Here is a 47,238-nt window from a genome sequence, read left to right as displayed (position 1 = left end):
GTAATCGAGTAATTCAGCTGCCTTGGTAAAATCAGTAATAACGGTTTGATTTTCAAGCTTGCCAAATGCTTTATCAGCAAATTTTGTACCGCGCATTTGAACATTTAAACGCGCTGCATTTTTATTTAACACCGTTTGGTTATAGAAATCTTTCACATCCTCAAGTGTTACTTTTTCAACTTCTTTAATCAGCTCTGCTTTTGAATCAAAATCAAAATTTTCATCGTACCAGTCTGATAAATACGGTCTTAATTCATCACCTAAGTTTTTAGGTTGCTCATTAAGTTTAATCAGTACCGCATTTTTAAGCTGTGCAAACGTCTCTTCACTGATGGCATCAAGCTCTTTTTTGTATTCAAGTTTGTACTCATCAAAACGTGCTTGCATTTCGCCAGGCCCTTTAACAGGTGTTTGAATATACATGCCAAAGCCAATGTAATCATCTAACGCCGTACTGAAACCACCAACAGCGTAAGCAAGTTGCTCTTCTGTACGTAATTTATCAAATACTTTGTTGCTAAAGTGGCCTTGTAACACTAATCCCTGCGCTTCTTGCTTTTTACCTTTTACAGGGTGCATATGCATATCGACAAGAGCAACGTCAGCAACATCAATATCACGCTGTACTGTAAATACTTGGCCAGGTTTTGGTAACCAAGACTTAGCTCGCGTGTATTGGGTTGTTTTAACATCTTTAGGTAGTGCTTTTTCTAAACTAGAAACAACGGTTTTAACGTCTTTCGCGTCATAGTTACCGAACATAAACACGCGTACGTGGTTATTTGTAAGTACGTTATCAATTACCTTGCTTAAATCGCTGATTGAAAGTGATTTTGCACGTGCAATTAGCGCATTATCTTCATAATTGCCTTGGCTTGTTGCTTTATAAAATGCATCAAATGCTTGGCTATAAGGGAAGTTTTTGCTCTTATTAGCAACACCGCGTAAGAAGCGGTCTTTCGCTTGGTTAAATTCAAGATCTGTTGGTGCAATTCGCAATTCATTCATGCCTGCTACAATCAGCTCACTTTGCTTATCCGTAAAACCATTAACGGTAAAAATAACGCCATTTGAATCAGATAGACTCATTGACATGCCACCAACACCGGCTTCAGTGTTTAGTGCTACCACTTTTTTACTGTACAGATCTTGCCAAATTGCTAACAAAATTGAAGTATCCATATCAGTTAGCGTATCTGGGTTATTTACATACACTTTCAGCATGCCTTTTGGCTGATGTGCAAAGTTTTTGCTTGCGAATTGCCACACTTTAATGTGATTAGTGTCATGCACTAATTGCGGCTTAGCTTTGATTTCATCGCTTACGACTTTCAGTTCAAAGCTTTCTGGTAGTAGACGGTTAACTGCAGGTAAGTTCATTGCCAGTTTTGTTGGTTGTTTCCAACTTGCAATCTCTTCTTTCGAAATATCCGCTATACGGTAGTTACCATCATAAAAATGAAGCGTGCTATCAGTTTCTTCTTGCTGACTTACATACCAAATTTTTAAAGTCTCTGGTATTAGCTGTGCAAGCACATCATTAATTGCTTTTTCATCAAATTGACCATAGTAGTATGGCGCATTGATCACATGATTTGTTGGATAGACTTGCATCGCACCAGCAAGGTTTGACACGTAACCAAATTCATCGCCTTTTTCTAGGAATTTAAACTGGTTATTAAGTGATGTTCTGATCTCGTCAAAATATTTTTTATCAACACCTTTTTCACGAATTAGATCAATGTACTGCATTATGATTGCAACTATCTCATCACGGTGTTTCATCCCGTCATCTGTCAGTGTTACATCAATTGAGAATGTTCCGTAATTCCCGTAATGGGCTGGTGATGCATTAGCACCTAAACCTGAAATCCAGCCTTTTTCACGCAGTAATGTTGCAGGTGTACCCGGCATTTCAGAATAAATCAAATAAGACAAGAAACGGTTTGGTTTAAGCGCAAACTCATCGTTATTATTTTCAATTGTAAAATCAAGCGTGAGCTGTTTTACATCTTTATTTGGCTTGTAGAAAACCTTCTTACCGCCCACTTTTGAAAAATCAACTTGCACAGTCACACTTGGCTTTTCAATATTTTTATTTTTAATATCTGAGAAGTATTTATTTGCAAGCGCTTCTAGCTCGGCAATTGGTTTGTTGCTTAAAAGCGCCACTTTCATGATATTAGATGAATAGTATTTATCAAAAAAAGCAACTGTCTCTGCATGCAGCTTACTACCTTCTTTATCGCCTAATGTTTCAAGGTTACCAATTAAGAAGCGGTTGGCTGGATGCTCACCCATCATTTTACGCGCGAGTTTAAACTGACCAAAAAAGTCTAGCTCACGGCGCATTGACCATTCAGCATTAACCGCATTTTTTTCTTTTTCCGTGTATTCAGGATACAACTTTGGTGCTTTAAAAAAGTCTGAAAAACGATCTAACCCTTCTTCAAATGCATCGTTATTTGCTTTAAACATGTAGTTGGTAATGTCTAACCATGTATACGCATTATGCGCACCACCATTTTTAGTCATAAACTCAGAGTATTCATTTGTATCTGGAAAGCGCTCAGTACCTAAAAACAGCATATGCTCTAAATAATGTGCCATGCCTTGTTGCGTCATTGGATCATGTAATAAACCAACACCCACACTTAATGCTGCAGCAGACTTGTCTACACTCGGATCAGAGACTAAAACAACTTCAATTTCATTGCTTAACTTTAACGTTTTGTATTCACGATTATCATTTGGACTAACAACTAAGGTATCAGAATAAAGATTTGTCGTATTTGAAGTAGATGAGGTTTGATTATTTGCGTTGCAACCGACTAGTACAGCCAGTGCTAATGCACTTAAGCTAAGTGCTTTTTTCATAATGGTTCCCTATTAACATATATAAAAAACGCTCTGATCTTTTGGCGAAACAGAGCGTTCTTTCATATCACTACTATAAAAAAGCAGTGATTAAATGCAACAGTTAACACATTATATTTGTAACATTTTGTCAATAAAACGTGTCTAAAACTTAATTACATTAATGTGTTGTAAACTTGCGTCTAAATACCAGCAGACCACCCAGCAGTGTTAGTAGTGCACCAAAGCTACCACCGGAATCATTTGAATTGTCTAGCGGCTGAACAGGCTCTTTAATTAACTTATTTTCTTGTGGCGCTAAATCACCAAGCGTGTTGCTATTACTATCTATAATCGCAACATGTTCAATGGCAATTAAACGCTGAGCATCAAGCGTTAATGTACCGTTTTTTAAATCAGCACACTGCTCATCGGTAGTATTTACGAGCGGGTATTCATTGCATGAGAATTTAGACATATTATCAATTACTTCCATACCATTACCGATAATCTGACCAAATACGGTAAAACCACCATTTTGTAAGTCTAAATTAGCACTATTATCACTTAAATTAATAAACCACTGGCTCGTTGCACTATTAGGGTCATTTGCAAGCTTTGCCATTGCAATGGTACCGCGTACGTTTGAGTAAACCGGTTCATTAACTACATTGCCATAGTTATCAATTGCTTTGAACGAGGAACCATCATAAGTGTACCCGCCGCCTTGCAATACAAAATCAGTCACTAAACGGTGATAAACTACACCATTAAAGTCTTCGTTATTTACATATTTTAGAAAGTTCTCAACTGTTTTTGGCGTACGTTCATCAAATAAGTTAATTTGAAAATTCCCTTGCGTTGTTTGCACTTCAACAATGGTTGCTTGTGCTGAGCTAACCGAAAGACCCGCTGCTAATATTGCCATTTTTAGTTTATTCATAATTGCCCGTGAATATTTTGTTAATTATTATCGCGAGAATCTTACTCAGAATTACTCACGTTAGCTACTTAACACGGGCATCAAGTTACAATTGATAACATTATCCTTACTTACCTTGCATTTATTTTACTTCAAGCAACAAACTAGCGGACATTTGTCCGCCCCATAATACTTTTAGCTAGGTAAAATAATCAGCGTTTTTCGCCTACAAAATAAATTTATGATGATTATTATACGAACGATTATAGTTTTAGCTCTATTTACAACGAGTTTATCAACGTTCTCTACAGTAACAACTGAAGAAAAACTCACGATACTTCATACTAATGACAATCACGGTCGATTTTGGCGTAATGAGCAAGGCGAATATGGTATGTCTGCGCGTAAAACACTAATTGATAGATTACGAACAGAAGCCAAGGAAAAAAATCATCATGTATTACTGCTCTCTGGTGGCGACATTAACACAGGAGTGCCAGAGTCAGATTTACAACATGCTGAACCTGATTTTAAAGCGATGAATTTACTCGGTTACGATGCGATGGCAATTGGTAACCATGAATTTGATAATCCACTTGACGTACTCGATAAACAAATTTCATGGGCAAATTTCCCATTACTCTCAGCTAATATTTTTCGCAAAGATACTGGCCAACATGCTTACCTGCCTTATCAAATAGTTGAACGTGATGACCTTAAAATTGCTATCATAGGTTTAACCACGGTTGATACCGCTAAGATAGCAAATCCAGAATATATCGACAATTTTGAATTTAGAGAGCCTGTTGCCGCTGCACAGCCTTTATTAGACAAGATTAAAGCTAAATACCAACCAGATATAACCATTGCAGTTACCCACATGGGCCATTATATAAACGCTAAGCATGGTATTAACGCCCCTGGCGATGTCACTCTTGCACGTAATCTGCCAAAAGACTCCTTAGATATTATTATTGGTGGTCATTCACAAGAACCGATTTGTATGGAAGACGAAAATACCGCTAATGCAAGTTTTCAACCTGGTGATAAATGCCTACCAGATCAGCAAAACGGCACTTGGATCATGCAAGCACATGAATGGGGAAAATATGTTGGTAAAGCAGAATTTGTACTTAAAGATGGACAACTTACTTTAATCAGTTATCAATTAATTCCTGTGAATATGTACCGTGAGGATATTGTGGGTGGTAAAAAAGTTAAGTCATTAGCTGGTGATAAAATAGCTGAAGACCCTGAAATGCTTGCTTTTTTAACACCCTATCAAGAGAAAGGTGCTGCTAAAATTTCACAACCAATCGGTAAACTGATTGGCCACTTAGAAGGCGACCGTAGCAAAGTTCGTTTTGTCCAAACTAACTTAGGACGTTTAATCGCAAAAGCACAAAGCGAAAGTGTTCGAGCAGACTTCGGCATTATTAGTGGTGGCGGAATTCGCGACTCGATTAAATCTGGTGATGTAAGTTACAAAGATATTTTACAAGTACACCCCTTTAAAAATCGTATTACTTACCTTGAGCTTCAAGGACAAGAGTTAATTGACTACATCAATATAGTTGCAACCTTTCCGTCTGATTCTGGCGCGTATTGTCAGTTTTACGGCATTCAGTTTGAAAAAAATGGCGACTCAGTTTTAATTAAATCAATTGATGGCAAGCCTTTCGATATATCTAAGCGTTATCGCTTTACTTTAAATAGTTATAATGCCGCGGGTGGTGATGGTTACCCAAATGTGACAAACCACTCTCATTTTGTTGCCACAGATATCGTTGATGCTGAAGTATTAAAGAACTATTTCTTAAAAAATTCTCCGATTGATGCATCAAAAATTTAAAAAATTAAGCATTCAGTCTGCAAAAGCTGAATGCTCTTTTAACTTTAGTCTCTTAAGCTATTTTCCTATTACCTCAACAAACTCCGATTCAATGCCTTTCAAACCATAATGATGCAATTTAGAACGAGACCCTTCCCCATGCGCTTTCGGTGGAAAAAACATCTCTTTAAGTTGTAAGTCATCCACTAAAATTTCATCTAGGGCTGCTCGAATTTCACTTAGCGTTTTTTCTAAACTATTGGAAAAATTTGGACGCTTACGAATAGTATGACCAAGTTCTGTTAAACGATAAAAGTATTTATTGGAAAGTACAACAAGTTCGTCTGGCAAATCTTTATTTTGATTAAGCAAAACATCCGGATGTAAAAGACAATAATCAATTAATGCTGTAAAAAAACAAAGCGGTTTATTAGCAAGCGGCACACTTGCGTGGGTACGACTATTTATTAAAAGCTTTTTCTCGAGATCAATCACTAAACGTGCGTGCTCTTCATTATCTTGTTCAATTGTCACATTTTGTTTTCGTGATTTTAATTTATAGCGATATTCAATTAAAAAATAGAAGCCTAATGATGCAAACAATGCACCTAAAGAAAAATAATCCCACAGCGATACTTTATTAACAGAATATGTAAAAGTAATCTTTTTATTGGGTGTTTCAAAAGATTTTTTAATTAATTCTCGATCAGTATGAAAACTAAATTTGTCAGATTGAATCGCGAGTAACTTAGGCTTAAGTGATAATCCATCAATATGTTGGTTTAACTTTGCAATGTAAGTTTCAATTGCAAGAGTGTTACCTGCACTGCTTTTATTTGGATCAGGTAATGGTAAGCGACTTAAATCTTTCGCAATACGATTTTCAAGAAGTATCGACAAATTATCTATGGTAGTGTTCATAGCACTAAATTTAGACAAAGCATAACTTAATTGAAACACCAGATAGCTTAAACACGCTATTAAAATTATTTTGTTACGACTAACATTCAACATAACTTTCTACATCTTTGAAATATGGGGATGTTTGCGCATTGGCATGGCGATGAATAATGCCGCTAATCGCGCAGGCTAATTCTGTGTTTTGTGTTTCCATCTTAAAATACCAACGGCTACCACTTACATTGTTGCTTATTGGCGTAATATAGTTTTCTAAGAAACGATTCATATCATCTTGTTTCCAGTAAGATGCAATAAGATCGACTTTGCCTTCTGCCAATAAATCCCTTAATGTACTGTGAGAACTTGCTTGAATAATATCCAGATTATCAACATTAATATTCAATTGTTTGAAGAGTGTTCTAGGTAAGATATAACCTGAACGACTACTTGGGTAATCTAATAAACCAATTCGCTTATCAATAAAGTACTCTTTTTCGAGTCGTGGTTTTTCATTTAATGAGATAAAAAATGCCGTATAATCCGGGTAAGCAAGCAATGTTTTATAATTGAAAGTGTACTCACTTTTAAATGCCAACATTAAATTTTCTTTCGTCATGATTAGGTCAGCATTACCTCGACCAATAAACTCAAGGGCATCACTCATATCATAACCCCAATTCAATTTCACCTGACCGAACTGCTTAGCTACTACAGGGTTATTACAAAAATAAGGGATGAGTTGATTTGCTAATTGTTCAGTAGGTACATAAATATGAAATAAATTTTCATTTTCAGATAATTTTGCATCACATTGCTTGTTGACTTCGATAAATAAAGCAAGCTGCTTAAAATTACTTTTATATTGGCTTGCTCCAAGCAGGCCAAAAAGGACGATTAGTATACAAAAAACAGCTGTCATCGCTGATTTTGAAAACAAAAAATTATATTTCATTTTTATTGTTAGAATCTAGACCTAAACCAAGCTCTCATTTCATCACGTACATTTACTTATTGCAATAAGTAATTTTATTTAAAAGATATATCTTATTGTTTTATATACTTTGTTAACAAGTAATTATGAATCCTAATGAGTCCTTCCTATTTTTCTAAAACTAAGGACAATTAGCCTTGTTGATAACAACTAAACACAATTAAAAAAAGATGATTAAGTGCATAAGTTTTTTGTTACTCGCTGCCCTAACTTTAACTACTTCTAATGCAAGTGCTTGGAGTCAAAACGGACACCGAATAATTGGCAAGATTGCCGAAAACCATTTGACGATAGAAACACGTCGTGCAATTTACCCTTTATTACAAGGTGATAAACTTGCTGAAGTTACCACCTGGGCGGATGAAATGCGCTCGAACCCTGCTGATTTTTGGAAACATGAATCGGGCAAGTGGCACTATATCAATATTTCTTCTGCTGCTGATTTCAAGCCTAATAAATATCGCATTACACATAACAAAGGTGAAGTTACTGATATTTATTCCGGCATCTTAAAAGCGGTTGCAGTTCTTGAAAGCCCAAATACTACCTTAGATAAAAAACAGTTTTATTTTCGTTTTCTAACCCACCTTGTTGGTGATATTCATCAGCCGATGCATGCAGGTCGAAGCGAAGATTGGGGTGGGAATAAAATAAAAGTTAAATTTTTTGGTAAAGAAACCAACTTACACTCTCTTTGGGACAAGGGATTGGTCGAAAGTGAAAACCTTTCCTACACTGAATTTGTTGAATTTATTGATACCAAAAACCCGCAAGTTATTTCTCGCTACTTAGCGTCAGAACCAAAAGATTGGGTACTTGAATCATTTCATATTGCCGAAGAACTATACGATATCGGCAATGGCGAATTTAAATACCATTACGTTTATGAACAAATGCCAATCGTAAAAGAGCGTTTGCTTCAAGGTGGAATTAGATTAGCTGGTTTATTAAACAAAATTTTTGATAAATCAGCAGAAGTTCAAGTTAATGCGATTGGTTATCTTGAACAAAATAATAAGCAATAAAATACAAAACTAACTTTAAACTTAGTTACACGGGAAACTACTAATGAAAACGCAACTACGCAAAAAAGTATTGCCACTTGCTATTGCAGCATGTTTAGGCTCTACGGCGGCATATGCCAACGATACTGCATCTTCTGTGCGCGGTACAATTGTTGGCCCTAACGGCAACCCAGCTGCGGGTACGGAGATTACTATCATTCACGTACCTTCTGGCTCAATTAAAAAAGCTGTTGTAAATGAATCAGGTCTTTTCAGTGCAAAAGGCTTACGTGTTGGTGGTCCATACCAAATCATCGTTGACTCAAAAGAATTTGAAGATACTATGGTTGAGGATGTATACCTAACACTAGGTAAAGAATACCCAGTAAGTGTTCAACTTCAATCAAAGTCTGATATGGAACAGATCGTTGTTACTGGTCGTCCTATCAGCTCTTTCTCAGGAGGTACAGGTCCTGCTGCAAACTTCAGCCTGCGTGACCTTGAGAACCAACCAGCAATTAACCGTGACTTAAAAGACATTGTTCAAGCAGATCCACGTATTTATATCGATGACAGCCGTGGTGACGGTGCGATTCAGTGTGGTGGTGGTAACCCACGCTTTAACAGCTTAACACTTGATGGCGTTCGCATGAACGATAACTTTGGTCTTAACAGTAATGGTTATCCAACAGTGCGTGCACCGTTCTCATACGATGCAATTGATCAAGTAGCAGTTGAGCTTGCGCCATTTGACGTAAACTACGGTGGTTTCACATCATGTAACTTCAACGCTGTAACTAAGTCAGGTACTAATGAAGTTCATGGTAAAGTTTTCTTCGATTACACTAACGATTCAATGCAAGGTGATTCAATCGAAGGTGAAGACATTGATAATGGTAACTACTCAGAAAAGCGTTATGGTTTCTCTGTTGGTGCACCAATCATTAAAGATGAGCTTTTCGTATTCGTAGCATACGAAGAATTAAAAGGTGCTGAATTATTCGAATATCCTCGCCTTGGCACAAGCGAAGATGATGATGTTACACCGTCAGATCTTGAACGTGTTCGAAAAATCGCCCTAGACGTTTATGGCTATGATGCAGGTTCTACACCAGCAAGCATGCCTGTAGACGACCAGAAACTACTTGTAAAATTAGACTGGAACATCAACGATGATCACCGTGCAAGTGTTGTTTACAACTACAACGATGGTTTCCGTTTAAGCCAGTCTGATGACTGGGCAGTAACACTTGATAGCCATTTCTATGAACGTGGTGTTGAGTTCCAGTCAATCGTAGGTTCTGTATATTCAGATTGGACTGACAACTTCTCTACTGAAATGCGTATTGGTAAATCTGATGTAGATATGCGTCAGCGTTCATTAGATGCTGCAAGCGGTTTTGGTGAAGTTCAAATTCGTAACGGTGGCCAAACAATCTTCTTAGGCCCTGATGATTCACGTCAATCAAATGACCTAGATTACGATACGACAACGTTCAAACTAGCAGGTACATACTACCTAGACGAGCACGTAATCACAGGTGGTTACGAGTATGAAAATGTTAACGTATTTAACTTATTCATGCAGCACACACAGGGTGAATTCCGTTTCAATTCAATCGACGACTTTGAAGCTGGCCTAGCTGCACGTGTTTACTACAACAACTCAGCAGGTACAAATAACCCGAATGACGCAGCAGCAGAGTTTGGTTTTGCACAACATACGTTCTACCTACAAGATGAGTACAACTTCATTGATTACGATCTAAGTGTTACTTTTGGTCTTCGCTATGACATGTACACAAGCAGCGATAAGCCACGTGAGAACGCGTTATTCACCGAGTTATATGGTTTTGATAACACAAAGAACATGGATGACATTGACCTACTTCAACCACGTTTTGGCTTCAACTGGCAAGCAGCTGATAATATAGAAGTACGTGGTGGTTTTGGTCTTTACTCTGGTGGTAACCCGAACGTTTGGGTATCTAACTCATACTCTAACGACGGTGTAGTCAATATTGCAACTCAAGAACGTAATGTAGACTTATTCAATACACCAATGGTTAATGGTGGCACACCAATTTTTGAAGTTCCGCAAAACCAATATGACCAAGTTGCAAATTCTTCAGCTGGCGGTGGCTCTGTAAATGCGATTGATCATAATTTTGAAATCCCTTCAGAATGGAAATTCGCGCTTGGTGGAACTTACTTCACTGAAGATAACTACATCATCACAGCTGACTTACTTCACACTCAAAAGCAAGACAGTGCAATTATTCGTGATTTAGCGCTTACTAAGACTGGTGAAACAACATTTGATGGTCGCCCAATCTACGCACGTACTGATCTCACTGACAGTGAAGGTAATTCTGTTCGTCGTTTCAACGAATACTTACTTACTAATGTAGATGGTGATGACGGTGAATCAACGGTACTTTCTTTCGCGCTATCGAAAGAGTATGACAATGGTCTAGATTTCACAGTTTCATACGCATACACACAATCTGAAGATGTAAACCCGATGACATCATCGGTGGCGGGTTCTAATTTTGGTAACTTAGCGGTAACTGATCCGAATGATCCTGGTCTTGCTACTTCTAACTACGAAGTACCACACCGTTTTACATTCAAGTTAGGTTATAAGCATGAGTTCTTCGATGGTTACCTAACGCGCTTTAACTTATTCGGTCAGGCAAGTGAAGGTCGTCCATATACCTACACATATAACCGTAGTGACCGTGAGTTCGGCGACAATAACTGGAATGGTTCACGTCAGTTAATGTATATCCCGTTAGAAAACGATCCTAACGTTGTTTACGAGATGAGCGCTGAAGAAATCGCAGATATGAATGCATGGATCGAGAAAGAAGGCCTAACTCGTGGTTCAACGGTTGGTCGTAACGACTTCAACGCGGACTGGTACGTTAAATTTGACGTTAAGATTTCACAAGAAATTCCAGGTCTTATGGACGGTCACAAAGGTAATGTTTACTTCACAATTAAGAACGTAGGTAACTTACTGAATGATGACTGGGGTGTACTTAAAGAAGGTGCATTCGTAGGTAACCGTATGGTTGATATGTCATACGACAGCGATAATGACCAATACATCTATGAAGGCTTCAGCAAAAATGCTGCTCAGCAAGATGTTCAGAACTACGGTTCATTATGGCAGATGAGAGTAGGTGTTAACTACCGTTTCTAATCTAAATATTTAGATACCCCTTGATAGTTAAAGCCCCGCTCATGCGGGGCTTTTTTTATTTTTGACACCTATACCAATTCACTTAAGTAGCTGAAAATCCTAGCGGACTAAATATTTTACTAACTGCGTTTGAATTTATAAATGCAGAACAATTACTTAAGAAGAATTCCGCCTTGTTCTCATTTTATACATCCCGTGCTATCCTCGATCACATACTTAACAGCATTGATATTAATCGTTAATTACTGTTTTCATCTAGTTTTACTAGGATGGAAAAAAGCACCGTTTGTTCTTCACTAGTAAGGTTTTCAAATAAACTCTCTTGCCACTTAGCAGCATCGTTTGATAATTCTTGATATAGCGTATTACCTTTAACTGTAAGCGCTAATTGGGTTGCACGTTTATCTGTTTCTGCTTGTTTACCAATAATGATATCTTGGTCCAACAGCTGTTTCACTGCTCGTGAAGTTGTTGATTTATCAAGCCCAGCTTCAATACAAATTTCTTTTGCTGTTAAGATCTTTTTCTCTGCTAAATGCGCAATTACTCGCCATTGCGGTACCGTTAGTTGATATTTATCCGCATAGACTTTTGCAAAACTGTAACTCAACTTACTACTGAGAGTGGCAATTCTATAAGGCAAAAAAGTAGCTAACTTAATCATAAATACATCTTTTCTATATTAACTTTGCTTTGGCACCTTAAATTTACATGCATGCTTTTGTTAATGGAACCGCTAAATAAAATTACTTTAATATTGGGGTTTATTTTATACACGCGCTTGCATTTACTCTCATGTGAGACTATATTATTTCAAAATCACAACAGGAGTGACCCATGAATTTCCCAGAATTTGATTATTTAACTGGCTTTGGTAATGAATTTGAGAGTGAAGCCCTTGAGGGTGCTTTACCTATCGGCCAATTTTCACCACAAAAAGTAAAATACGACTTGTACGCAGAGCAGTACAATACAACTGCATTTACAGCCCCTCGTGCTGATAATCGCCGCAATTGGTTTTACCGTATTCGCCCTTCTGTTGTGCAAAGTGATTATCAGGCGCTGGATAATGGATTACTGAGAACGGCGCCAATAACTGAAGTGCCTACCCCACCGACAATGCTACGCTGGAACCCTATTGATATCCCAAATGAAAAGACCGATTTTATCGACGGGTTAATCACTATGGCGGCAAACGGCAGTGCTAATGGTCAAACAGGTATCGGTATTCATGTGTATGTTGCTAATAGCTCAATGGATGGTCGTTATTTTTATAATGCTGATGGCGAATTACTTTTTGTACCTCAGCAAGGTGCTATTGTACTTCATACTGAGTGTGGCAAACTTGCAATTAAGCCAGGTGAGATTGCAGTTATACCTCGCGGCATCAAATTCTCAGTTGAACTATTAGATGACAGCGCACGCGGTTATATTTGTGAAAACTATGGTCATCCTTATATTTTACCTGAGCGTGGGCCTGTAGGCGCTAATGGTTATACCAATGAACGTGATTTCCAATATCCTGTAGCGGCATTTGAAGATAAAGAAGGTGATTTTGAGCTTGTTGCAAAGTTCAATGGTAATTTATTCCGTTGTGATATTGACCATTCACCGCTTGATGTAGTTGCTTGGACTGGTAATAGTGCGCCATACAAATATGACTTATCTCGCTTTAATGTTATGAATACAGTGAGTTTTGATCACCCTGATCCATCTATTTTCACTGTACTTACCTCGCCATCTGGCGCTGCAGGTGTTGCAAATGTTGATTTTGTTATCTTCCCACCGCGCTGGATGGTTGCCGAAAATACTTTCAGACCACCTTATTATCACCGCAATATTATGAGTGAGTTTATGGGGTTAATTGAAGGTGTATATGATGCAAAAGAACACGGTTTTGTGCCAGGCGGTATGAGTTTACATAATTGTATGTCGCCGCATGGTCCTGAGGCAGATGTTTTTGAAAAAGCCTCTAATGCTGAACTTGAACCACAACGTTATGAAAATACACTCGCCTTTATGTTTGAATCACGTTACGTTATTTCTCCAACTAAATATGCTCTTGAAGGTAAAGAGCGTCAGCAAAATTATTTAGATTGTTGGAAAGGCATTAAAAAGTATTTCAATCAATAATTGCTAATTTAGTATTAAAAGAACGGGAAACCGTTCTTTTTTATGCGTGCTTAAAGGAATTAATAATATGAAACTCTATACCTATTTTCGTTCATCGGCTGCTTATCGCGTTCGTATCGCACTGAATCTAAAAAATATTAATCATGAAATGGTGCCAGTCAATTTACTGAAAAGTGAACAGCAAAGCGAAGATTACTTACAAGTAAACCCGCAAGGCTTATTACCAGCCCTTGAAACAGAGCATGGTAAGCTTGGTCAATCACTGGCTATTTTAGAGTACCTAGATGAGCTTTATCCAGAAGTGCCATTATTGCCAAGTGATGCATGGCAAAAAGCACAGGTGCGCAGTTTTGCTTATGCCATTGCCTGTGATATTCACCCGATTGATAATTTACGTGTTTTAAAATATTTAACGGGTGAATTAAATGTAACGGACGAACAAAAAACTAACTGGTATTTACACTGGATCCGCATTGGTTTTGAAAAGCTAGAATCACAAATTGGTGATACCGATTTCTGCTGTGGTAATACACCTAGCCTTGCAGATGTATGCTTAATCCCACAAGTATTTAATGCGCTGAGATTTAATCTTGATATGAGTGACTTCCCCAAAATTAGTGCGATTTATGCGCGATGTAATCAATTACCTGCATTTATTGACGCAGCGCCTGAAAACCAGATTGACGCTAATTAAACTGCACTTTATCTGAAGTAATTGTGCGCCACCCTTTTACATCGTCGTTAATAAAGCCTGCCTGTCGGTAGGCTTTTTCAATTAACCCTCGCTCTCTCAAAATCATTAAACCTTTTTGTAACGCTTCAAAGGTCTCTTTACCAAGCGGGTGTTTTTTTGATACAACAAAGTGACGACTATCATCCAAAGCAACTTTCACATTTGGAATGGCAACTATTTTATAATCAGGACCTACATAAGAAAAATGTTCTTGTTTTTTAAAGGGTGCTAACATGCCATCAACCCAACCGCGGCTCACCATTTTTGCCATTACTATCCAGTCAGATTCATGAACTAACTCTTTAGGTTTCAAGCTTTGTAAAGTTAGCCAATCTACATGCCAATCTTTACTCGACACTATGGTCATATCGTTTAATGTAAGTGGTGGATTACGGTATTTTTTAAGGTTTACTTCTGAGGTAAATATACCTGCAAAGTATTCGCCTTTCTTGATTAAAGGCTCAGTTATATATAAGTTTTCTTTGTATTTTTCGGTGGCACTTAACCACAGAGAATCGAACGAGAGTAATAACAGGCCTTCATTTAGTAGTTTCAAATTACGAGCATCATAATTGCCGTAGATAAAATTAAACTGAATGTCTGAACCACCCAAAATAAGAGCTTGTTGGATTAAAATAAACTCAACCACATCACGTTGTGCATTAACACCTGAATAATCGGTTATCTCCAAAACAGGTTTTTTGCCAATAATTTCTTTAGCATAAAAGTAAATATCTGTTTCTACAGTGATATCAACTTTTTTTGCATACGTTGAAAATGCAGAGCACAAAAAAAGTGCAATAAGTAAGCGAATTAACATGTTAGTTCATAAAAATGTACAATTAAACTAAGCCTAGATTTGAATGTGTATTTAAACAACTATAGCCTTTTATAATTAACTATCTAGCAAACAAATTGGTTGTATGAAGCCCAGAGTGCAAAAGCGATAGTAATCAAATATCCGTTGTGTTATGCACTGTTATATAAAATAATTAAATTAAGTTTTCAAAGGTTCGAGCTATGAAATTCGATTTTCTCATTATCTGTTATTTCTGTTTTTTGTTTTTTTCTAATCCGACAATAGCAAAAAAACCCACGGAAAATGTTTGGATGGCAGCTGACACGTTGCAGCACGTTTGCTGGTATCAAGATAAGAAATATTCAGAGGGTGCTATCATTCAGGTTTCCAACATTACATTAATATGTACTGTTAAATATAAAAATCAACCAAATAGCCAACTTGGTTGGTTGCAGCTTGATGAAAAAGGTAATGTCATTTATCCCAAAAAAGCGTCTAAGATAACGGTTAATTAGCGCAACTATTTAAAATTTACAAAATGGATAATACTTTAAATTTTAATATCGCAACTGGCCTTCGTAATGGCTTGTTAAACGATTATTACTGTATGTCGTCATTGTAATTGTAAAAGCACCCGCGCTGCGTTTAATAACGCGATTAATTAGGTGATAAACCGTACCCGCTCGACTGATTGACCACACACTTAGATGTGTTGATGAAAGCTGTTCAACCCAAATATCCCCCGCAGCATTATTTTGATCAAAGCGTAAAAACCCCTGATCAGCATAAACCGTTAAACTCGATAGTTTTTTACTGAACTCATCGCTATCTTGTGCCTGAGAATGAGCCCTTAATATGAGTGATTCATCATTACTAAACGTGATTTCTAACTGATGTGATTTATATTCTTTATGTGCACTTTGGGGTTCTTCGCCAATACAATAATAGCCGCTACTTTTGCCAACCCAAGAACGAGATAACTCTTTAAATAGTCGATTTAAACTGGCTTCTTGTGAACGAGTTAGTTTGTTATTTGCAGGTTCAAATACAAAATTTGCACTTTTTGGCGGAGATTGAAGGCACTGCTGTGCTTGGCTTGCAAAAGTTATCACTAAAAAAGCTAACGTCATTAAATATCGCATAGTATTATCCCTTAAAATTAATTGAGCCTTGCTCGCCTTTCGATATAACTAATTTTATACAGCTAATGAACATAGAAACCAAGTGGCTACAAGATTTTCTTATACTGAGTGAAACGCGTAACTTTAGTACAGCAGCACAATTACGTTTTGTCACTCAACCCGCATTCAGTCGACGCATTCAATCTCTTGAGAAAAGCCTAGGTTGCCAGCTCATTGACAGACGCACATCACCATTAACGCTTACAAATGAAGGTGAAGCATTTAAGCCAACGGCTCAATCTGTACTTCACTTACTTAATAGCTCTGCGGAAAAGTTGCGTGCAAACAGCTATGCACAAGAACTTCGAATTGCTGCAACACATACGCTTGCCTTAGGTGTATTCCCCAAAATCCTAAAAACTTTAAAGCGTCAATTGCCCAATGTCAGTGCCCAGTTACAAATAGCCGATGCTGATGATTGTACAAAACTACTTAAAAGTAATAATTGTGATTATTTGTTGGCATTCCATGATAATGAATTGCTCGGTAAGGAATATGAACGTTTTGAATTATTGAATATAAAACTTCTACCCGTAGCACTCACAACCGCACTTCCACAATGGATTAACAATGAGAGAATGCCTTATCTTGCATATCAATCATCAATATTTTTAGGTAGAACAGTTGATAATGCGTTAACAAAAGAAGTAACAGCCAAACTTGATAAAGTCGCTAGTTCATCAATGGCTGACAGTTTAAAAACCATGGTATTACAAGGGTTAGGCTTTGCATGGCTTCCTGATTATTCTATTGAACACGAATTACGTGATGGGAAACTTACTGTTCTCGAAACCTTCAGTGATATATCTGAATTAAGTATTTGCCTATATCGCTTACCTACAAATGACCATACAAAGTCTGTCTATTGGCAAGGTATCACTCAAGCACTTGAGTTTGATTGATTGAAAATTGCACAACATCATGTTATGCATTTTTTGCATAATCATAAATCTTTATTAGCATTAGTCACCGCATTTTAAGTTAGGTAACCTTGCCCGCACTCTCACCAAGGTAAAAGGCATAAAAATGCGTATTGAAAAAGATTTACTCGGCACTATGACCATCGAAAATGATGTGTTTTATGGCATTCAAACTCAAAGGGCTATTGTTAATTTTCCACTAAGCACTAAGTTTTTAAGCCACTATCCATCAATTATTAAAAGCCTTGCTTATGTAAAAGCAGCCTGTGCACGTGCAAATAACCAGTTAGGTTTATTAAATAACGAGAAAACCAATGCAATTTGTGCATCATGTAGTGATCTCATCAACGATCAATACCATGAGTATTTTCCTGTAGGTATGATCCAAGGTGGTGCAGGTACCTCTTCAAATATGAACGCTAATGAAGTGATCGCTAATCTAGCATTAAAAAAGCTTGGATATAAACTTGGCGACTATCAACATATTCACCCAAATACTGATGTAAATATGTCGCAGTCCACTAATGATGTTTACCCAACAGCAATTAGACTGAGCGTATTATTAGAGCAACCAAAACTACTGTTAGCGCTTGAAAGCTTAATTAATAGCTTTACTGCAAAAGGCAATGAATTTTCGTCAATTTTAAAATTAGCACGTACCCAATTACAAGATGCGGTACCTATGACGTTAGGACAAGAATTTCATGGTTTTGCATCTACTTTAAAAGAAGATGTGAAGTTAATTAAGCAGTTGGGCAGTTTACTAAATAGCGTTAACCTTGGCGGTACTGCAGTTGGTACAGGCATTAACACGCATAAAGACTATGCAGAATTAGCGATTAAAGAACTCGCAAATTTAACAGATATTCCATTTGAAAAAGCAGAAGATTTAATTGAAGCTAGTTCTGATATGGGGGATTTTGTTATCTATTCTTCCGCACTGAAACGTTTAGCACTGAAACTCTCTAAAATTGCTAATGACCTAAGACTACTTAGCATGGGGCCGCGTGCAGGTATTAGTGAAATAAACCTACCAGCAAAGCAGCCAGGCAGTTCAATTATGCCAGGTAAAGTAAACCCTGTGATCCCTGAAGCGGTAAGCCAAGTTGCATATCAAGTGGTGGGTTTAGATTGTGCAATCAGTATGGCCGCTGAAGCAGGTCAATTACAATTAAATGCAATGGAGCCTTTGATTGCGTTAAACTTAATGGATGCAATTTCATTATTGACTAATGCATGTGATATGTTCGAACAGCATTGCGTGTCAGGCATCACGGCAAACCAACAAAGATGCAAAGATTTACTTGATAATAGCCTTGCACTGGTAACTGCACTTAATCCTTTTATTGGTTATGAAGCTGCAACAAAAATTGCAAAAGACGCACTACTTTCACGCGCATCAGTTAAAGAACTTGTTATTCAACAAGGCATTTTAAACGAATTAGAACTTAGCAATATCTTAAAACCAGAAAAACTGACACAACCAGTTTAAACATCACTTCGCTCTAAAATGACTGCCCCAGCACCTTCTTGGTTTAGGCAGTCATCTTGATTATATAAGTGGCATCGCTCAAGCGATAAACAACCACAGCCAATACAAGCACTAAGTGAGCATTTCAGCTTTTCGATATAATTAATTTGTTGCGTTAACCTATCTCGCCAAGCTGTCGCTATATTTTCCCAATCTTTTGTTGTTGGGGTACGCTCATTTGGTAGTTGAGCAAGTATCGCTTTTGTTTCGCCAAGGCTAACACCAATTTTTTGGCCAGCCTTAATCAAAGCGATTCGTCTTAACACATCAGCTTTATAACGGCGTTGGTTTCCTGCATTACGCCAACTTCTTATAAGGCCTTTTTCTTCGTAATAATGTAATGTACTAATATTTACACCTGCGCGTTTCGCAATAACACCAACAGATAAATTTGCTTCTGACATAATTAGCCTAAATTAAATCGGTTTAATTATTGTTATTAGTCACGACTTATAAAGCAAGCTTTAATTCCATCGTATTTTGTTGCGCTTTTGTGAATATAGGCTACTGTTCATCCAAAATTATGGGGAGTCAATTGATCGCATAAAACAAATGGTTTCATATCAAACATTCAGAACAATTACTTTGTAATATTGTCAAAGAATAGGTAATAAGCTTTGAAAACACAGATAAGTAGTACCAAATTAGTGGACTATAGTTATAAAATATTCATTTAGATAAGTAAAATGCATATGAACCCACTAACTAGTTCTAAATTCACCAATAAAACACAAGTCTGGTGTTGATCTTTTCTGGTCAAAATTGCTATTGTTACAACATGCCATTTTTATATTTTAGATAGAGTGAAAGTCGGTAGACTTGGATTAAATTTACTACTTTATCACTAATGGCATTAAATTAAGTCCCCAAAACTATGTATGCTCTACAAGGATAGAGGAATGACAACAAATTACGCAAAAGTGAAAGAACTGTGCGATCAGTTAATACAAAACGGAAAACCTGTTTCCGTTGAAGTTATTTTACAAGAATGTGAAGGCAGCACAGCAACGCTTCTTGCGCATTACCAACGTTGGCGTAGTGAGTCTCAAGATACGCGTCAGGCTGCTGCTGACACAGGTACATTAAGCGAAGAATACCTTGCGGCTTTTCATCGTGAGATCAAGCGTTTTTCTAACACTATTAACCGTGACTTTGAAGTGCAACTTGAGCGTGCAATTGAAGCTGAGAAATTTGCAATTTTAAGTTTGCAAAAAACAGAACAGATTACCAGCGAACTGACTGAAAAGGTCAAGGTATTAGAAGCTCGTCTCGAAGAAGAAACAGCACAGTTCAAACAAACCATTGCTGAAGTTGAAGATAACGCAGACATTGAAATTTCAGCTCTAAAAGAGCATCAAGAAAAACAACTTCAAGAACTTACCGAGTCTAAGAATCAAACTATTGAAGATATGCGAGTTGCCAATGAGAACACCATTGAACAACTCAAAGCAAATAATGCTGCTACAATTGCAGAGTTAAAAGAATCTAGCGCACGAACCATTGCAGAGTTGAAACAATCTGGTGAAGCAAAAGTAAGTGAGTTAACAGAAACAGTTGCAAACCAAGTTCAGACATTAGAAGCAGCTCTTCAAGAAAAAGACGCACAGATCCAAAGTCTTCTTCAAGAAAAAAATTCTACCCTTTCTCAGTTATCCCAGCTTGAGCAAACTGCCAATACACATGCTGCAAAAGCTGAAAAACACACATCTGAGGTTGAAGACTTGCGTAAAGCGAAAGAAGCAATGCAAGCACAACTTAAGCAAGCTGAACAAAATATCGAACTATTAAAAAAACAAAACGTAGAACTCTCGCAGCATAATCAAGATCAACAAACAGTTGTCAAAGGTGCCAAAACCCAAATTGAAGAAATGCAGGCACAACTACTTGAAGCTCAAAAAATAGCAACGAATTTTGAATCAGAAAAAGAAAACCTCCTTAAACAAATGGATTTTGTTAAAAATAATTCAACCGCAACAATTCAACGTTTAACACAAAATTCGGATCAAAACCTATCTAAAATCAGGTTACTAGAAGAAAAGCTATCCAGCGAGCAAAACAATGCATGGCGCTTCGAAAATGAGAATGAAAAACTTCAAGAACAACTTGAGTTTATAAAGCAAAACTCTGCAACAACGGTAGAACGTCTTACTCGAAGTGCAGAAAAAGCTATGGCACGCGTTCGCGATTTAGAACGTGAAGTAGACGATGCAAAACTTGAATTAGAGCAAGTGCGCGCAAAAAATAACGTCGTCCCTTTGCAAGATCAAGCCTAATATTATCCTTTAAAGGGTCTCTTGACCCTTTTTTATTATTGCAAACGTTACAAAAAAGACTAAATTAATATTTAAATAAGTATTATTTAACAAACATTTGAAAATATACACTGCACGACAAGCGGTTTTAAACCGTAAAAAAAGAGTGGTAGCGTACGAGCTTTTGTTTCGTAATAGTCGCGCCAACTCTTTTCCTGAAATTGATCCTGTTATAGCTACATCTAAACTCATTGCTGATAGTCAGTTTATTATTGGATTAAGGCGACTAACATCCGGTAAAAAGGCACTTATCAAGTTTCACCATCAAGGTCTATTACAAAAACAACCTGAGCTTTTACCGAGTAACGACTTTATAGTTGAAGTGATGACTGACTTTATTCCTAACCCTGAGGTATATGAGGCTTGTCGTAGCTTATTTCATAAAAACTATACCCTTGCGTTAGATCCTTTCACACCGCATTTTGATTGGCAACCGTATTGTAATTTATGTCGCCTTGTTAAATTTGATATCAGCAGAACACCATTAAATACAGTGATAGCTGATATTCACAAGTTAAAACAACTTAAAAATATTAAGTTAATGGCGATTAAAATCGAGACACATGAAGATTTTGAGCTAGCTAAAGAACTTGGTTTTGATTATTTCCAAGGTTATTTTTTATGTAAACCGCAGTTGATAGAACAGCCAGATATGGTCAGCCACGCGCAAACTGTTGTATTGCTTTATACTGAGTTGGTAAAAGAAGAACTTAATTACGATCGAATCGCACACCTCGTTGAACAAGATGCTGCCCTTTGCTACAAATTAATGCGTTTTATTAATTCAGGCTTATTTCCTATACGCGAAGAAATTAACTCTATCAAGCAAGGGTTAATTTATTTAGGTGAGCAGAATGCCAAACGCTTTTTAAATCTAGTGGTAACAGCACATTTCGCAAAAGACAAACCGCATGAGCTTATTCGCATGTCAACCATTCGCGCTAAGTTCTGTGATGTAATAGCGCAAAAAGTTGCGCCAAGCCTTAAAAGTAAATCATTCCTTGTGGGGTTATTTTCGCTTTTAGATGCAATATTTGATCGCTCTATGGAAGTTATTTTAAAACAGCTTCCTTTAGGTAAAGACATCACTGATGCCTTGACTGGGCAAGATAATATTAATCGTAATATTCTAGAGCTTGTTTTAAGTTATGAATCAGGTGAGTGGCAGAAAATTGAAACGCAATGTAACAAATTAAAATTAGATCAAGCAGACTTACCTGCGTTTTATTTTGAAGCAATTAAATGGAGTGATATTCTTTATAATTGTTCACAAGACCCTCTTTGATAACCCTGTTAAATGAATTAGTTATCGAGTAATGAACACTTCAATTTAAAAAAATATTTAATATCTAACTTGGTTTTAGCAATTATTTAATGCGTTAGCCATTGTGTTATCACAAAGTGCACATATTTTTTGTGCGGTGTGTCATTATATTAGTAAGTACTTAAACCTCTAAACTTACTTATTATGATTCAATTTTATTAACTCGCTGGGTTAAATCTAGGTGTAAAAAAGCCCAGGTTTCTGGGCTTTTGTAGTTCTAATAGACTAGAATAAGTAGCTTAACTTAACGTAGTAGAAACCACCATTGTAATCATATGGACCACTTTCATAGTATTGTGCACCTAGCACACCATAAGATGATGATGGTAATTTCTGCGCTTCTTGGTCAAAAATGTTATTTGCACCAATCGCCCCTTTAAAGCTTTCAGTGAAGAAATAGCTTACTTCAGCATCAAAAGTAAATGCAGAGTCAGCAATCTCATTCCAACAGCCATCTAAGCAATCATCATCGGCGTGTACCGCAAAGTACTCACCAAAGTAGTTTGCACGAACAAACATACTAACATCATCCCAGTTTTGAGTGATTGTAAATGTTGCACGGTGCTGTGGCATACCCTCCTCTAAACGTTTAACTTTACCATCGCTTGTAGTAGCAGGGTTAAATGAATCAACATTTGTTTCATTCCAGTTATACGCAAGAGCAAACTTGGTTGCACCATCGAAAAGGTCCGCTGAATAGTTTGCTACAACATCAACACCTTTTGTTGTCGTATCGAAGTCATTTGCAAAATAAGTCACAGCAGAAATTAGCTCAGGGTTTTGTACACCTAAGTTTCGTAACTCTGCGTAATCTTCTTCACGTACAGTAATCTGACTTGATTGTGCGATACGGTCTGTTACTTCAATATTGTAGTAATCTACAGTTAAGAAGAAATCTTCATACTCATAAACTGTACCAAGCGCAAAGCTTGTTGATTCTTCAGGTGTTAACTCTTTACCACCATAGAATGATGAAAGCGGATCTGTTGGTGGTGCCAAGAAACTTTGAATTAGCTCACCATTAACCAAAGACGTTGCAGTATTTACTACATTAGCTTGACCAACAGTTGGCGCTCTAAAGCCAGTACTTGTAGAACCACGAATTTGCCAATCATCTGAAATTGCATACTGAAGTGTTAGCTTGTAGTTAGCAGTATCACCGAATGTATTGTAATCTTCATAGCGAAGCGCAGCACCCACTAGGAGACTTTCTGTTAAATATGCTTCAGCGTCTACGTAAGCAGCCCAGTTACGGCGCGTATTTGTACCTTGTGATTCTGGTCCAAAACCTTTGAAACCATGTGAACCAATGTTAAAGCCTTGATCCGCATAAGGACCCGCTTTCCAAGAAGCCTCTTCGCCTGAAACAATCTCAAAAGATTCCTCTCTAAACTCTAGGCCACCAGCCAGATTTAGCGGTTCATCTAGACCTATTTCAACTGATTTAACTAAATCAAAGTTAAAGGTTTTTTCTAATTGGATATACTTACCGGTATCAAAATTAACTGGAGTTTCTAAACCAAGTGATGGGTTTAGTGTATTGTAAAGATAGAAATCTGACGCATTACGGCCAACCGATCCACTCAAGTCAAAATAAACTTCATCTAACCAACCACCATTAATCTCACCTTCAACACCCATAGTAAGAGATGTATCCACAATTGTTCCTGCGAATTGTGGTGTATAACCACCAGGGAAAATCATATTCATTGAGAAGCAGTTAGGATCAGCAACCATATCTTTGTATGCTTGTGTTTCAAGCACGTTTGGCACATTCGCTGGCACAACAGCACATGTTCTAGGGCCACCATTAGCTTGGCCGACATCACCAACTAACAGTGTTTCGCCACCATCAATCGAATAAACATTCCCGCGGTTATGAGGATTTCGATAATAGAAACCACCAATTGCATCACGCTCAGAGTAGTTACCAAACATATAAAATTGTTTGTCATTACCTAAATCAAGACCTACATTACCAAAAATAGTTAAATCGTCACTTATTTCTGGGTTACCCCAAATTTGTGCTGGATCTTTAATGTAACTATTGCCTGCAGCTGCAAGGCCTGCTGCGTCTGGACGTTGCATTGAGCGACTTGTAGCATCAGCGTTTTTTAATGCAAAAGATAAATTAGCAAAGCCATCATCAGTAAAAGGTAAACCAAGGTTTCCTTCGATTGTTGTAGTGTCACCATCACCTTCAAAATATTCACCGTACTTTACTGCTATGCTGCCGCCTTCTGAAGCATCTTTCAATACAAAGTTCATTACACCTGCAATTGCATCAGAGCCATATTGTGCTGCGGCACCATCACGTAAAACTTCTACCTGTTTTAGCGCGATACTTGGAATTACTGAAACATCAGGACCTTGGGCACCATCATTCACACCGCCCCCTTGGAAAGCAATAACAGAGGCACGGTGTCTACGTTTGCCATTCACAAGTACAAGCGTACTGTCAGAAGACAAGCCACGAAGGTTTACTGGGCGAATAAGAGTCGCAGCATCACTAATTGGTTGCTGGCGAACATTGAATGAAGGAACTTGGCTAACTAGCAGTTCTAACATATCCGATGAGCCGTGTTTTTCTAAGTCATCACCACCGATAATATCAATCGGGACTGGTGAATCTCCGATAGAACGTGGCGCTGAGCGTGTTCCTACTACAGCGATTTTCTCTACATCTTTTTTCGCTTCGGCGGGGAGGGTTTCCTCCGCTACAACTGAATAAGACACTGCAGAGGCAAGAGTTGATGAGCAGGCGAGTATAACTGCCTTGCGTAGCGCTTTAATTTTCATAATTTCCCTAGCATTTTTGTCGTTAGTTATTGTAAACATGCTTTAACATGCCGTTTACAATTAATAGACTAAATTGGAAAATTATCAAGTAAAATTCGATATTTCCACGTCGATAGTTCAATTTTCAACCAAAAAGTCTTTTTTATACAATTCGTCCCCGCATTGCTTTCGTTTGGCTATGTTTCTTTTTGCTATCTAAACGTTTTCTTTGTGAATTTTTTGTTGGTTTTGTTTCCTTTCTTTTTTTATGAACAACCATTGTTGATTTTATTAAAGATTTTAAGCGTTCAAGCGCATCTTGCTTGTTTTTTTCTTGGGTTCGAAATGATTGAGACTTAATTATGATCACACCGTCATTACTAATTCTGCTATCACTTAAAGCAAGCATTTTTTCTTTGTAAATTTGAGGCAGGGAACTACGTCTAATATCAAAACGTAAATGAATTGCAGATGACACTTTGTTAACATTTTGACCGCCACTACCTTGAGCTCGAATAGCTGTTAATTCTATCTCCCAATCGGAAATGATTACAGTATTAGAAATTTGCAACATTCTTATTGTTCCATGACAGTTTTATGTTAGTAAGTATATCAAACTGAAGAAATGTTATAATATATTTTTTTAAACTATATCAGTCAGTTAAAAATATAGAGCAACGTTTTCAGAACTATAGGTACTAAAAGATTGTCATTATACAGAGAGTGATAAGTGATGAACCTTGGTAAAGAGGGTTTTATGTTAAATCCAACACCAACCTATAACTAAGCGTTTATGTATAATATATAGGCCACAAAACAAAATAAGTTTACAAAAATACAACCATAAAAAAATCTTTTAAAAGGTTTTTTAACGGTTTTATGGCGGAACACATGTTGCCCAATCATAGCCCCAGGCCACCCCCCTATTACACTGTAAATATGTAAAGTGCTTTTAGGTACACGAACTTTATCACGCTTAGCTTTGTATTTATCAATTCCATACACAACAAATGTAAATACGCTCATAACACAATAAAGTGCGACAAATTGGCTCTCTATGAAATTTAAAAAGTACAATAAAATCAGAATGATTGAAAAGAAGAATACGAGTAACATATAGTTAAACACAGTTTAATTAACAGCTCAAAAACCATTAGCATGCTACATGAAAAATAAGAATTGAGAGAACACTTTCTCTCAATTCTATTTATTTTTTACTCTGATATTATCTCTTCTTGCTCTTCTGATTCTTTTAAGAGAAATTTATCAAACTGTAAAAGTGCTATGTCCTCATATTGCGGTTTAGATAACTCAAACCAATGTGTAAAATCGTTCCGACTTATATAATAGTTGTCACCTTGTTTAGCAAACTCATATGTATAACTATACCCACTCACTGTTTTTACACTAATTGTTTCACTTGAGGTTAAAGACAGCTCTGCAATATCAGATACTTTTAATGCGTTTAACTTTTCAACATAAGTATTGATCAAATTCTCATCTATCAATTCGTTATTCATCTTTTGCTTATCAGATTCAAGCTCCCAGCCTTTTTCATTCTTTTTAAGACTAAGTGTTGACGATTTAACTTCACTTATCTCTGATACTGCAAGCAGCGATTTACTAAACCAATCCGTTAGGTTTGCTGTTAACTTAAAACTACTGAAAGGTATTGAATAAACATTGTCTTGCCCTTTAATGCGTGCATACACTTGTTTAAATTCAGGTGAATCGCCAAGAAAAATCGTTTCCATATTACCATCAGCTGATGTAAACGTTATTTGCTTGTTATAACTCTCATCACTCACTTTAAATCGTGTATGACTTCCTTGTGTTTGCGTGATAGGCCACGATACTTTCAGAGGTAATAATTCGCTTTCGATTACGTTAATTTTATGCGCTTCAATGGGTATATTTTGGTGTTCTTTAAACACCCATTTCCCCTCTTTATTTACTATTGTTAACTCCGCATCATCTTGTTTAATTGCTACGCGAACAATATCGTTTTCATTTAACGTTAATAACTTGTGTGATAACGAATCAGCTTGTCCTGTAGCGTCCTGAAAGTACAAGGTAAATGCTATGACAATTTGGAATGTAAATAATACAAGTAATACTAAAATATAGTTTCGCATCTCACACCTCCTATTGTGTTAGCCAAGTCAAGTATTGCATTTGTTTTCGGCGTTTACGAAAACGCTGATACACCATTAAAATAACCAGCATTAGACTTGCCAGAATATAATTACCATACTCCCATAACAGCTGCTGATTATGTGATATTGGTAATAATGTACGGTTGAAATTTCCCCGTGAACGAATACTTAATAAGGCACTGTCTTCGAGTGACCAATCCACAGCATTTACGATTAATTGTAAACTAGTTGGGTAATTGCTTTGTGAAGTTGCATTTGTCAGTGACAAGACATTATCGTCAACAAGGTCATTTGAACTTATAAGGATAAGCTTTGCCGAGTTTGCAGCGTGCTTAATTACACTCGATACATCAAAGCTCTCTGTAGATGCATTATTATCATCACTTTCTTCCTTCTCTTTAATATCCGATAGCAAAGGGGAATCCTTATTTTCAAAGTATGATGTGAACTTACCTTGTGCCATAACAGCGAGTTCATATTGTGTTGTTAACTCTGACGGTTTATATGAAGATTCTCCTTGAGCGTTAACTTTCGGCATAATATCAAGTGATTCTGACGTCCAAGCTTGATTTGAGCTCGATATGAGTGGCGTGTAAGTGATGTTTTTATTGGTATCGGATATAACGATTGGCGATGCCCACGGTAAAGTGAGTTGTCCAAGCTGGGATGTAATCAAATTATCTGGATTTAGTCCCTCACGTATATCTAAGAAATACGGGTAGTCAAGCATACGCATTTCCTGAATTTGAAAACCGCCCACACTTCGCGTAACAGGAATTGGAAACGCTGCATTACTGTTATCCATAACTAAGTTTGATTCAATAGATAACCCATGATGTTCGAGCCAGTTTTCTAGCCCTGAGTTTACTTTATTCATTGAAAGTCGATTTGCTGAAAACGATGCACTGTAAGGTGATGTAAAAGCGATTACAGTGCCCCCTTTCATTAAAAATTGGTCTATTGCAAATAACTGTTTTTCATTGAGTTCTCGAGGCGAGGCCAAAAGTAAAATATCCGCTTCACCACTTACTTCACCGGACTTTAAGTCTTCATCAATAATATTCTGTTCGGCACCCAGCATTTGTTTCAATTGACGATATTGAGCTTGGCTAAATGCATAGCTGCCATAATCTGAATTCTGCGGTGTTACAAGTGCCACATTTTTAGTAAAACCCTTAGCAAAACGTTTAATTGCTGCACTAAAGTTTTTAGCAAATTGTGATTCTGAAAAATCATCTAATGGTATTTGAACAATATTTTCACCTTGTTCTAACGTAAGGTAAAAGTAAAATTGCTGATCTGAAAATAAACTTGTAGCCATGGGTTGAAAGCCAAGTTCATTTTCAATTTGTTTCGCTACAGCAAATTCGTTTGCTTCAGGTTCAATAAATTCCACTGATAATTTACCAAATGCACTCGCTTTAACCTTTTCAACTTGTGACTTGATTGCTGCTTTAAAGGTTGCGAGCTGCTCAGGTAAACGCTCATCATTCGATACGTAGGCTTTAAATAATAGAGGTTGTTTAACAGTTTCAAATAAGTTACCAGCCGTTTGATAAGACTGAAGTACCGTTTTGATCGCACGTGTAATGTCATGCTCAGGGTTTCTAAGAACCACTTCAACATCTGACTCTGCTCGCGCATTCACTTCAATTAAATCTTGAAATCCTAGGACTTTATATTCATCTCCATATTGTAATAGTAAATTAAAATAAGAGCTTACAATTGACGCTTGATATCGGTCGGCAATTTGAAATGGCATAGGTTTAATATTGAATCGCGTATTGGCTTCTTGTTCCATTTCAGCATCTTTTTGTGGATCAACAAATTCAACCCGAATACGCCCTTTAGATGCCACTTGATACTCTTCAAGTAAATCCTTTAATTGAGGTACTAGTGGAGCCAACAGTGGATGCGTTTTTTCACTAAAATACCCACGGATCAACAAAGGTTCCTGCAATTGTGCAAAATAACCCTCACTTGCTGAAGAAATTGAATATTGCTGGCCTTGTGTTGTATCAAGGCGTAGTTGAGGTAGATGATTAAGCCAGATGTTTGCAGCTAATAAGTTTATACAAAGCAATCCGCTCAATACTCGCCATGATTTATGTTTATTCGAACTGCTATTTGATACCCAACGTTCTTTTTCCAAAAAGAAAGTGTTAAGTGATAAAAAAATGCCGATTAAAGAGAGGTAATAATACAAATCTCTAAAATCAATGACACCACGGGTTATATCGTCAAAACGTGCACCTGTTGACAGCTGACGGAGAAACTCTGCCATGTTATGGCCAAAAAAGTCTGTAACAAGTCCGCTGCCAATAAAGTAGAAAATGCCAGAGACAATACTAGCGCTTATCAAACTGACTATTTGGTTATCACTTTTAGCTGAAACAGCAAGGCCAATTGCAATATATGCACCGCCTAGCAATAACACTGCTAGGTATCCTGAAAACACCGGCCCCCAATCTAAATCACCTAGAAACGATACTGAGATAGGCAACGGCAGAGTCACAACAAGTGCGATTGCTAATAGCATTAAACAGCCAAGGAATTTACCTATAACAAACTGCCATAAAGGAACCCCAATAGTGTGAACATGCTCAATGGTGCCGGTACGCTTTTCTTCACTCCAAAGGCGCATTGTCAATGTCGAACATAACAATATTAATAATAACGGCATCCACTCAAACATCGGTCTTACATCGGCGATGTTACGTGCGAAGAATGCTTCAAACCAAAAAAAGACAAATAAAGTTATGGCAGCAAATGCGCCAATAAATAAGTATGCGATAGGAGATGCAAAAAACAATGCTATTTCTTTATTTGCAATACGCATTACATTGAAGGGTGCACTTTGATTAGGCTGCATTTGAAACCTCCTTTTGCTGGCTGTTTTGATCATTATTGTTGATATGATTAAACACACTCTCTAAATCTTGTTTTTGTGCATAAATACTATAGATTTCAAAGCCAGCGCAAATGATACTACTGCAGATTTCAGCACTAATTTTATCGATGAAATTTATTTTGCTCACTTCAATTTTGAGTGTGTTATCAGCAATCTGCTCAACATGCTTAACCCCAGAAATTGAACTGATTATCGCAAGTTCAGTACAATTAGTTCTGAATTCAATATGCTGACTGGTTTTTAACTTAGAAAGCTTGTCATCAAGAACTAATTTACCGCCTTTTAGAATCAAAACACGATCACACAATGCATTCACCTCCTGCATTATATGTGTCGACAAAATAACCGTTGCCTTTTGGGCTATCTCTTTGATTAATTTTCGCATTTGGTGAGTTTGTTGAGGGTCGAGTCCATTTGTTGGTTCATCTAAAATCAACAGTTTCGGCTGACCTAAAATTGCTTGTGCTACGCCCACTCTTTGTTTGTAACCACGAGAAAGGGTGTCTATTGGTGCTAGATATTTTGTCGATAAGTCAGTAGCTTTAATTGCACGTTTAATTTCTGCTGTTTTAGTATTACCTTTTAACCCTTTCATATCAGCTGCATAATCTAAATATTCTGCAACTGTCATTTCAGGGTATACTGGTAAGTTCTCAGGTAAATAGCCTAGAACGCGTTGTAATGCCTTGGCATTGTTCTTAACTGAAATTCCATCCAAACAAACATCACCTGAATCCGCCTCTAAAAAACCGCTAATAGTTTTCATTATAGTTGTTTTACCAGCACCGTTATGGCCTAACAAACCAATTATTTCACCCTTTTTGACTGAAAAACTCACATTATCTACTGCTATAAAATTGCCGTATCTTCGAGTTATATTACTCACATTTAACATGGTAACTCTCCGTTATATGCTAATAGTTAAAACAACAATCATGTGATGTTAAGCATGCAAGTACGTTTTGATATATTGGGTAAAGTAAAGTCGAAAAATACATTGTTAATTTCTCCATATAGCTGGGGTTATTCCCAAACAAAGTACGTTACGATTTGGTAAAAGATTGAAGGTTATCCCATCAACATCTCACCTTTTAAGTAAAATGGGCGCACTAAAGGTATGCGCCCATTAATGGTTTAAGCTGCCTTGTCGTCTTCAATTACCTTTTGCTTAGTACTTTTTTTATGTTCAATTGCATTAACCGGCTGGTTAATGGTGATTGATTTTGGCTTCATTGCTTCAGGAATTTCTTTAACAAGTTCAATTGTTAATAATCCATTTGCAAGATCAGCATTGGTAACTTCAACGTAGTCAGCAAGATTAAATTTGCGTTCAAAAGAGCGGTTGGCAATACCGTGATGCAGATACTTGGCATCGTCCTTTATGGCACGATTGCCGCGTATTGTCAGAACGCCTTTCTCAACTTGAATATCGAGTTCTTCCTTATCGAAACCGGCAACAGCAAGCGTAATTGCATATTGGTTATCTTCGAGAAGCTCGATATTGTATGGTGGGTAGCCGCTGGTAGTTGTTTGAGACGTTAGTGCGCTATCAAGTAACGACGCTAAACGATCAAAACCAATACTACTGCGGTATAGCGGTGTTAAATCAACTGTGTTCATGATATATCCTCCAATAGAAGCAACATAAAATAAAAACAATTAAAGTAATCCAGCTTCATAGATGACAGCTAAATTACGTCATTTTATTTAAGGGCTGCTTATTTAAAAACAAGCATTATTTTTATAAAAAATATTCATAAGAGATTGGTTTTTATAAATCTAACTTTTATCCAATTCACTGATAACAAAATGCATTTCAGTAACAGATGCTTTCATTACAAATGTATGCATAATTGCGAATTTAAATTTAAAAATGGTTAATCTTAAACCAACCCTGCCGATAATTTGTTATGTACCCGTTTAAGTTGGTTTAGTTATGAAAATTGAAAGCTCAGCGGTAACACTTGAAAATCATCATGTGAGTGAATTTGTAAAAACGCGCATTGAAACACCAATAGAGCCGCCAATTCAAGGGCAAGTGCAATCGCAAGCGATCAGTGTTGAAGAACAAAATTCCACACTTGAGATGAAAGATAATGCAAAGGTAATGATCCTTAAGCTGCTAGTGCAAAAACTATCAGGCAAAGACATAGAATGGTTTGATAAGGATGAATTTACTGCGGCAAATTCAGCTGCTAAAACAGTACAAACAACCCAAAATGACGATGCACAACAAGGGCCTATTCAGGTGATTGTTGAAGAGCTTCACCATGAACACCAAGCCAACTCGCTTAAAATGGCTGGTAAAATCACAACGGCTGATGGTCGCGACATTAGCTTTGAATTTAAGCTTAATTTTGAGCAAAGCTTTACCGAATATCAACACTCAATGGAAAGCATCAATATGAAAGATCCGCTCATTATCAGCTTTACAAGTAAACCGGTTGAACTTGGCGAAAGTACGCATCAATTTGATATTGATGCTGATGGCAACAAAGACACTTTAACCCATCTTGGAAAAGGCTATGGTTATCTCGCATTTGATCGTAATAACAATGGCAAAATTGATGACGGACAAGAATTGTTTGGAGCATTGAGTGGTAATGGCTTTGCTGAACTTTCGCAATACGATGAAGATGGTAACGGCTTTATTGATGAAAATGACGTAATTTTTGATTCGTTAAAAATATGGGTAAAAAATAGATCTGAGGATAAGTTAGTTTCCTTGGACGATGCAAATATTGGGGCTATCGCAACACAAAGTGTTAATTCACCCTTAAATATTCGCAATGACAATGGCGAATTAAAAGGGGCTATTCGACAATCTGGTTATTATCTTAAGAATGATGGTAAAGCGAGTCTTATTCAACAAATTGATTTTGTAGTGTAATTTCTTCAAAAGATAGAATAAGTATATATTGCAGAAACCCTTTATAACCAGTATGTGTAATATGTATTGTTTAATTCATATCAGCGACATAAACACTTACATTCTGTACACATATTCACGTATTTATTCTTGTATGCTGCATTTATTTATAAGATTTAAATATCAGCATAATGCAACCAACGAGTCTTCATCCATATTTGGTCAGCTCCCCCTTGCGAGCAATTGTTAATTCAAGCTCTTTATTAATGCCAGCAATTTTTATGCTGTTGCTATTTGATGTTCTCGAATCAAGTCTGATTGCATCACACAGTGATAATAGCTTGTCACTATTTGGTTATTTTTTGCCGCTTGTTATTTCTATGAATGCGATAGCAATAGCCATTGCAGTTCGGTCAAATATTATTTTGGTTAAAGAGCAACAGCATCAAAAATCATTTATTCCAACGCTCTTTATATTTACACTTTTTGTGACCAGCGTTTTATTAGTTACCTTGTATTTTGGCCAAGATTATTACAGCGCACTAGTCAATTTAAATGCATGGTTATCACAGTTCAATAAAGGCGAATTAGCCCATTATCAAAGTGAAATAGCTATCTTTTACGAATACAAAATTGCCTCATTTTTACCGCTGGTGTTAGTTTGGCAAAGTAGCAGTGTAATGCGTGCTTTAGGGAGGTGTCATTTATCTGCTATCTATTTACTCGCTTGGATGGCAAGCAAAACCTTGCTTTTGTTATTAATTATCGATAGTAAAAGCCTCACCTTGATTTCAGATCTTGCACAACTCCATTTTGTTGTGGATAGTTGTTTTGCTCTTTTTGCAATGCTTATTTTTATTGTTTACAAGCGTATCGACTTTAAAATTATTTGTCTCAAAACCTTGTTTAAGGATAAACGGCTATCACTACTTCTGACCTTACAGCAACTCGCTCCTGCTCTATCATTATTTATCCTCACCATTTTTTTAAGCCGTATTGGCACAGAGTATGTAGGTGCATTTGCTATTATTTTCCGTTTAGAAATGTTGCTGTTAGTTTTACCTATGGCTTTTACTGCAGCATTACCTGCGGTCATCGGCATTAACTATTGGGCAAAACAAATTAAACGTTGTAAAACATTAATCAACCATGTATTAATTTCACTGGTAGTAATTCAATCCCTCATTGGCATTTTACTGCTGGTATTTAAAAGTGATGTTTTATTCTTTTTGTGTCCCGATTGTGAACAAAAACGAGTCATTTTGAACTACTTAAGTTATGTGCCTTTTACTTACTTCTTTTTAGCCATAGCACTTTTAGCACCCTCTTGCCTAAATGCGATTGGTTATGTATCTGATGCAATTAAAGTAATTGTGATCCATCGTTTAGTGCTTGTGCCATTACTAGGCTTGGGTGGTGTCTATTTTGCAGGAAGCCAAGGGCTATTTATCGGTTTAAGCTTGGCTCATGGTTTTGTTGGTTTCTATGTTTTATACAAATATAAAAAACAAGAAAGTATTGGTTTGAGAGAACAACATAAAAAAGGTATTACAGCTATCAAACAAGGCTCAGCTATAAATTAAAACGCCTTATAGAAGGCGCTTTTTTTCTTCTTTAAATTGACTGTTCAATACATCTATAAGCGCCAGCAGTACCTCTTGTTCATCGTCACTTAATGCCAGTTTAGTTTGCAGTCTAGAGTCAAAAGGACTCTCAGCAACACTGGCTAAATGGGTTAAATACGCGTCAGTATGCTGGATCATACTAAGTACTTTACCTTGAATATTAAGAATACAAAGCGTTAGCTCATTTGATGCAAGCAATTCTAATTGCTTTACCGCTAAACTTATTTTCAAGCGATCATTCGCGACAACTTGCCGTTTATCGCTGATAAGTTGAAGCAATTGTTTTTTTAATTGAGCTTCTTTTTTAGGATTGTTTAATTCAACCACCGCATTAATGTCTTCTAAGAATACTTTTGAGGCATTATCAAGTTCATCGGCAATCACTGATTTATGACGATAGATCATTTCACCTAATACACTTTGAAACTCAATAAGTTGCGTCGCTGTCATCTCAAATAATTTCAAATTCGCTTCATTTCCTGACTTTGTCTGATATGAAGAGAAACGAGATATTCGCTCTTTATAGAAAATAATAACGATGAGTATAATCAAGGCGCACAGTACAAGTTGTGGATTACTTTCAATTAATGAGAGGATTTCTGACATAGTGTTATTTGTTCTAGTTTTATAATTACTTTAGCAATCGTACACTTGCATACTAAACACAGATAAACTTATTTTTACTTAGGCAAGTTAAGCTACTGGCAGTCGCTGACAAAACTACAGCGTATTATGTGCAAAAACAACAAGGACTGTAAAATGATTACAATATATGAATTTCCACCTACTTTTGGACTCACCGATGCAAGTCCATTTGCAGTTAAACTCGAAGCGTATTACAAGCTTGCCAACATCGATTATCAAGTTAAATATCGCATTGTTCCCGAAAAAATGCCAAAAAAGAAGTTACCTGTTACCATTATTAATGAAATGGTTGCCGATTCAAACATTATTCTGGCAAACCTTGAACAAAACGCCTAGCTCGATGCAGACCTCACTAAACAAAATGCAATTGGGTATCTAATTAAAGAATTAGTAGAAGAAAACCGATATTGGAGCTTAGTGTATAGTCGCTGGGTTGACGATGAATTTTGGCCTTTAACTAAGCAGGAATTAATTTCAGAAACGCCGGCACTGTTAATATTACTTATGCCAAACTTGGTACGAAATAGCCTTATTAAAAGTATTTATTCCCAAGGTTTAGGCGTCATAGCAAAAACACAAATCTATGACTTTGCCATAGAAGCAATTGAAAATTTGGCCAGTTTATTAGGTGATAAAGCTTATTTTGTAACAGAGCGAATGACACAATACGACGCAGCCGCTTGTGCAACACTTAGCAATTTACTCAATGGATAACTGAGTACGCCAATAAAAATAGCGATGAAAACAAGCCAAATATTGTTGCTTATTTCAATCGCTGTCATTTAGCATACGGTGTTTAATTAAAAATTAGCTTCGCTTGTATTACCAGAGGTCACTGTAATAAATTTACTTTGACCTGCTGGTGATGGGATCTCTAAACCATCAAATTGAATGTTGTCATCTACCAGATCATTACAGCGTAACGCCACCATGTAATCACCCGCTGAGACAAAACCAAACTCATAGCTACCCTCAATTGTTACAACGGTTGATGCAAGCGGTGCAGTTGCAGTTGGCACATCACCTGTGAATGCTTCATCTTCACTATCAAACAAATCACCAAATTCAGTAGTATCACCAGGATACATATACACTGTACATGTGCCTAAATTAAGATTTTCAGATGATATTGTGCCAGCAATAGTGCCGGATCTTCCCACAACCTTAATACCATGTGGTTTTAAGATAAAGCCATTTTTAGCGGGATTATTGCCACGCTGTACAAGAGATGTTCTTAAATCAAATTCAATGGTGTAAGCTGGGGTATCACCCACTTGCACTAAACTTGCGTCAACCACAAACTCACCTAGGCGTAGACGCGAGCTTGGCACTTTAATTGCGTATAATGTTGCGTCATTATCAAGTTCAACATAAGAGCCTGCATCAATAATCACAAGTTCTAATTGATAGTTACCTTCGTCGAGTTCAATGCCAGCCAGCTCATCAATAATTTTCTTTTGATCTGCACCTTGATAATCAAGTAAGTTAGTGACAACCGAAGATGCAGTGGAACCATCTTCCATAGCAAATTCTTCAACTAAAATTTCTTCTGCTACATCACCAGAATCTGTTAGTTTAATAATTTTAATCGTATCTATTTCAAGCACTACCGCGATTGCATCGTCAACAGGCGCATCGCTCAGTCCTAACGAAAATTTAGCTTGCTCAACGCCCATCAAAGGTGGCACTACAACATCCTTATCATTTGAAGAAGAATTACCACCACAGGCAGAAATTAATAGCATTAGTAAGATTACTAAATAGGTTTTCATAATTGTCACCATATTAAAATTTACCAATATTATAGTAGGTGATTACTGATAAATTGATACGAAAATATCAGTAGTTTTGCGATTTTTAGAAGAATAATTGACCAACCAAGTATTATTTAGCTGCCTATTTATAAATTAATTTTTTAGATTGAAGTGACTCATTTAACTAATTGGATTGATTTAATTTCGAAAGGCATACTGTACCCAACTAAAGGAATCAACCAAAATAAGGGCGTAAAATGTTAAATGATATTTCTGGACAATCGGTACCACAAGTTAGCTTACCAATTTTTGCTAACAACCAATGGCAAACACTGACTTCTGATGACCTATTTAAAGGTAAAACTGTTGTTGTATTTTCATTACCAGGAGCATTTACACCAACCTGCTCTTCAACACATTTACCGCGTTTTAATGAATTAGCCAATACCTTTAAAGCAAATGGCGTTGACGATATTTTATGTGTATCAGTAAATGACAGCTTCGTGATGGCCGCTTGGGCTAAAGAGCAAGAAGCCGAACACATTAGGCTTATTCCTGACGGTACAGGTGAATTTACTCATGGAATGGGTATGTTAGTAGATAAAAGCGAGATAGGTTTTGGCAAACGTAGCTGGCGTTATTCTATGCTAGTGAAAGACGGTATTATTGAAAAAATGTTTATTGAGCCAGAGGTTGAAGGCGACCCGTTTGAAGTATCCGATGCAGACACAATGTTAGACTACATTAATCCACATGCATTGAAGCCACAGCCGGTGTCGTTGTTCACTAAACCAAACTGCCCATACTGTCAAAATGCGAAACGCCTTTTAGACAAGCATGGCTATAACTATGAAGAAATTGTACTTGGCAAAGATGCCTCATTAACCAGCTTAAAAGCAATGTCTGGCCGCGATACTGTGCCGCAAGTATTTATTGGTGGTAAACACATTGGTGGTTCGGATGATTTAGAAAGTTACTTCCAATCATTGTAAAATATTATAAAGCCTGCGGTTGCAGGCTTTAATTAAAAGCGGAACTCAAGAATTAGATTTGCACCAGTTTCATTATTGCTTCGGTTAAACCAATCAGCTCTATGGTGCACAACTTCACCAGTTAGAACTAACCAAGTTAATAACTCATACTCTAAAGCTAAACTTGCGCCATATGCTTTGCCTGTATCTGAAAAACGATAACCTACACAGGTTCTGTCATAACCACAGCCTTGGTTTACTTGTTCGTTATTAACGTCATCATAACTTTCAAGAAGGTAATACTTTCCGTCGATATCGCCATCTTGATAAAACACACTGCCATACATTAGTGTTTGTTTATTAAAGCGATAACCTGCGATGAGTGATAAGTCATAACTTTTTTGTTCCAGTGACCAATTATTATAAGCACGTGTTGCACTTTCATTGCGCTTTGAATATATATAACTAACACTTGTAGCAAGCGAGAGGTTACCACTTTGCTTTTCCTCTTCTGGAGCACCATGCCATTGGTACTTCAAGCTAAGTTGCTGCTCACCATTATCAACATAGCGCGCTTCAAAACCATGGCTTAAAGTCATTGCAGCAGAAAAGCGAAGCGCTGAGTCTCTATCTGCTTTTTTAGTATTGTTAATTGATATTTCATTGGATGTATCAGAGCCTACTGCTAATTTAAAATTAAAAGGCTGGCTATCTACTTCTGGGCTATTAATCCGCGCCATGCGTGGTTTAACTTCGGGGGTAGACTCACATCCAACAAGAGCTAGACTGGCTAATACCAGTGACATTGAAATCAAATTTTTCAAAATAAAATCCGTTTATTTTTAGACAGTTGTGATAGTACGAATTTTTTCGTTGTTAAGGCAAGACCAAATTGTAAATCAACGTAATTGAAAAAAAACAGCGCTCGCTAGCTTTTCTCAATGTTTTTTCCTCTGTTGCTTGGTTGAAATTTTTCTTATTATTGAACAAAACAACATCAACAAAGCTCATAAATTGTAGGGGTTTATAGACGAGAATCTGTTTTCTGGTGTAGGCCATTTAAATGATAAGTGATTCGATTAATATGATTAACGATTCGAGTCATCCAACGCAATACTTCTAAGTCAATATTCGCTTCAGGTATAGTTTTAACGCCTGACGCAATTTCTCTCATAATATCTGCTCTAAGCGGCTCAATGCGTTTTTTAAAGATAATGCGAGTTTTACTTGCGATACGATGCCCTTTACTCCAATTTTCTTCTTCAATGCAATAACTTAGTAAGTTAATAACCTTAATCAGTTTATTAGTAGCCTCACTCAATTTTTGATTACAATGGAGTGCATGCGCATACTCATGAGACTCAATGATGCGTTTATTTAAACGATACATATGATCTAGTACATGAATTAGAATTATTAATTTTTGCCATTTAAATTTCTGATTTGGTTGCAAGTGAACTTGGTCAATATACTCATGAGTATGTTTTAGAGCTAATTGTAAATGACTAAATTCATCATTGTAGTCTTGTTCTTTCTTATTCAACATTCTTGCAATTAAGCAAAACTGCTCAACTAGCTGTCGTTTGCAGCTGGTCAAAGTAGCAATCAGTGCAACGCTTGGTTCCTTCAAAAGTTGACTGTCTAACATTTCAGTATTCGATATAGACTTTCGAGGTACTAAGTAACAAACTAATTTGCTAAATTGATTCGTCAAAGGTAATACGACTAACACTCCAACTAAATTAAATAAGCTATGGAAAGATACCAATGCAATTTCAGAGTTGGATAAAATAAAACCTGGCAGCCAAGTATTTAACAAAGTCGTGAAAGGGGTTAGTAATGCAAGTGCCAAAATGGCTGTCAATAGATTATAAATAACATGAGAGAACCCTGTTCGTTTCGAATCAACGGAACCACCTAGTGTTGCGATTGCAGCAGTAAATGTTGTACCAATGTCCATGCCAATCACTAACGTAGCTGCTTGGTTAAAATTAATAGCCCCAGCAAACAACGCAGTCATCGCCATAGCAACACCGGCACTTGAAGATTGCGTCACTAAAGTGATAGAAATACCAATAAGTAGAAGTTGCACACGGCCAAACCATGTGTTTGGTGGAAATGCTTCAGGAGTTAAATAATACTCAAGCCCAGACATTCCTTGTTGCATTAAACTGATGCCAACAAATATTAAACCGAAACCTGCCAAAGCAAAGCCTAATTTAGCCAAGCCCTCTTTCGCAAACAACCTTAGAAGTGCACCTATAAATATAACGGGTAGTAACAATGTGCCTAATTTAAGTTTAAAGCCTAGTAACACAACCAGCCAACCAGTGACCGTTGTACCCAAATTTGCACCAAAAATAATACCAAGTGCTTGCGAAAAATTAAGTAAGCCCGCACTGACAAAGCCGACAGCTGCAACTGTTGTTGCACTTGAAGATTGAAGTATTGCCGTACACACAGCTCCTGTTAATGCCCCTGTTAATGGTTTTTTTGTGAATTTTGTCAGCGCACGACGTACCGCATCGCCAGCTAATCCATGTAACCCATCGGTCATAACTAACATGCCGATGAGAAATATTCCTAAGCCGCCAATTGTTTCAGCTATTATAATGTAGTGTGTAAAATTTATTTCCATAATTATCAGTGTAATAACTCAATCAGATAATGGAAATTTCCTATCATTAATTTAAACCTATTTTTTCCTAAATATCGCGCAAGAATAAATCACAGTGCGTTTTTAATTAATTATTTTGTAATGCGTTCTTACATGTATTTCGATCTGCCTGTTTAATCTCAATAAGTAAATCACAGTGCATTAGTTTTCACTGTTATCAATAAAAATAACCACTATAATACTTACAATACAGATTTTTTAAGATTAAAAATGATAAAAATTTCAAATGCTAATGGATTTACTTTGATTGAACTAATGATTGTTCTGGCTATTATTGGTGTGCTCGCAGCTATTGCTCTTCCAGTTTATAATGAATATACGATTCAATCTTCTAACACTGCTTGTCTCTCTGAATCCTCTGCGCATGTTAGAGCCGGAGTAGTCCATATTTCGAATAAAAACTTACCGTTTCCCGCTGGAAAAAGCCAACGTTGCCAATCTCTCCCAGGATTTGACCAGTCAACAATATCAATAACAACAAAGCCTATCTCGCCTGGGGACGCCACAATAAACTGTGATGTAAGAAATGCTGTTTGCTCGATTTAGTCTTTTTAATTTAGGGTTCATAACATTTCTAAATTAAAAAAAGACAGCAATCGCTGGATTTGGTTATTTTTCTTTTTGTTCGTTACTTGGTTGTGGTTTTTCTGCTTTTTGCTCTCTTACAATGGCGATTGTATGTTCAATTTTAGGATCAGGTAATACCATATTAACCAAAGCACCAAATACAACTGCACCCGTTTTTCTCTTTTTTGCCCAGCCAATCATCTTCCAGCAAAGCAGCATCAAGAAAGCCCACACAAACACCAAAACAAACAAAGTGATTGCTTGCGTCATAATTTTCCTTATCTTTTAAGTTGTTAAATAATCAAAAAAGATAAGCTGTCATATTTGGCTGTATGACTTATTAAAATGATAACTTTCGCAAATTAAAACGGTTAGCTAAAACTTTTAAGGTCGAATACTTTATAAATGTAATAACAGTACTGTTATTACTGGCTAAGTGTGTAATGTGTTGAAAGGAGTTTAACGTTTGTTGATGAGGTGGAATAAATGAGCGTGCTAAATTAAACGGTAACAACGAAAATATAACAAATAAAATTATTAGCGTTGTTTTAAGCACCGTTTTCTCCCTTTTCTTTGGCCTACCCCATCAAAATTAATATGGGCTTTTCTTAACAATTCAATGCATACACAAACCAAGGTGAAAATTTTTGATAATCATTAAATAGTTGTCTTTGTTTTCTAATTAAAAATGCTAGCTTAAAGAAAAAACATTGAAGGTTTCAAAATGGATATAAGTACATGGACACTCTATTTTATTGCGGTGCTCATTTTAACTGCGTCTCCTGGCCCTAGCGCACTATTTTGTATGTCAAAAGCAATTACCTCAGGAAAACGTTCGGGTATATATGCAGCGCTCGGTAGCTTAACTGCAATTACTCTAATTTTGAGTTTATCTTTTACAGGGTTAGGCGTGATAATTGCTACATCAGAGCTTGCGTTTAATATTATTAAATGGCTTGGGGCAGGTTATTTGATTTACCTTGGTATAAAGGCGTTTTTGTCAAAGAACACTGACTTTGCGCTTACTGATATGCCAGATGAAAATAATCAGCAAAGCATGCAGCACTTTATTAGTGGCTTTATAATTGGAGCAAGTAACCCCAAAGCCATTGTGTTTTTTACAGCGTTATTTCCACAATTTATTAACCCCAATGAGTCACTTTTAACACAATACCTTATTTTTTCAGGTACATTTATCTTACTAGAACTGAGCTGGTTGTTGTTTTATGTAATGTTAGGCGTTAAGTCTTCAAAGTGGTTGTTCGACAAAGGTCGCACTGCATTTTTTAATAAACTCTCTGGCAGTGTGTTTATTGGTGCAGGCGCATTGCTTTCAATGTCAAATAGAAGCTAGTTAATTCTGTATTAATCAAATACTCAGAAACTCTTATTTTAAAGGAATTAAGATTAAAGACTGGTTTTATTTTGAGGGTAATTAGTTTTATAGTGGCTTTACGCTTTTAAATTTTACAACATCAGAAACTCTAAGCGTTTAGTTTAATACCCGTTGTGAAAGCTTTGAGGAATAACATTTTAATGAAAAGCTTTTTAGTTACATTAGCCAGTCTTTTTTGATGGCCTCTCCACTTCACGCCAAAAATGAAAAACACAATAAAGGTAACAGCTTACCACCTGGCCTTCAGAAAAAAGTGGCTCGTACAGGTGAATTACCTCCAGGATGGCAAAAGAAAATTCAGGTTGGTAAACCTATCGACCGTGAAATTTATAGCCACAGCAAGATTATTGTACCGGTTGACCATAAAGGGTTAATCACCGTAAACATCGATGGCAGAATAATCCGCCTGATTGAAGCAACTCGTGAAGTGGTGAAAATTCTAAAGTAGTAAACTACAACATGGATGTTGTAATTTCTTCGTATTTCAGTTCGTTGTGTAACTTTCAAGCCATTGGACTGGTAATTCAATAACCTTTTAAACTAAAGTAAATTCATCACAAGGCGTACCTTGGTGGTACTTCATTTGCCATGCACCATTATTTAGTACCCAAATAGATGACCTTTTAGCAAAATAGCTGGCCGAGCCATCTTTACTAACCCATGCTGTTTTGTACAACATTAAAAATACTGAATATTCTAACTGAATACATTCATAGTCTTGTGCATGAACATGACCGCTTGGCTGCTTTTCCGAAGACATCATTTCAATAATCGTTTTAAATGAAAATGATGTGCCCGATTGGCCTACTTCACGAAATTCAGGATGAATTAAACGGATAATTTCACGTTTATTGTGGCGAGTTTCATAGTTATGAAGTGATTCCTCTTGTTCTATCAATAGTTCTTTCAAGTGAACGCCTCGCAATGCTTACCCTTTACTTTGTTATAACGCAAAACAACTAAAGATCAATGATTAAGCAGGCATCTTTCAATTTTAAAATGGCAACAGATAATCAAAATTACTTTTCATGTCAGCTCATATTCACTAGCAAATATGAGCTTGAGGTAGTTACTATCGATAAATTTTTAGATATGGTTACTGTTATGGCACATTTAAAACGCAATAAAGTCAGAGTAGTAAGACTTACAATGGATATAAATCACTCTGACAATTTATATTGCCACAACTTTAGTAAGTCGATTACTGTAAATGTTAATGCCCATTTGATTTTCGAAAATATAAGAGTTAATAAAATAACTGTTGCTCAGAGAAGTAAGGCGTTAAAGTAAAATCACTTAGTTGATTAAAAAACTAAGTGCTTTTTACTTTATGAGACCCACTATTTTATATGCTAATTAAACAACCATTACATATTATTTTCATTTTGCTCGTTATTCTTATTGGGATGCAAATTTTAAATACGATTACTGCAGGGTTAGTTTCAAATTTTGGCATATACCCACGATACATCAACGGCTTAATTGGGATCCCACTGGCACCTTTTATACACCATAGTTGGCAACATTTATTGTCAAATGCGGCCCCCTTAGCAGTGCTTGCATTTATTGTGTTGCAACAAGGTGTAAAGCGTTTTATTTGGGTATGTTTGTTTATTACATTTAGCGCAGGCTCTGCCGTTTGGCTTTTTGCCAGTGAAGGTTTTCATGCAGGGGCTAGCACATTGGTTTTTGGACTAATAGGCTACATTATTTGTAACGCTATTTTTAGTCGTAATATTTTTAATTTATTACTAGCTGCAATTATTTGTTTTTTGTATGCCAGTGTTATTTATTTGCTTACTCAGTTTGTACCTGGTGTAAGTTGGAGTAGCCATTTCTTCGGTTTTATTGCGGGGTGCATTGCAGGAAAGCTCTTTATAAGTAAACAGCAAAAATCGCAAGCTCATTATTAAACTCAATCAACCCTTTTATACTCAAAACACAGTTACATTCCTGTTGCAAATAGCGCAGCAAATACAAACCCTAACTAACTGAAATTTAATTAAAAAATTTATTTAAAAAAAGTGATTGCAGCAAAGTCAAACTTGCATAATAATTGCGCGCTTTTTAATGTATTTCAGATTAAAAAGCATATGCTCATCTTTTGTTTGGAGAACGCTATGAGTGACTTGTTGGGTATAAGCATTTTAATCATTTTTGGTGCCTTATTTGCTATGTCGGAGATTGCCATTGCCGCAGCACGTAAAATTAAATTACGGGTTATCGCTGACGAAGGTAACAAAAAAGCGCAAGCAGTTTTGCGGCTTCAAGAACAACCGGGTGGTTTTTTTGCTATGATCCAAATTGCATTGAATGCGATTGCCATTTTAGGCGGTATCATCGGTGAACAAACGCTTTCTCCTTATACCTCACAGTTGGTAAATTTGGTTTATAACGGACAACACGCTGACCAAATCAGTTTTTTCCTGTCGTTTTTAGCAATTACCTCGTTATTTATTTTATTTGCTGACTTACTACCTAAGCGCATTGCGATGATCATGCCTGAATCTGTCGCAATCAAAGTGGTTAGTTTGATGAATTGGTTAACCTTTGCTCTCACCCCATTGGTAATGTTTTTCAATGGTATTAGCAATATGGTTCTGCGAATTTTTAAACTGCCTACAGAGCGTGAAGAAATTGTCACCACAGAAGATATCGTTGCCGTAATGGAAGCCGGTGCCCAAGACGGTTCATTGCAACAGCAAGAGTATCAACTGATAGGCAATGTATTCGAACTTGAGGGTCGCACATTACCCACAGTAATGACCACACGTGATTCGATTGTTTTTTTTGATATTAACGATAGTAGTGAAACAATCAGCAACAAAATTTTAGAAAACCCTCACCACCAATTTTTAGTGTGTGATGGACAGTTGGATAAACTACTTGGCACCATTGAATCAAAAACTATTTTGCATCAATTATTGAATGGTGGAAAAGCCGAACTTAGTTTACAAGCTTTAAACAAAGACTTGCTGTATTTACCGGAAACACTAACACTTTCAGACGCATTAAATGCATTTAAATCTGCATCTTCTCAGTTTGCTGTTGTGGTAAATGAATATGCGCTGGTTGTGGGCGTTATTACTTTAAAAGATCTAATGAGCAGCTTTATGGGTGATTTAGTGCCATTTAGTGGCGATGAGCAAATAGTTAAACGCGATGCAAACTCTTGGTTAGTTGATGGAGCAACACCTATTGTCGATGTTAAGAAATTACTTGAAATTGATGAGTTTCCTGACGAAAGTTATTATGAAACCGTTGCTGGGTTTATCATTTATAAAATGAAACGAATGCCAAAATGTGCCGACTTTGTGCTGCATGCTGGGTATAAATTTGAAGCGGTAGATATTGACGGAATTCGTGTTGATCAATTACTGATCACTCATCTTGAATCAAGTGAAACAGCAACGTCTGAAAATTTATAAATTAGATAAAACAACACCTTAAATAGGCAGTTAAATTTATTGCCTTTATAACCTAAAAGAGAGAAACATTGGAACTAACAACCCTTTTTTCAATTGCACCATTTGAATGGTCTAAAATTGCCGCTGCTATTTGCTGTGGATTTATTGTTGGACTAGAAAGACAACTTCGCGGAAAACCTGTTGGTATTCGTACCTCTGCACTAATTGTACTTGGTACTTATATGTTTATTGCTGCTTCAAATTCATTAAATAATGATGTAACCGATACATCACGCATTATTGGTCAAGTTGTTACAGGGGTTGGCTTTTTGGGTGCAGGCGTAATGCTCGCTAAAGACGGCATTGTGGTAGGTGTTACCTCAGCTGCAACCATTTGGGTACTTGCCGCTATTGGTGTTGCTGTTGATATCGCAGGTGAATTAAGTGCAATAAAGCTGAGTGTTTTAGTAGTGGGTATATTGTATGGTGTGGATGTATTAGAGGACTACTTTACATCGTTGACCCAAGGCGTGCACGCAAAGTTTCATGATTGGAAAAAGCGAAACAGATAAGCTAATTACTAATATCAGTTTCGCTTTTCAGGTTAAGTAGTTATTTAGCCATTGCCATATAGTCTAGTGCAAAATTAGTTAAGGCTTCTGTGCCTAATTTAAATGAAGACTCATCGGCAAAAAAGTAAGGCGAATGATTGCTCGGTGCATCTTTAGGATCTGTTCCTTTTGGTGTACCGCCCAAAAATACAAATAATCCCGGTACTTCCATTGCATAGAATGAGAAATCTTCAGCACCAGTAATTTTTGGCATTTCAATTAAATT

42 protein-coding genes and 1 pseudogene are annotated in these 47,238 nt (G+C 36.8%); 21 read left to right on the top strand and 22 right to left on the bottom strand.

Features of this window, described 5'->3' with window-relative positions; genetic code table 11:
• Both ABYD77_RS04530 and ABYD77_RS04525 read right to left on the bottom strand, forming a co-directional pair.
• Window positions 1–2,877 (bottom strand): insulinase family protein (locus tag ABYD77_RS04530; protein ID WP_372767419.1); only part of this gene is annotated, 2,877 nt, incomplete at its 3' end.
• Between the two features lie 160 nt (window positions 2,878–3,037).
• On the bottom strand, window positions 3,038–3,799 hold the full coding sequence (locus ABYD77_RS04525; protein WP_372767417.1) for a peptidylprolyl isomerase: 762 nt from the start codon (window positions 3,797–3,799) through the stop codon (window positions 3,038–3,040).
• A gap of 220 nt (window positions 3,800–4,019) precedes the next feature.
• Between ABYD77_RS04525 and ushA the strand changes: the two genes are divergently transcribed.
• The gene (gene ushA, locus ABYD77_RS04520) at window positions 4,020–5,630 is read left to right on the top strand and encodes a bifunctional UDP-sugar hydrolase/5'-nucleotidase UshA (RefSeq protein WP_372767415.1); all 1,611 of its coding nucleotides are present in this window, start codon (window positions 4,020–4,022) and stop codon (window positions 5,628–5,630) included.
• A 57-nt stretch (window positions 5,631–5,687) separates the two neighbouring features.
• Here ushA and ABYD77_RS04515 read toward each other — a convergent pair whose 3' ends face one another.
• Complete coding sequence (locus tag ABYD77_RS04515) at window positions 5,688–6,530, bottom strand: hypothetical protein (protein WP_372767413.1); 843 nt, start codon at window positions 6,528–6,530, stop codon at window positions 5,688–5,690.
• A gap of 79 nt (window positions 6,531–6,609) precedes the next feature.
• Window positions 6,610–7,461, bottom strand: coding sequence for a hypothetical protein (locus ABYD77_RS04510; protein WP_372767411.1), 852 nt, complete (start codon window positions 7,459–7,461; stop codon window positions 6,610–6,612).
• A gap of 209 nt (window positions 7,462–7,670) precedes the next feature.
• Between ABYD77_RS04510 and ABYD77_RS04505 the strand changes: the two genes are divergently transcribed.
• Window positions 7,671–8,525, top strand: coding sequence for a S1/P1 nuclease (locus tag ABYD77_RS04505; protein ID WP_372767409.1), 855 nt, complete (start codon window positions 7,671–7,673; stop codon window positions 8,523–8,525).
• 43 nt (window positions 8,526–8,568) lie between these two features.
• Window positions 8,569–11,712 (top strand): carboxypeptidase regulatory-like domain-containing protein, encoded by a 3,144-nt coding sequence (locus ABYD77_RS04500; RefSeq protein WP_372767407.1) that lies wholly within the window; start codon window positions 8,569–8,571, stop codon window positions 11,710–11,712.
• 238 nt (window positions 11,713–11,950) lie between these two features.
• On the opposite strand, the gene ABYD77_RS04495 is transcribed toward ABYD77_RS04500, so the two are convergent.
• A complete protein-coding gene (locus tag ABYD77_RS04495) occupies window positions 11,951–12,376 on the bottom strand; it encodes a MarR family winged helix-turn-helix transcriptional regulator (protein WP_372767405.1) in 426 nt (141 codons plus the stop codon).
• A 173-nt stretch (window positions 12,377–12,549) separates the two neighbouring features.
• Between ABYD77_RS04495 and hmgA the strand changes: the two genes are divergently transcribed.
• Together hmgA and maiA are read left to right on the top strand one after the other, a co-directional pair.
• Window positions 12,550–13,845 carry a homogentisate 1,2-dioxygenase gene (gene hmgA / locus ABYD77_RS04490; protein ID WP_372767403.1) on the top strand — a complete coding sequence of 432 codons (1,296 nt, stop codon included), beginning with the start codon at window positions 12,550–12,552 and terminating at the stop codon, window positions 13,843–13,845.
• A gap of 67 nt (window positions 13,846–13,912) precedes the next feature.
• Window positions 13,913–14,539 carry a maleylacetoacetate isomerase gene (maiA, locus tag ABYD77_RS04485; RefSeq protein WP_372767401.1) on the top strand — a complete coding sequence of 209 codons (627 nt, stop codon included), beginning with the start codon at window positions 13,913–13,915 and terminating at the stop codon, window positions 14,537–14,539.
• Here maiA and ABYD77_RS04480 read toward each other — a convergent pair.
• Window positions 14,532–15,398 carry a hypothetical protein gene (locus ABYD77_RS04480; RefSeq protein ID WP_372767399.1) on the bottom strand — a complete coding sequence of 289 codons (867 nt, stop codon included), beginning with the start codon at window positions 15,396–15,398 and terminating at the stop codon, window positions 14,532–14,534. The two genes, maiA and ABYD77_RS04480, sit on opposite strands and share 8 nt — an antisense overlap.
• A 200-nt stretch (window positions 15,399–15,598) precedes the next feature.
• On the opposite strand from ABYD77_RS04480, the gene ABYD77_RS04475 reads away from it, so the two are divergent.
• Window positions 15,599–15,892, top strand: coding sequence for a DUF1496 domain-containing protein (locus ABYD77_RS04475; protein WP_372767397.1), 294 nt, complete (start codon window positions 15,599–15,601; stop codon window positions 15,890–15,892).
• Window positions 15,893–15,934: 42 nt separating this feature from the next.
• Here ABYD77_RS04475 and ABYD77_RS04470 read toward each other — a convergent pair whose 3' ends face one another.
• Window positions 15,935–16,519, bottom strand: a complete 585-nt coding sequence (locus ABYD77_RS04470) for a hypothetical protein (RefSeq protein WP_372767395.1) — start codon at window positions 16,517–16,519, stop codon at window positions 15,935–15,937.
• A gap of 65 nt (window positions 16,520–16,584) precedes the next feature.
• On the opposite strand from ABYD77_RS04470, the gene ABYD77_RS04465 reads away from it, so the two are divergent.
• Window positions 16,585–17,460, top strand: a complete 876-nt coding sequence (locus tag ABYD77_RS04465) for a LysR substrate-binding domain-containing protein (RefSeq protein ID WP_372767393.1) — start codon at window positions 16,585–16,587, stop codon at window positions 17,458–17,460.
• A gap of 124 nt (window positions 17,461–17,584) precedes the next feature.
• Window positions 17,585–18,970 (top strand): aspartate ammonia-lyase, encoded by a 1,386-nt coding sequence (locus ABYD77_RS04460; protein ID WP_372767391.1) that lies wholly within the window; start codon window positions 17,585–17,587, stop codon window positions 18,968–18,970.
• Here ABYD77_RS04460 and soxR read toward each other — a convergent pair.
• Complete coding sequence (gene soxR, locus ABYD77_RS04455; RefSeq protein ID WP_372767389.1) at window positions 18,967–19,413, bottom strand: redox-sensitive transcriptional activator SoxR; 447 nt, start codon at window positions 19,411–19,413, stop codon at window positions 18,967–18,969. The two genes, ABYD77_RS04460 and soxR, sit on opposite strands and share 4 nt — an antisense overlap.
• 495 nt (window positions 19,414–19,908) lie before the next feature.
• On the opposite strand from soxR, the gene ABYD77_RS04450 reads away from it, so the two are divergent.
• Together ABYD77_RS04450 and ABYD77_RS04445 are read left to right on the top strand one after the other, a co-directional pair.
• Window positions 19,909–21,282: a hypothetical protein gene (locus tag ABYD77_RS04450; protein WP_372767388.1), complete on the top strand. Its 1,374-nt coding sequence runs from the start codon at window positions 19,909–19,911 to the stop codon at window positions 21,280–21,282.
• Between the two features lie 97 nt (window positions 21,283–21,379).
• Window positions 21,380–22,606, top strand: coding sequence for an EAL and HDOD domain-containing protein (locus ABYD77_RS04445; protein ID WP_372767386.1), 1,227 nt, complete (start codon window positions 21,380–21,382; stop codon window positions 22,604–22,606).
• Between the two features lie 264 nt (window positions 22,607–22,870).
• On the opposite strand, the gene ABYD77_RS04440 is transcribed toward ABYD77_RS04445, so the two are convergent.
• The 7 genes from ABYD77_RS04440 to ABYD77_RS04410 form a co-directional block, all read right to left on the bottom strand.
• The gene (locus ABYD77_RS04440; protein WP_372767384.1) at window positions 22,871–25,444 is read right to left on the bottom strand and encodes a TonB-dependent receptor plug domain-containing protein; all 2,574 of its coding nucleotides are present in this window, start codon (window positions 25,442–25,444) and stop codon (window positions 22,871–22,873) included.
• Between the two features lie 142 nt (window positions 25,445–25,586).
• Window positions 25,587–25,997: an alternative ribosome rescue aminoacyl-tRNA hydrolase ArfB gene (gene arfB / locus ABYD77_RS04435; protein ID WP_372767382.1), complete on the bottom strand. Its 411-nt coding sequence runs from the start codon at window positions 25,995–25,997 to the stop codon at window positions 25,587–25,589.
• Window positions 25,998–26,206: 209 nt separating this feature from the next.
• A complete protein-coding gene (locus tag ABYD77_RS04430) occupies window positions 26,207–26,449 on the bottom strand; it encodes a DUF1294 domain-containing protein (protein ID WP_372767421.1) in 243 nt (80 codons plus the stop codon).
• Between the two features lie 188 nt (window positions 26,450–26,637).
• A complete protein-coding gene (locus ABYD77_RS04425; RefSeq protein WP_372767380.1) occupies window positions 26,638–27,558 on the bottom strand; it encodes a DUF4340 domain-containing protein in 921 nt (306 codons plus the stop codon).
• Between the two features lie 10 nt (window positions 27,559–27,568).
• On the bottom strand, window positions 27,569–30,451 hold the full coding sequence (locus ABYD77_RS04420) for a Gldg family protein (RefSeq protein WP_372767378.1): 2,883 nt from the start codon (window positions 30,449–30,451) through the stop codon (window positions 27,569–27,571).
• Window positions 30,441–31,385, bottom strand: coding sequence for an ABC transporter ATP-binding protein (locus tag ABYD77_RS04415; protein ID WP_372767376.1), 945 nt, complete (start codon window positions 31,383–31,385; stop codon window positions 30,441–30,443). Before ABYD77_RS04415 ends, ABYD77_RS04420 begins: the two co-directional genes overlap by 11 nt.
• Window positions 31,386–31,624: 239 nt before the next feature.
• The gene (locus ABYD77_RS04410) at window positions 31,625–32,110 is read right to left on the bottom strand and encodes an Hsp20 family protein (protein ID WP_372767374.1); all 486 of its coding nucleotides are present in this window, start codon (window positions 32,108–32,110) and stop codon (window positions 31,625–31,627) included.
• A gap of 316 nt (window positions 32,111–32,426) precedes the next feature.
• On the opposite strand from ABYD77_RS04410, the gene ABYD77_RS04405 reads away from it, so the two are divergent.
• Both ABYD77_RS04405 and ABYD77_RS04400 read left to right on the top strand, forming a co-directional pair.
• Window positions 32,427–33,380 (top strand): hypothetical protein, encoded by a 954-nt coding sequence (locus tag ABYD77_RS04405; protein WP_372767372.1) that lies wholly within the window; start codon window positions 32,427–32,429, stop codon window positions 33,378–33,380.
• A gap of 260 nt (window positions 33,381–33,640) precedes the next feature.
• Window positions 33,641–34,942, top strand: coding sequence for an MATE family efflux transporter (locus ABYD77_RS04400; protein ID WP_372767370.1), 1,302 nt, complete (start codon window positions 33,641–33,643; stop codon window positions 34,940–34,942).
• 6 nt (window positions 34,943–34,948) lie between these two features.
• Here the strand turns inward: ABYD77_RS04400 and ABYD77_RS04395 are convergent, their stop codons facing one another.
• On the bottom strand, window positions 34,949–35,590 hold the full coding sequence (locus tag ABYD77_RS04395; RefSeq protein WP_372767368.1) for a hypothetical protein: 642 nt from the start codon (window positions 35,588–35,590) through the stop codon (window positions 34,949–34,951).
• 153 nt (window positions 35,591–35,743) lie between these two features.
• On the opposite strand from ABYD77_RS04395, the gene ABYD77_RS04390 reads away from it, so the two are divergent.
• Window positions 35,744–35,965 (top strand): hypothetical protein, encoded by a 222-nt coding sequence (locus ABYD77_RS04390; protein ID WP_372767366.1) that lies wholly within the window; start codon window positions 35,744–35,746, stop codon window positions 35,963–35,965.
• A gap of 81 nt (window positions 35,966–36,046) precedes the next feature.
• Window positions 36,047–36,343: a hypothetical protein gene (locus ABYD77_RS04385; RefSeq protein ID WP_372767364.1), complete on the top strand. Its 297-nt coding sequence runs from the start codon at window positions 36,047–36,049 to the stop codon at window positions 36,341–36,343.
• 86 nt (window positions 36,344–36,429) lie between these two features.
• Here the strand turns inward: ABYD77_RS04385 and ABYD77_RS04380 are convergent, their stop codons facing one another.
• Window positions 36,430–37,401 (bottom strand): DUF4382 domain-containing protein, encoded by a 972-nt coding sequence (locus ABYD77_RS04380; protein ID WP_372767362.1) that lies wholly within the window; start codon window positions 37,399–37,401, stop codon window positions 36,430–36,432.
• Window positions 37,402–37,640: 239 nt separating this feature from the next.
• Here ABYD77_RS04380 and ABYD77_RS04375 point away from each other — a divergent pair, with 239 nt between their 5' ends.
• Entirely contained in the window at window positions 37,641–38,375 is a 735-nt protein-coding gene (locus ABYD77_RS04375; RefSeq protein ID WP_372767360.1) for a glutathione peroxidase, read from the top strand.
• A gap of 32 nt (window positions 38,376–38,407) precedes the next feature.
• On the opposite strand, the gene ABYD77_RS04370 is transcribed toward ABYD77_RS04375, so the two are convergent.
• Together ABYD77_RS04370 and ABYD77_RS04365 are read right to left on the bottom strand one after the other, a co-directional pair.
• Window positions 38,408–39,178: a hypothetical protein gene (locus tag ABYD77_RS04370; RefSeq protein WP_372767358.1), complete on the bottom strand. Its 771-nt coding sequence runs from the start codon at window positions 39,176–39,178 to the stop codon at window positions 38,408–38,410.
• Between the two features lie 200 nt (window positions 39,179–39,378).
• Window positions 39,379–40,992, bottom strand: a complete 1,614-nt coding sequence (locus tag ABYD77_RS04365) for a Na/Pi cotransporter family protein (protein WP_372767356.1) — start codon at window positions 40,990–40,992, stop codon at window positions 39,379–39,381.
• A 249-nt stretch (window positions 40,993–41,241) separates the two neighbouring features.
• Here ABYD77_RS04365 and ABYD77_RS04360 point away from each other — a divergent pair, with 249 nt between their 5' ends.
• Complete coding sequence (locus tag ABYD77_RS04360; RefSeq protein ID WP_372767354.1) at window positions 41,242–41,577, top strand: prepilin-type N-terminal cleavage/methylation domain-containing protein; 336 nt, start codon at window positions 41,242–41,244, stop codon at window positions 41,575–41,577.
• A 63-nt stretch (window positions 41,578–41,640) separates the two neighbouring features.
• Here ABYD77_RS04360 and ABYD77_RS04355 read toward each other — a convergent pair whose 3' ends face one another.
• Entirely contained in the window at window positions 41,641–41,868 is a 228-nt protein-coding gene (locus tag ABYD77_RS04355; protein ID WP_372767352.1) for a hypothetical protein, read from the bottom strand.
• A gap of 454 nt (window positions 41,869–42,322) precedes the next feature.
• Between ABYD77_RS04355 and ABYD77_RS04350 the strand changes: the two genes are divergently transcribed.
• Window positions 42,323–42,952, top strand: coding sequence for a LysE family translocator (locus tag ABYD77_RS04350; protein ID WP_372767350.1), 630 nt, complete (start codon window positions 42,323–42,325; stop codon window positions 42,950–42,952).
• Window positions 42,953–43,172: 220 nt separating this feature from the next.
• Window positions 43,173–43,442 (top strand): hypothetical protein, encoded by a 270-nt coding sequence (locus ABYD77_RS04345; protein WP_372767348.1) that lies wholly within the window; start codon window positions 43,173–43,175, stop codon window positions 43,440–43,442.
• Between the two features lie 87 nt (window positions 43,443–43,529).
• Here ABYD77_RS04345 and ABYD77_RS04340 read toward each other — a convergent pair whose 3' ends face one another.
• Window positions 43,530–43,904, bottom strand: coding sequence for a DUF4440 domain-containing protein (locus ABYD77_RS04340; RefSeq protein ID WP_274760807.1), 375 nt, complete (start codon window positions 43,902–43,904; stop codon window positions 43,530–43,532).
• A 439-nt stretch (window positions 43,905–44,343) separates the two neighbouring features.
• Here ABYD77_RS04340 and ABYD77_RS04335 point away from each other — a divergent pair, with 439 nt between their 5' ends.
• The 3 genes from ABYD77_RS04335 to ABYD77_RS04325 all read left to right on the top strand — a co-directional run bounded on the left by ABYD77_RS04335 (window position 44,344) and on the right by ABYD77_RS04325 (window position 46,973).
• Window positions 44,344–44,907, top strand: a complete 564-nt coding sequence (locus ABYD77_RS04335; protein ID WP_372767345.1) for a rhomboid family intramembrane serine protease — start codon at window positions 44,344–44,346, stop codon at window positions 44,905–44,907.
• A gap of 207 nt (window positions 44,908–45,114) precedes the next feature.
• Window positions 45,115–46,422, top strand: a complete 1,308-nt coding sequence (locus ABYD77_RS04330; RefSeq protein WP_372767343.1) for a hemolysin family protein — start codon at window positions 45,115–45,117, stop codon at window positions 46,420–46,422.
• Between the two features lie 68 nt (window positions 46,423–46,490).
• The gene (locus tag ABYD77_RS04325; RefSeq protein ID WP_372767341.1) at window positions 46,491–46,973 is read left to right on the top strand and encodes an MgtC/SapB family protein; all 483 of its coding nucleotides are present in this window, start codon (window positions 46,491–46,493) and stop codon (window positions 46,971–46,973) included.
• A gap of 40 nt (window positions 46,974–47,013) precedes the next feature.
• Here the strand turns inward: ABYD77_RS04325 and ABYD77_RS04320 are convergent.
• Window positions 47,014–47,238, bottom strand: a pseudogene (locus ABYD77_RS04320) (amidohydrolase); the annotation flags it as partial.

The sequence above is a fragment of the Pseudoalteromonas sp. genome (assembly GCF_041629635.1).
Classification (GTDB): domain Bacteria; phylum Pseudomonadota; class Gammaproteobacteria; order Enterobacterales; family Alteromonadaceae; genus Pseudoalteromonas.
This window is presented reverse-complemented; position numbering and strand designations above follow the sequence as displayed.

Coding starts and splice junctions, on each gene's coding strand:
- ABYD77_RS04525 (WP_372767417.1), bottom strand. CDS start 3,799: ATGAATAAACTAAAAATGGCAATATTAGCAGCGGGTCTTTCGGTTAGC.
- ushA (WP_372767415.1), top strand. CDS start 4,020: ATGATGATTATTATACGAACGATTATAGTTTTAGCTCTATTTACAACG.
- ABYD77_RS04515 (WP_372767413.1), bottom strand. CDS start 6,530: ATGAACACTACCATAGATAATTTGTCGATACTTCTTGAAAATCGTATT.
- ABYD77_RS04510 (WP_372767411.1), bottom strand. CDS start 7,461: ATGAAATATAATTTTTTGTTTTCAAAATCAGCGATGACAGCTGTTTTT.
- ABYD77_RS04505 (WP_372767409.1), top strand. CDS start 7,671: ATGATTAAGTGCATAAGTTTTTTGTTACTCGCTGCCCTAACTTTAACT.
- ABYD77_RS04500 (WP_372767407.1), top strand. CDS start 8,569: ATGAAAACGCAACTACGCAAAAAAGTATTGCCACTTGCTATTGCAGCA.
- ABYD77_RS04495 (WP_372767405.1), bottom strand. CDS start 12,376: ATGATTAAGTTAGCTACTTTTTTGCCTTATAGAATTGCCACTCTCAGT.
- hmgA (WP_372767403.1), top strand. CDS start 12,550: ATGAATTTCCCAGAATTTGATTATTTAACTGGCTTTGGTAATGAATTT.
- maiA (WP_372767401.1), top strand. CDS start 13,913: ATGAAACTCTATACCTATTTTCGTTCATCGGCTGCTTATCGCGTTCGT.
- ABYD77_RS04480 (WP_372767399.1), bottom strand. CDS start 15,398: ATGTTAATTCGCTTACTTATTGCACTTTTTTTGTGCTCTGCATTTTCA.
- ABYD77_RS04475 (WP_372767397.1), top strand. CDS start 15,599: ATGAAATTCGATTTTCTCATTATCTGTTATTTCTGTTTTTTGTTTTTT.
- ABYD77_RS04470 (WP_372767395.1), bottom strand. CDS start 16,519: ATGCGATATTTAATGACGTTAGCTTTTTTAGTGATAACTTTTGCAAGC.
- ABYD77_RS04465 (WP_372767393.1), top strand. CDS start 16,585: ATGAACATAGAAACCAAGTGGCTACAAGATTTTCTTATACTGAGTGAA.
- ABYD77_RS04460 (WP_372767391.1), top strand. CDS start 17,585: ATGCGTATTGAAAAAGATTTACTCGGCACTATGACCATCGAAAATGAT.
- soxR (WP_372767389.1), bottom strand. CDS start 19,413: ATGTCAGAAGCAAATTTATCTGTTGGTGTTATTGCGAAACGCGCAGGT.
- ABYD77_RS04450 (WP_372767388.1), top strand. CDS start 19,909: ATGACAACAAATTACGCAAAAGTGAAAGAACTGTGCGATCAGTTAATA.
- ABYD77_RS04440 (WP_372767384.1), bottom strand. CDS start 25,444: ATGAAAATTAAAGCGCTACGCAAGGCAGTTATACTCGCCTGCTCATCA.
- arfB (WP_372767382.1), bottom strand. CDS start 25,997: ATGTTGCAAATTTCTAATACTGTAATCATTTCCGATTGGGAGATAGAA.
- ABYD77_RS04430 (WP_372767421.1), bottom strand. CDS start 26,449: ATGAGCGTATTTACATTTGTTGTGTATGGAATTGATAAATACAAAGCT.
- ABYD77_RS04425 (WP_372767380.1), bottom strand. CDS start 27,558: ATGCGAAACTATATTTTAGTATTACTTGTATTATTTACATTCCAAATT.
- ABYD77_RS04420 (WP_372767378.1), bottom strand. CDS start 30,451: ATGCAGCCTAATCAAAGTGCACCCTTCAATGTAATGCGTATTGCAAAT.
- ABYD77_RS04415 (WP_372767376.1), bottom strand. CDS start 31,385: ATGTTAAATGTGAGTAATATAACTCGAAGATACGGCAATTTTATAGCA.
- ABYD77_RS04410 (WP_372767374.1), bottom strand. CDS start 32,110: ATGAACACAGTTGATTTAACACCGCTATACCGCAGTAGTATTGGTTTT.
- ABYD77_RS04405 (WP_372767372.1), top strand. CDS start 32,427: ATGAAAATTGAAAGCTCAGCGGTAACACTTGAAAATCATCATGTGAGT.
- ABYD77_RS04400 (WP_372767370.1), top strand. CDS start 33,641: ATGCTGTTGCTATTTGATGTTCTCGAATCAAGTCTGATTGCATCACAC.
- ABYD77_RS04395 (WP_372767368.1), bottom strand. CDS start 35,590: ATGTCAGAAATCCTCTCATTAATTGAAAGTAATCCACAACTTGTACTG.
- ABYD77_RS04390 (WP_372767366.1), top strand. CDS start 35,744: ATGATTACAATATATGAATTTCCACCTACTTTTGGACTCACCGATGCA.
- ABYD77_RS04380 (WP_372767362.1), bottom strand. CDS start 37,401: ATGAAAACCTATTTAGTAATCTTACTAATGCTATTAATTTCTGCCTGT.
- ABYD77_RS04375 (WP_372767360.1), top strand. CDS start 37,641: ATGTTAAATGATATTTCTGGACAATCGGTACCACAAGTTAGCTTACCA.
- ABYD77_RS04365 (WP_372767356.1), bottom strand. CDS start 40,992: ATGGAAATAAATTTTACACACTACATTATAATAGCTGAAACAATTGGC.
- ABYD77_RS04360 (WP_372767354.1), top strand. CDS start 41,242: ATGATAAAAATTTCAAATGCTAATGGATTTACTTTGATTGAACTAATG.
- ABYD77_RS04355 (WP_372767352.1), bottom strand. CDS start 41,868: ATGACGCAAGCAATCACTTTGTTTGTTTTGGTGTTTGTGTGGGCTTTC.
- ABYD77_RS04350 (WP_372767350.1), top strand. CDS start 42,323: ATGGATATAAGTACATGGACACTCTATTTTATTGCGGTGCTCATTTTA.
- ABYD77_RS04345 (WP_372767348.1), top strand. CDS start 43,173: ATGGCCTCTCCACTTCACGCCAAAAATGAAAAACACAATAAAGGTAAC.
- ABYD77_RS04335 (WP_372767345.1), top strand. CDS start 44,344: ATGCTAATTAAACAACCATTACATATTATTTTCATTTTGCTCGTTATT.
- ABYD77_RS04330 (WP_372767343.1), top strand. CDS start 45,115: ATGAGTGACTTGTTGGGTATAAGCATTTTAATCATTTTTGGTGCCTTA.